Raw genomic sequence first — 57,671 nt, 5'->3', positions numbered from 1 at the left:
ATTCCGATATTGTAGAGTACAGAAGTAAGGATGGATTACCGTCTAGTAATTTTACAAAAACCGTAAAAACAAACGATGGATACATATGGTTCTCAGGTCCGGAGGGAACTTTTAGATTCGACGGTTATGAATTTGCATTTGTAGGTGAGGAATTTAGTATCCCCGAAATGCAGTCGATCTATTATGATTCAATAAAAGATATACTTTACTTCGCATCCCCGGATAAGTTTGCAACTTTTGACGGAGAAAATTTTAATTCATACGATGCTTCTTCCGGATATAAATTGAATGAAAACCAAGGACAGCTTATAAGTTTTGTAAAAGGCGACAGCAAAGGCAGAATCTGGGTCGGATCATATACACCATATACCGATAAAGTTTTCAATGGCTCACTTCTTTATTACGAAGCAGGAAAGTTTACATTATTTGATTCAGAGACATTCCCATTAGACAACGCAAGAAATTTTATTGAAACTCCCTTTGGCGATCTGATATTTACCTCTCATGGAAAGAATACACAAAACGGTGACGGTGCATACATTGCTCTTTATAAAAATAATGTGTTTACAAGAATCGATAATTCTTTCGGATTCAATTACATTAATTCATTTACTGGAGATGAATATTCTTCATATATAGATTCAGAAGGGAACACTTGGATTCCGTTCAGCGGGAATTTTGACTATGCTGGTTCTAAAGGTGCTAAAGGAACCGGTGTATTAATGTACGATGGAGATAGCTTCCATAATTATCCCGGTTTAGAATCTTATTTTAATAATGACTTAAGTGTTATCAGTGTGTTTTGCGATAACGTTGATAACAAAGTGTATGTAAATATTGATTATCTAACATCAACAGCTAAAAAAGTTTCTCCTTCCGACAAACCAATTCTTGAATTAAAAAATAATCGTTGGGAGCCGACAAAAATCATTGAACAAATATTAAGCACATCCGTCAACGATAAATCGAGTTCGAATTTTCAATATAATTTTTCGAGATTCTTAAAAAGTAAAACTCCGCCATATCTCTCCTTAATTTTTGGAACTAGTGGATTGTCGCTTAGCTCGGTTGATCCGACTCAATTTTTTTCGAAAACCCCGAATGGCTGGATAAAATATGATGCATATAACGGACTGCCCGTTCTAGATTTAGATAATAGTATTTTGATTTCAACCGCAAAGGGTATGGGCTTTCTAACACCAAGTAATTCAATTTTGCTTGAGAAAGAAAACGGTATTCTCGATCCTGATATTCAAATCCCCGATTTATACGCCGATCGAAATGGCTTAGTGTGGATAAATTATTCTTATACTCAAATTCCGGCATATGTTATTTTAAATAAGGTTGGAGTAAATGTGTGGGACGGAAGTAAAATTAAAACTCTCACCACTGATGACGGGCTTAAGAGTAACACGACTTTTTGTCCTTATCAGGACACCAATCTAAACGTCTGGATTCCTACGGATAAAGGACTTACTCACGTCCGTGAAATTCAAAATAGTGATAAAGAGTGGATCTTTAGATTAAAGTCTCTTCCTTCAAATAAACGTGCGGATTATAATGTTTCTGCCGTTTACGAAACCAATAAAAACGAAATATATGTTTATCAGAATTATGTTAGACCAAAATATGGTACAATAAACAAAGCTGATTTCTTTTTAGGAAAAATAGATGGCGATACCGTCATAGAAATCGAATCCCCGTTTAGTGAAAAATTTCAATCGATGCCGTATCAATTATATACTTTCCGCGATGATAAACAAGGACGTATTTGGTTGCAAGGTGAATTCGCCAAAAACTTTGAGGAATTATCATCAGCAAAATCAGAAATAAAAATATTTGACGGAAGCAAGTGGTTTGATCCACCGGCTGAGTGGAATGTCCCTAATCAACAACTTCATTTTGTAGGCGAATTAGATAACGGTGCCTATTATTTAACCGCCGGTCATTTCTATAATTTTAATGGAGAGAGATTTGTTGATCTTTCCGATAGCGTAAATCAGAATGCAGATTTTAGGATACTCAAAGGAGCTAGTGTAGCCGGAACTCTTACTCAGATTCAGTCCGGTAATTATCTCTATATAAGATTGAGAAACAGCGGACTGGCAATTTTTGACGGCACTCATCTTAATTTTTATACTCCAAGAAATAGTATAATCCCAACGGATATACACAATCCTATCGTTGATTATAGAGGGAATGTATTTTTTGGAAGCCAGAGCGGCACGTTAAGGTTAAGAGGTGAAAAAGTTGATCTGTATTATGATGATGAGAGAATTGCCGCCGGAGGCGCCGCATCTTCTGTTATGGATATGAACGGCAACCTATTAAAATTTTATTCCGGCGTTGGTATTCTGGTTGAAAAAAATATTGCTCAAAATGCTCCTTTAAAGATCACCAGCATTTCGGTAAATGATAAAGCATATCATTATAAATTTGCCGATGATTTTTCTTCTTCCGAGAATTCAATTTTATTTAATTATGCAGTATTGAATTTTAGTAATCCGGACCAAACTAAATATACACACATGTTGGAAGGTTATGATACTGATTGGTCAAGAGAATCAAATTTATCTTTTTCGGAATATCAAAATCTTCCCGCTGGTGGATATAATTTTAGAGTAAGAGCAACAATAGGCAGCGGCGAGCAGGCGAACGAAGCTTCTTTTGCCTTTATAATTAATCCTCCTTTATGGCAAACTTGGTGGGCTTACGGTTTTTATGTCATGGTATTTTTCGGGTTCCTCTATACACTAAGAGCGTTTGAGCTTAAGCGTCAAAGAAAAAATTCAGAAATAAAAGAAAGTCAATTACGAGCCGAAGCCGCTGAAGCACAAGCGAGAGTAATTGAAGCAGAAAACCAAAGAAAAACTCAAGAGCTTGAAGAAGCCAGAAAACTACAGCTTTCTATGCTGCCTAAAGAAATACCACAGCTACCAAATCTGGATATAGCAGTTTATTTAAAGACTGCCACAGAAGTCGGGGGAGATTACTACGATTTCCATGTTCATCTTGATGGAACATTAACCGTAGTTCTTGGCGATGCAACCGGTCACGGGATGATGTCCGGTATGATGGTCTCAATAATGAAATCTCTTTTTATGTCGGATAGATCAAGCAAAGACTTGAAGCCGTTTTTCCAAAATTCAAATCACTCTATAAAGGATATGCATTTAGGAAGATTGATGATGGCGTTAACTTGTGTTCAATTTAATTCAAACAAAATTAGAGTTGCAAATGCCGGGATGCCGCCGATTTTTATTTATCGAAATAATAAAAAGAGCGTTGAAGAAATTGCAATAAATAATCTTCCTCTCGGTTCAATAAAAAATGTTGATTACGATATTATTGAAGAAAATATTTACGCCGGTGATACGTTATTGATAATGAGTGACGGTTTTCCCGAGCTGGTTAATTCCGATAATAATATGATCGGATATACCAAAGCAAAAAATCTTTTTGAAGAAGTATCACATAAAGAACCCGAAATGATAATCAATCATTTGAATGCATTTGGAAATCATTGGACCAACGGTAAAGAAAATGATGATGACGTAACATTCGTAGTAATTAAAGTAAAATAAGAAGATGCATGCCCTCCGAAGTTGCTTTTTAACGTAGGAGGGGAAATAAATTTTGTACTATTTTTTATTACAATTCATTATTATTAATATAACATTAAAGGAGGACTCATAATGAAATTCAGTACTAGCGAAGTATATAACGCTTCAGTATTTGCGTTCAAAGGAAAATTAATGGGCGGACCCGAAGCACAAGATTTTCATGATGCACTTGCAAAAGTTTTAGGTTCAGGTAAGAAAAATGTTATCGTCGATATGAGTGATGTTAAATTTGTTAATAGCTCGGGTCTCGGTAATATTGTCCGTGCATTCAGCACAGTTAAAGATGCCGGCGGTCACATGAAACTTGCGGGCGTTACAGATAAGATCGACGGATTGCTTTCAATTACAAAACTAAACAGCGTATTTGAACAATACCCATCCGTTGAAGAAGCTTCTAAAAGTTTTTAACTATAATTACAGGACAGCTCACACCCGGCTGTGAGTTGTTCTGCTTATCTATTTTGTTTAATTAACATCATTTATCATTTTTGTAATGAAAGGGGAGTTTGTCAATTCTCAGTAGTCCGTCTTTTACTTTGGCGGATTAAAAAAGTTAAGTCCCTTAATCAGAAAACATTTCCTTCAGCACATTTAATACTTTTTTCTGTGTTGTGTTTGTTAATGTACCTATCTTTTTAATAAGTCTGGTTTTGTCGATTGTTCTGATTTGATCTAATACGATTTGACCTTGCTTTCCTTCTACTTTGCAAGGAATACGAGTTGGATAGTTCCGTAATATTTTGGTTAGTGGGGCAATTATTATAGTCCGGATATTATGATTCATCTCATCCGGGGAAATAACTACACAAGGACGAGTCTTTTTAATTTCATACCCGATTGTGGGGTCTAAATTGATATAATAAATCTCAAAGCGTGAGACCATTTACCATTCCCATTCTTCTTCATCCCATTTTGTTTGTTTTAACAATGCTTCCGAATCCAACAAAACATCGTCTTCATCTTTTGCCATTTTTTGAAAAGCTGAATCCCACGATTCTCTATTTTTTGATATTGGTCTGATAACTATTTTGCCATCTTCAATTTCAAGTTCTACCTCATTTTTAAGACCACTCTCATCAATAAAGGATTTAGGAATTCTAACTCCACGCGAATTTCCTATTTTTACAATTTTTGCTTTCATGTTTTCCTTTTGAAATAACGTATCCACAATGTAATTACTTTTAGAAAAACAATCAACCCTTTTCACCACCACTTTGTTAAGTGTCGGTTCCGTTTTGTAATTATCGCACGGCAAGTGGCAATTTAATCCAAAAAATAATTTACACCTAAGCCAAGTCTAAATGCGTTACTTTCCTTTAAATAAGCCGGATCACAATTATCGGCTGGACCGCATTCGTATTCCGTATCTATGATTGAATAAATAATACTTAATTCCAGTGCGACACTATTGGATAAAAAGTAATTTACTCCGCCGAGAAAGTTTATATCTTCGGTGTTGTGCGATCCGCTGTACTCAAATTTTGGATCCTCATGCCGCAGCATATAGTTTATTCCGGCAAACGGAGCAATTCTATCGATCGGAAAATAATACCTTATACCCGGACCAAAACTCCAACTCTCTTTTGGATATTGCAGATCTTTATCATTGGTGTAATTTATATTTATTGATGTGTATAAATTATTAATAAAGAAATACCCAATTGTTGGACGAAATTCAAAAACTGTCTCTGTTGCTTTTGGCTGTTGATAAGACCTTTCAGAGTAGGAGATTGACCCACCGATTGAATAACATCCCTTGAATATTTTGACTTGAGCAGAAATTGAAAAAGAGATAAGAAATAAAACATAAAGCACATATTTATAACTCATATTAACTCCGGATGTTTGGAAATGTTAATTAAGTAAAACATGTAAAGTTTTATTTCATCTGGCTCCTTTTTCTGAGATGTAACGGCGTGGTTGATAAGGCGCAGCCCATAACAACACTACTAAATTTATTAAACAACTTTTTATTTACTGCATAACTCACATTTATAAATGCAGCTGAACAACAAAACCAAAACGGAAATACAAATTTTACAATTACATAAATGCCGAAAGCGAAAACACTGTCACCTTGAGCAACTTGTTATAAAGCGCTTGACATTAAAAAAGAAGTTCATTACCATTGTATGGTATTAAATAACAGAATATGCATGAGCCAATATTACAAATCAATATCCTACCCTAAAATCTATAACGATGATAATGAGACAAAATTAATAAGATTAGCATTAAATGAAAACGAAAAAGAATTTATTGATATAATAAAAGATTTAAGCTCAGCTCAAATGAGAGCTTTGCTTGATAATAAATCCTATGAAGACCTTGAGGATATTGCTAATAGTGAAAGAAGATCCTTGAGTAATGCATGCACGTTTTTGATTCGTGAAAAACTTACTAAATACAATATAAATAATAGGAATCAGCTTGACTTGTTTTTAGCAGGTACAGATATTTTAGAATTTAATCCCTCGTCTGGAACATTTAAAAATAATAAGGAGAAAGGAATATTTAATTGGTATCCATATGTTGAAGGATTTTCGTATGATTTTATTGAGAAGATTTTCGATCATAATATTCTACATCCGAAATCAGTTTATGATCCTTTTGCGGGTACTGGCACAACAATTTTAGTGAGTGTTTTAAATAAAATTAAATCAGGTTATTCTGAAATAAATCCACTAATGAGATTTATAATAAGCACTAAAATAGAATCGATTCAATCTCGAGACTTCATTGTAAAAAAGGAAAGTAAGTTAATATATTCGCTCTGCGATTTGATGGGACGTGGATATAATGGTAGAGTTGAGTTTAACGAATCTGAAAATATGCTTTTAACAAATGGTTTTTTTGAGGAATCTATTCTTAAGAAACTAGTCCAACTCAAACGAAAAATCAATGAATCCTCTTTGTCTTCTATTAGTAAGCGTTTTCTAATGCTTTTGTTAAGTTCAATAATTGTTAAAGAATCCAATATGATAAGACGGGCGGATTTAAGATATAAAAAAGGGAAGGAATTTAATGAAATTGATGAAGATGTCTTTGGGCTTTTTAAGGAAAAAGTGGATTCTGCTATAAATGACTTGATTAACTTAGAAATTAAGAAGTGTAATAATGCATTTCTCGTATCAAACGATGCGAAAGGAGATATTGGTAAATATGCCGAACATTTTGATACAATCGTAACATCGCCTCCATATGTAAATGGGACCAATTATTTTCGTAATACGAAATTAGAATTGTTGTTCTTAGAATTGGTAAACCAAGAAGCTGAAATGAAAAAATTAAGACAAGATGCTATTACTGCTGGAATAAATAACGTAAGTAACAAAAAGAAACTTGAAAAAAATGAAATTGACCAATTGAATGAAATTATTGAAAATCTTGAAGAAAACAATTACGATAAAAGAATACCAAGACTTGTAGAACATTATTTTTATGATATGCAAAAAGTGTTTAAAAACCTTTATAAAATCCTTGAAAACGGTGGTAATTTTTATTTTGATATAGGAGATTCAATCTTTAATAATGTACATATACCTACTGATATACTCTTCGAGAATATGGGAGTAAGAGAAGGTTTTAGTTTGGTTAAAAAAACTAAAATTAGAAATAGATTCTCAAAGAATGGGAAACAGCTTGGACAATGGTTAATTCATTTCACAAAGGATGAAAAAAGTCCGACTAAATATAGTAGCGGTATGTTCAATATTGCGGTCAAAGACGAAGATATAATTATAAAAAACTGGAAAAATTTTAGGGACGAACTACCTTATAGAAGATTTCCATATTCTAAAAGAAATTGGGGTAGTAGGCTCCATTCATTGTGTTCTTATCAAGGGAAATTGAAGCCCTCAATAGCTTACTATTTAGTGAACTATTTTACTAAAGAAAATGATGTAGTACTTGACCCGCTTGCAGGTGTTGGAACAATACCTCTTGAAGCAATCTTGAATAATAGGAGAATCATAGCGAATGACTTAAGTAAATTAGCATATTCAAATACATTGGCGAAAGTTGGTAAAGTAGATGCATCAAAATGTTATGAAATAATAAATAATCTAAAAATTTATATTAATGAACATGAAGTTCAAGATGAAGAATTGATAAGAAACGACTTTGGATTTAATAAAAAATTAAGTGATTATTACCAACAGGAAACATTTAAGCAGATTATTTCAGCAAGAAAATACTTTTTAAATGAAGTTGAATTTGAAGAAAATCACTCATTTGTATTTTCGAGTTTACTGCATATTTTACATGGCAACAGACCATATGCTTTATCGAGAACCTCACATCCAATAACACCTTTCGCGCCTAAAGGAGAATTTATTAATAAAAATCTTATTGAAAAATTAAATGAAAAAGTAACTAGGGCAGTAGTTGACAAAGCGAATTGGAAAAATGTTAAATATAGTGTCTTTCAAGGAGACTATGCTGAATTAGATAAAAAAGTAAAAAACGAAAGTGTCGATATCGTAATAACATCTCCACCTTTTTATGATTCTACAAAGTTCTATATGGCTAATTGGATTCGCATGTGGTTTGCAGGATGGGAACAAGATGACTTTAAATCAAAAAAAGAATTATTCTTAGAGACTAAACAAGTGCGAGATATAGGTATATATACCAAATTTTTTAATTTGATGTCTAGCCTTCTTAAAAAGGAAGGACATATAATTTTACATCTAGGCTTTTCAAAAAAAGCAAATATGGCTGAAATGCTTATTCCATATGCACAGCCCAATTTTAATATTATCGGGTATTTTAATGAAAAAGTTACCGATAATGAAAACTTCGGTATTAAGGATCAAGGTTCTGTTAAAGTTCATCAGTATCTTTTTCTTAAAAAGAATTAGGCTACTCTTTAATGCCTAACAATTTCTTATTTTCCTTTGAAAGAAGTTGAATTAAATCATAGGAGACTAGTAATTTTTTCAATTCTCCAATTCTTTTTTTAAGATTAGATTTTTCCCGCACTTTTAAATATCTTTCTACACATTTATTAACGTCAATATTTGTATTGATAATTGGTACTTCACTAGTTAACAGCGTTAAATCCGCACCAGTTATTTTAGCTAATTCAATAAGTTCGTTGTTAGTATAGAATTTGCTTGGCAATTGATCTCTTTTGTTCTCATTGGCTTCTTTTGACAATAATGCAGCATTAGAAACCTTAAGAGGATACAGATATTTTGAAGGAAGGATATGATCTATTGCCCAGGTGTTACGCTTACTTATATCCAATGTTTTTTTTGTCTTAAAGCATTTGTTATCAAATCTTTCAAATAATTTTTTTATATCAATTTTCTCATTTTCTTCGGCAACTAGAATGTCAGCTATTCTTCTCCTAATGGAGGATTCATGCAATTGTTGTTTGGTCCTTTTAGGATTCAACTCTGCATTAATTGCACCTTTACATGCTCTACATTCCATTTGCCTTTCTAGAGGACCCCAGTTAACATGTTTGCTAAATGAATGAAAAGGTAATATTCTATTACATGCGCCACACCTTTTCCAAAAAGCTTCTGGATTTTCGGTGCTAGTTAGAAAAAAGGCACGCCAAAATCTTTCAGCTTGCAGAGACTTCGATTTTCTAAAGGGACCTTTCCAATTTGTAAATGGGATATCAGTATTTTTAGAATGAATAAAATCACACTTTTCACATTTCCAAAGTGCATTTTCAAAGGCATCCTTTGGTGAAATAAGTTGTGCCCCAATATGAATTGTATTTAATTCTTTACAATTAATACAAATAAATGCAACGTAGGCATCATGAACTGGTAAGCCATCTATTCGAGTTATACCAGTAATATTTTTTGTTTTTCGTCTAGCCATATATCTCCCATAAAAATGAATATAATAGAAGCTTTATAACTAACACAAAACAACAACTATTTATTCTAACCAAGATGTTTGCGATGCAAAATCAGCAACTCCAACATCCGTTGATTTCTTTTTAAAATTTTCATAAATCAGAACTATGTTTGTACTTGCAACTCCGGAGTGGACGGAATAGATTCTGTTATTTATGCAAAAATTGTAGTTTAAAAATTTATTAGTGAAGGATAAGAATGTGTAAAGCACTGCGAATAAAACGATAATAGGGAATGAGAAGGGGAAATAATCCATAACAACCTTAATTGTTATAACTGAAACACAAAATAAGAAAAAATATTAAATGGTACAGTAAAAAATTAAAAAGAATATTACTCTAATAACAATTTATTGCCTCACTTAATAACGCTTCCATCCGGTCTCTACCTGGTGTCAATATCCGCTCAACTTATACTCTGAAACCTATTTGAAAAGTATTTGAATACGTTTAACCTCCAATCAACTCTCAGTGAAGTTCATAAATTGCAATACTAATACTGAAAATATATTCGCTCAGATTAATATATAATGTTCATGATGATTAGAGGTTTTTTACCTGGTAATTTATTCGCTAGAGTTCTGGGATCACTAAAAAAACAGAACGCGGAATAACTAACCAGCGGAAGGAGAGAGACCTACTTCGCCAAGGCTTCGTAGGTTAAAATTCGCTTTCTGGCAAAAGCAATACCTGAACCAGTTTTGAAGTACTGTTCTAATTGTTGAGCTTTTTATTTTGTTTGAACAGCAACGAATGCATCCAATTCAAAAGGGAGATATGGTTTTGTTGATTTGTTCATGCCAGAATTGTGCTCTTTGAAACGTTGATCTATATTTGATGTATATCCAACATAACGAAATGAAGACATTCTACTTTTGAGAAAGTAAACATAATACATTTTGTCACCTCTAATTAAATTTGAGAGGATTAGCTTAATTCAATAGATATCAACAGATGAATTCAAATTTTGAATTTGATTAGAAACAAAACACGATTTTCATACAAATTCCGCAAAGCAAAGCGTCTCCTTCATTAAAATTCCGGAGAGCGAAGCTCTACGAAGCCCAAGGGCGAAGTAGAGCGGAAGGAGAGAGATTCGAACTCTCGGATCCCTAAAAGAGATCAACGGTTTTCGAGACCGCCCCATTCAACCACTCTGGCATCCTTCCGATTTTGAATTACTAAATTAAAAAATATCCATCTACTTTGCTTTATAATTTCATAATAAAAAAGGTAATTAATATATTTGTATTCCTTTTTGGAGAGGTGCAGGAGTGGTTGAACTGGCTCGCCTGGAAAGTGAGTGTGCCTCAAAAGGGTACCGTGGGTTCGAATCCCACTCTCTCCGCAATCGTTTTATTTGTAAACCGTTGATTTCTTTTATATTTCTCGGAGGTTTCCTGAATAGAAATGTTCTGAGAACCTCTCGCTTTCTGCCGCTATATTGTTAACCTCGATTGATCTTGATCATGAATTAAATTAGTAAAAATTTTCTTCTATATATTATCATACTTAAACCTCTGTTTTGATTTTATTCAGAAAAAAGATTACGTTTCTCTCAACCAATTTAGCGTTTGCACATTACCGTTCCTGTGAGTGAGATTTCTAATTCATTCAATATAAATTGTTCATGGGAGCAAGCTATGAAAAAAATATTTGTTCTTTTGACCATCCTCTTGTTTTCTCTCCTAATAATTTCTTGCGATACAACCGAATCTGACGATGACCCAAATTCACTTGGCGGTGATACTAATGTTCCAATTAGCCAGGTTGGTAATGTTGTTAGCACCGGTTCTGTGACAATCAATAATCAATCATATGATATTGGTGGTGAGTTTGAGGTAATAAGTAATAACAATGGTGTTGCAACCTTGCAAGTAAAAGCTGATTTAAGAAATGTACCGGGACTTTCAGTTTTCAATAATTTTATTCCGGCCAGCATGAAAGATGCATCAGGAAGAATCAACACTACAGTTCAGTTTAAAGTCACTTCTGAGGGTATGCAGGATAATATGAATGTTGACGGTAAACTTCATACTCTTGTAAAGTATAATGCAAAGGTCGGTGATAAATACAAAGTATCTACCTCAAATGGTAAGACAATTACAAGAACCGTTACAGAAAGAACAGACCAAGATGATTTTCCATATGGATTTTTCAATATCAAAACTATTAAAGTTGAGCAGGATTCTAGAGTTCCCGGTATTCGAAATTTTGTTTATCGATTGAACCATAAATATGGTTTAGTGTTCGTTGAAATTATTATGGAAGATGGTTCATCTGCAAAAGTTTACCTTTACTCAGTTAATTAATTTGAATGAGATTAGAGCGTTTGCTACAAAGTAACCTTTTACTTTCTCATAAATTTAAACCGGTGGGATTACTTTTAATCCTACCGGGAGTTTTTTTATTAATACTGAGATTTTACTTCGATGAAAAACCTTCCTTTTTTGATATAGAGACATTTGCATTTTATTCTACTTACCTTGAGACCAAATATTTCTCAATAATCGAAAATCATTTTACTGAAGAACTTGGAGGAGTTTTATTATTTCTCGGTCTCGCTTTCATAAGCCTTTCTAAAGAAAAAATAGAGAAACCCGAATACATTGATTTACGTTTGAAGTCATTCCTCATTACATTTCTTTTAACATATTTACTCATTATTCTGGGAATTTTGTTTGTCTACGGGATTGCCTTCATTAAAATAGTCTTATTCGGTATGGTTTTACAATCCTTAATTTATATCATTTTATTCAGATATTTTATTCTCGTTTTAAATAAAAATGAGAGTAATGTTATAAATGAAAAGTCAAAAAAAAGTATATAAATTTTTATTAGTACTTTCTGCACTAATAGCAACATCATTTCTTGCATTCATTATATATTTTTATCTAATGCTAAATTTTGAAGAAAGACTTACTGAACGCATTACGGATGACGTAATTGTAATCAATGATCTTTTTTCCAGTATGTACTTAATCCGTATTGATTCGGTTTACATAGCAATTGATACAGGTTATTTTGAATCTTATATTCTTAGGGGATTAGAGTATAATGATATCAGTATAGATGATATCAAGTACTTGTTGATTACCCATTCGGATGCTGATCATGCAAATAATATTGACTTATTTAAATCCGCCGAAGTTTACTTCTCTAAAGAAGAAAAAATAATGTTAGATAATGGTCAGCAGCGATTCAACTTTATTCCAATGCTTAATAATGAATTACAGATACAAAATTTAAATCTGATTGAAGATGAGGATTCTATTTTTGTAGGTGATAGGATAATAAAAGCTATATCTCTTCCCGGTCATACAGAAGGTTCATTTGGTTATATATTTGATAATAAGTATCTATTTTCTGGAGATGCTTTTCGATTAAAGAATGGGAGAATTTCTTTACCATTTAGAAAATATTTTGTAACTGATGAAGATGAAGTAAGAAAATCGATGTATAAAGTTTCTGGATTGGATTCAATTAAATATATATTCACGGCTCATTCCGGTTTCACAGCGGATTTTCAATTTGCCGTTTCACATATTAATTGATTTTAATTGTGTTATGTTTGTTTAGCATTAGTAAGTTATTGAACTTTAATCTCTTCTTAACTGTTTTTATTCATTATTTTGTTAATCCGTTTATTTGAGGAATAAATGAAAGTATATATTCTGGTTCTCTTAATTCTCTCTACTGTATTTGCGCAGCCCAATTTAGATAGTCTCTTATCTGAAATGAAGGGTAGTGATGACACAACTATTGTTAGAGAGCTCAATGATCTTACTTGGGAACTTAGAAGTTCAAATCCAAGTGCCGCAAAGGAATACGGTTTAGCTGCACTTAAAATAGTTGACAGGATTTCAAATCAAAAATACAAATCACAGCTACTAAATTTTCTTGGGGTTATTTACGGAAATTTAGGCGATCTTGATTCCGCTTACCACTATTACAAACTCGGTTATGAACTTGGTAAAGAAAATAATAACAAACGCGAAATTGCCTATTCACTTAATAATCTTGGTGATTATTATTTCAAGAAAGCTCTTTATTCTGTAGCACTTGAAAATATTATGGAATCCTACAACATTTTTGAAGAGATAAATGATCAAAGGGGGATGGCTTATACTTTGAACGATATCGGTGAAATTTACATGAAGCAGTTTGATCATGAAAAAGCATTAGAGTATTTCAAGAGATCGGGCGATATCAGACTTGCGATAGGTGATGATCGCGGCTATGCAAAATCTCTGATTAATATGGCTTCTGTTTATGAAAATCAGAACAGATACGAACTTGCATTATCGACATATTTCAAAGCTTATGATGTAAGCCTCAAATCAAATTACCTGAAAGGTGAAAGTTATGTCTTAGCCGGTATATCGGATTTGTATTATAAACAGGGCAACTTAACGAAATCATTAGAGAGCAGGTTAAGAGCTCTTGAAATAGATTTGAAAATAGAAAACAAGTACGGTGAGTTAATTTGCTATAATAATCTTGGTTTGCTTCACATGAATCTTGGAGATTTGAATAAAGCAGAAGAATTTCTTAAGAAGGCAAAAGAAGAATCACAAAAAACCGGTCATCTTGATCAGCTAATGGTTTCTTACCAATTTATGACTGAACTTGCAGTGAAAAAAAACGATTTCGAAACCGCATACAATTCATTAAACGAATATCAATTACTTAAAGAAAAAATATACGGACAAGAAAACCTCAATAAAATTGCAGATTTACAAACGGCATTTGCCACGGAAAGAAAGGATCGTGAAAACGAACGATTAAAACTCGATATCCAATATCAAAAAACAACTCGTAATTATTTAATACTAATAACCATACTCATTCTTATCGGAGTCGGTTTATTTGTTTTAAGATATCGGGCCGAAAAAAAAGCAAACAATCTATTGAAGGAATTGAATTCTTCCAAGGATAAATTCTTTTCAATATTTGCTCATGACCTTAAGAATCCTTTTAATGCTTTACTGAATATCGCAAATTTTTTGAAAGATTATTACGATGATTTTTCTGATAAAGAACGTAAGGAGATGATAACATCAATTTATGATGCATCAAAAGATATACACAAACAATTAGAAGAACTTTTAACTTGGGCAAGATCACAAAAAGGCGAACTGGGAATTAATAAAGTAAAACTAAATCTTCATGAATTGCTTACGTCATTATCATCGACTTATCGCCTCGCTTCTAAAAATAAAAATATTGCTCTTAAAATTGATTCTGATGAAATGACTGAATTTATAGGTGACAAATTTGTAATTGAAACTGTGATTGGGAATTTTGTCGATAATGCAATCAAGTTTTCACCAAACGGCAGTGAAGTTATAGTTTCGGGTCAAAGAAAAAATAATACAATTGAAATATCCGTTAAAGATTCAGGTGTCGGTATTGACGAGAAAGTAAGAGAGAACTTATTCAAAGTTGATTTCAAATATTCTTCACCGGGAACAAATAATGAAAAGGGAACGGGACTTGGTCTTAAGATTTGTAAAGAATTTGCCGAACTTCATGGTGGTACAATAGAAGTGAAAAGTGAAGTTGGCAATGGCAGTACTTTTATTCTAAAAATACCCGTTTAAAGAAAAGATTCCATCCATCTTAGAATGGATGGAATCTTTAATAATTATTTCGATATACCTAATTTCCATTCACCGTCTTCTTTTACAACTTTAGCTTTTTCATCGTCGGTTGAACCGTCGCCGTAAGTTAATCTAACTTTAAAATTGGCTTCATTCTCTTCAATATCTTCACTCAAAAATTCGATATTTGTAATACCGCCTTTTGCTTTTATTTCTTCATACTTATTATTAATACCTTCGTCAAGTTTTTTATCATCGACTAGAGCTTTAACTTGTGAAGAAAGTAAATCTTTCACACCTGCTTTATCATTGTTTGCCATCATTTCGAATGAATCTTTTACAACATCCTGAGGAGTTGCCGGTCCACCGCAATTAACAAAAACAAATGATAATAATAAAGCTACAACTAACAGTTTGATAACGTTTCTCATTTTAACCTCACTGGTAAATAGATTTTTTAGTAATTGATTTAGTATTGGGACTCCATAATAGAGTCCCGGGAAGTAAATAAGGATTTTCACCGACCGGAATAGAAAGTGTATCGAATGTATTTTCGGTTAAATCTACACCGGCAAATTTGTAAGCACGCCATATTAATTCCGTGCAATAATATTTTGTTGAATCATGAAGCGAAAAACTATCGTCAAATAAAATTCCGGCTTCATAAGATATTTTTGCGAAGTATGAAGCTTCTTCAGCTATTGATGGATCATCATAACGAATAACTTCATAAGCCGAAGCTCTGTCTTTCAATAAAAACATTCCTAGAGAATCTTTTCGGATATGATCAATCCCGTTTTCTGATTCATCGGGTACGGCGTGGATTACAAATGGTGTGTTGTTATAAAATGAAATTATCCCGATATGGGAATAAGGAGAACTCGGATCGTTTTCTAAAACTAAATTACTTACAAAACTTATTCCTCTTCTAAAGATGAGATCGCCGTCCTTCAAGATCGAAGTCTTAATTTCAAGCGACGGAATTACCGAAGCATTTATTATCGATCTTTCTTCAATTGATTTTGGTGTAAACAGAAAGAAAGTCAGAACAATAACAATACTTATTCTAGTTTTAGAATTGTCCGCTACGTGGATCATGACTGGCGGCGGTTTTAGAATCTATTGATGAAAGTCTGTCATGAATACTGAACACGACAATTATACCTTCGCAAAATAATCTCCAAAATAAATTACCAAAGATTATAGTACCAAGACCCATCATAAACGAACCGCTGAATAAAGAAATGATTCCATAAATCGTAACAACAAGAACACCAAGTACATAAAGAACTTTAATAAGAATTGAACTAACCATTGTTTTGAATTCGAAAAACTCTTGCATATTACCCTCCGATTAAGAAATAAATTAGTGATAAAATGAAGATAGATATATCTGATACTAATCTCCAAAGAAATAAAATTTTTATTTTGTAATAAGGAATTGATTCTTTTAGAGAAATGATTTGTGAAAAATTGATTAAAAAGATATAGCGATAATCAGCCATAAATATTGTATTTACTTCGAAAATGTTCATCATTGTATAGTGGAATTGATAACTAATCATTAATTTTATTCAACTTGTTGAAGGTGAGAGATGCAAAATTATTTTGAGTATGCTAAATATCAAACAAATACTAAAACTGAAATACTGGCGGGCATTACTTCATTTCTTGCAACGATGTATATAATTATTGTTAATCCCACAATAATTTCAGCCGCCGGACTTTCATTCAACGGAGTATTAACAGCAACCGTGTTAGTAAGTTTTTTCTCAAGTGTGATGATGGGGCTTTATGCAAAGAATCCAATAGTTGTTGCACCGGGTATGGGAATCAATGCTTTCTTTGCCTACACGGTTGTACTCGGAATGGGAATAGAGTGGGAGGTTGCTCTTGGTGCGGTTTTTTGGTCCGGGATAATATTTTTATTTCTTTCCATCTTTAATGTAAGAACTGCTGTTGCATTAGCCATACCAAAACAAATTAGATCGGCTGTTGCTGCGGGTATTGGTTTATTTATTACATTCATCGGATTTGAAAATGCAAAATTTATTATAGACGATCCCGTAACACTTGTAAGATTTGGAGGTTTAAATGTTGTCACAATTTCATTTTTAGTTGGTTTAATTGTTACTTCATTTCTCGTATTAAAAAATGTTAAGGGTGCTTTGATCCTTGGAATCATTTTCACGACAATTATTTCCATCCCCATTGGAAGATTTTGGGGTGATGCGTCGAATCTTTTTGGCAGTGCGTCAATTGTAAATTGGAACGGATTTATATCTTCTCCCGATTTCAGCTTGTTTTTACAATTAGATTTACTCGGTTCCTTAACTTTATCAATAATTCCGGTTGTATTTGTTTTTCTTTTCACGGATTTATTCGATAGTCTTTCTACATTTATCGGAGTTGCCGAAGCCGGAAATATAAAAGATGAAGACGGTGAACCGCGTAATATAAAGGCATCGCTTTTAACCGATGCGGTTTCGACAACTATCTCAGGTTTATTCGGGACAAGTGCAGGCACTAGTTACATTGAGTCTGCCGCGGGAATTAAAGAAGGCGGAAGAACGGGTTTGACTGCAGTTGTTGCGGGAATATGTTTTCTTCCGTTTATGTTTTTCTCACCAATGCTGTCAGTAATACCGGTTATTGCAACTGCACCGGCTTTGGTATTGGTCGGTGTGTTTATGATGAACCCAATTTCAAAAATTGATTGGAATAAATATGACGAAGCTATACCAGCGTTTCTTGCAATAATCTTGATTCCATTAACTTATTCTATTACTCAAGGAATTGTTTGGGGACTGATTGCATGGACTCTTTTAAAACTATTAAGCGGTAAAACTAAAGAAGTAAGTCTAACCTTAATTATTGTCGATATCTTTGCAATAGCTGCTTTGCTTGTCTGAAAATCAAATAGAAAATATTTATTAGAATATGATAACCTGGTAGGATTTGTTATTTTTCAGACATCATAATTAACACAAAAGAAATTGAAGGATTTATCATGAAGAAATTTTTGTTATTGCTCATTCTAGCATCATCAATGTTAATTGCTCAGCAAACTATTGAAAAAGGTAATGTAATATTTATTCATCCCGATGGAACCGGTTCAGCATCTTGGAATGCGACACGTGTTTTATTCGTAGGTCCCGATGGTTTACTTAACTGGGATAAGTTTACAAACATTGGTTTGTATCGTAGTCATATGAAAAATTCTTTAGGAGCGAGTTCGCATTCAGGTGCAACGGTTCATGCATATGGTGTAAAAGTTGAACAAGATTCATATGGAATGGATGGTACAAATCCATTAACCGCCCGATCCGGCAAGAATAAATCAATTATGCATGAAGCAATGGAAACCGGAATAAGAGTTGGAATAGTTAATACCGGAAATGTTATTGAACCCGGAAGCGCTGTTTTTGTCGCGAGTTCCGAAAGCAGAAAAAATAGTGAAGAGATTACAAAAAAAGTTATTGAATCAGGTGCCGATTTAATTTTTTGCGGGGGGGAAGAATGGATGCTTCCGGAAGGTGTAAAAGGTTTTCATACAGATTCAGGTAAAAGAACCGATGGAATTAATTTGATCGAGAAAGCCGCCGAGCTTGGCTATGTTATTATATATAATAAAGAACAACTCGAAAGTTTATCAAGAGAAGTAAAAAAGGTTCTTGGAGTTTTCGCGGCCAATCATACATTTAATGATAAAGTTGAAGAAGAATTGACCGAGCGAGGTTTACCTCTTTACCAGGAACAGGCTCCATCCTTTGCTGAAATGGTTAATGTGGCAATTACAATTTTATCAGCGAATGGTGAACAATTTTTCTTGGTTGCCGAAGAAGAAGCTACAGATAATTTTGGGAATAAGAATAATGCAATTGGGACTTTGACCGCACATAAAAAAGCCGATGATGCTTTCGGTGTAGCTATGGAATTTATCGAAAATAACCCGAATACATTATTAATAACCGCTTCGGATAGTGAAGCCAGCGGTATGGAATTGATCGGATATCCCGAAGAATACATGCCCAGAGATAAAGTATTACCTGCAACGGATAGGAACGGCGCCCCCATTGATGGTGTGAATGGTTCCGAATCTTTACCATTTATTTCTGCACCGGATAAAAACGGTAACACATACCCGTTCGGAATTATTTGGAGTTCAAACAGCGATCTTTACGGTGGAGTTATTGCCAAATCGATGGGATTAAATGCTCACTTAATGAAACTTAATTTTGATAATACTGATGTTTACAGAATGATGTATGCAACTTTGTTTGGTGTGTATTTGGATTGATTAAAAACCCCAGGATTTTTGAAATCCCGGGGTTTCTTTTTACTTCTTCAAAATCGTAAACTCAACTCTTCTATTTTTTTCACGACCCCAATCTTGATCATTTGGTGCAACCGGTCTTGTTTCACCATAACCCTTTGCGCGTAATCTACTCTCGGAAATACCTTGAGCAACTATGTAAGCTTTAGCCGAATTTGCTCTCTTATCAGATAATTCCATGTTGTATGAATCAGAACCGATATCATCAGTGTGTCCGGCTAATTCAATTTCTACAGTTGGGTTATCTTTTAAGAATTCGGCAACTTTATTTAATTCCGGATATGATTCCGGAAGAAGATCAGATTTATTAAATGCGAAGAAAACATTTTTTAATTCAATAGTTTGACCGACTTGAATTTCTTCTTTCTTTATTTCTAATTTCTCAGCTTCAGCAAACCAATATCCGCCGATACCGAAAATTTTTGTATCACCCCAAGTTTTAATTCTTATGAGAAAACCATCCCTTGAAACACTTATTGCTTTAACATCGTATCTAATGTTTTGATTTTTATCGGCATCCAGAAAAGCAACTGTTACGCTTACATTCGGCATCGAATCGAGCGGTTTTTTGAATCTTACTTCTTTCTGCATTATTCGATCACCGTTACCGGAATTGAGTGAAAATCCACCGTCACTCGGTGTTAATCTCCATTGTCCGCTTTGCATTTCTTGTGCATTAAGTAGCAAAGCAGACATAAGAATAATTATAGCAACTACAAATAATCTTTTCATAACAGAGCCCTCATTTTGTTGTGTAAAATCGTTGTTCAATTAAAAACAATTTAAGAATTTTCGTGATAAAACGAACAAAGAATCGTATAAATTTTTTAATGTAAGGTGATACAATAATCTTGTTTGATAAAATATTAATTATTACTTTGAGTCCAATTACTCATAAAATCGATTAAAAATGAGGAGAAGATGGCAACACTCAAACAAATTTTAGATCAAAAAGGTTATGAAATTTTTTCGGTATCACCTAAGAATACAGTTTATGAAGCTTTGCAATTAATGGCAGAAAAGGGAATCGGAGCACTTCCGGTTTTTGATTCTAATAAACTTGTGGGCATTATGTCAGAACGTGATTATGCGAGGAAAATTATTCTCAAAGAAAAATCATCAAAGCAAGCTTTGGTAGAAGAAATTATGTCGAAAGAAGTTATTTATGTCGAGTCCAATAGAACCGATGAAGAATGTTTGGCATTAATTGTAAATAAGAGAGTTAGACATTTACCTGTGGTCGAAGGAGAAGATATAATAGGGTTTATCTCAATTGGTGATGTTGTGAAATCTGTTATCGATTCAAAAGAATTTGTAATCGAACAACTTATAAATTATATAAACGATAAACCGGTAATAAAAAAAGTATAGCTATGCCGGAAGACATCTCAAGTTTACGCAACGATTATATAAAGCAGAAATTAAATAAATCGGATCTTTTCGCAGATCCGATCTTGCAATTTAAAAATTGGCTTCTGCAAGCAATCGATTCGAAAGTCTATGAACCAACCGCAATGACTCTTGCAACATCAAATTTAGAAAATAAACCTTCAGCAAGAATCGTTTTGCTTAAGTTCGTTAACGAAGACGGTTTTGCATTTTTTACAAATTACAATAGTCGTAAAGGAATCGAATTAACTCAAAATCCAAATGCGGCACTAGTTTTTTATTGGCCCGAATTGGAAAGGCAAGTTCGTGTTGAAGGAAGCGTTTCTAAATTAGGCAACCAGATTTCGGATGAATATTTTAATTCGAGACCCGAACAAAGCAGAATCAGCGCAATTGTTTCACCACAAAGTCAACCCATACCCGATCGTGAATTTTTAGAAAAAAAGGTAAATGAATTTATTGCCTCGAAAAATGAAATAATTAGACCGGATAACTGGGGTGGATTCATTTTAAATCCGGAGCGAATTGAATTCTGGCAAGGAAGAGAAAGTCGTCTGCATGACCGTTTTTTGTACGAAAAATCCAACAAAATGTGGCAAATTATTCGCCTCGCACCTTAATTTAAGATTTCTTGTCCGAAATTGAACTTTCTTTCCACAAAAAGCATTTTAAAGATTAAATATCGTTGAGGACTTTAAAATGCTGACAAATAAACCAATCCAAATAGATGCAAAAACTAGAAAATTGTATGAAGATTTTGAAAGGGAAGCTATACCTCATAAAGATGCTTTGTTTAATTTTGCCTTGAAGCTTACTTCAGAAGAAGACGATGCAAATGATCTCGTTCAGGAAACATATCTGAGAGCATTCCGCTTTTTTGATAAGTTTGAACTTGGTACAAATTGTAAAGCCTGGCTATTTCGAATAATGAAGAATACATTTATAAATGAATACCGAAAAGAATCAAAAGAACCAAATAAAGTGGATTATGATGACGTCCAAAACTTTTATGAAAACATCAAATCGGAAGAAGTACAAACTGAACACTTAATAAATGATTCATTCAGTAGTGTGTTTGATGATGAAATTACAGAAGCGATTGCGGAACTTCCATCGGATTTCCAAACGATAATAATTTTAGCTGATATTGAAGGATATTCATACGAAGAAATTGCTGAATTTACTTCATGCCCAATCGGTACAGTAAGATCGAGATTGCATAGAGCAAGAAAGCTTCTTTATTCAAAATTATATACTTATGCCGAAGATAAAGGTTATGTTTTAGCCGACTAAAGAAAAAAGTATAGGAGAAAGAAATTTCTCCTTTTCTTTTAAATATATTCATCGTATATTTACGATGAACGATAAAGGAAGATCAGATGGCTAATTCAAAAACAGAAGAATTCTCAGTAAACGATATCTGGTTGGCTGATATTGCTAAAGCAATTTCGCATCCGGCTAGGATAAAAATTCTAAAAATTCTGACTGAGATTAATTCATGTATGGTAGGAAATATTGTTGAGCAACTTCCGCTTGCTCAATCCACAGTATCACAGCATCTAAAAGAATTAAAACGAGTTGGATTGATTACAGGAGAAATTGACGGACCAAAAATATGTTACTGTATCAATTCTGAAGTATTAACAAAAGCAAAAAAACAATTAGATCAATTATTTACATCCATAGGATGTTGTTAAACAAGGAGGCATTATGAATTCGTCAGATGAAATAAAAAAAGTAGTAAAAGATAAATACGCTGAAATTGCAGCTAAAAATACCGGTTGCGGATGTGGTTGCAATACAAATAGTAATGTTGTAGAATTCTCCATGTTCCAAGATGATTATTCAAAATTTGACGGTTATGTCCCGGAAGCAGATTTGGGTCTAGGATGCGGAGCACCGACGGAATTTGCCGGCATAAAAGAAGGGCATACCGTGCTCGATCTCGGCAGCGGAGCAGGGAACGATGTATTTATTGCACGAACACAAGTTGGTGAAAACGGTAAAGTTATCGGTGTTGATATGACACCCGAAATGATTGAAAAAGCAAATAGCAATAAAGAAAAACTTGGTTTTCAGAATATCGAATTTAAATTAGGTGAAATAGAGCAACTACCTATAAATAAAGAAGTTATAGATGTTGTTATAAGTAATTGTGTGCTGAATTTAATCCCGGATAAAAATGCAGCATTCAGTGAAATTTATAGAGTTCTGAAACCCGGAGCACATTTTTGTGTTTCCGATATTGTTGTTGAAGGGGAATTACCGGAAGGACTACAAAAATCTGCTGAAATGTACGCCGGATGTGTATCGGGAGCATTGCAGAAAGATGAATATCTTAAAATTATCGAGTCTAATGGATTTACGAATATCGAAATAATGAAATCAAAAGAGATCAAACTACCCGATGAAATATTAACACAATATTTAGACGAAAGTGAAATTGCAGAATTCAAGAAAAATAATATAGGAATCTTCAGTATTACGGTGGTTGGTTATAAATAATTATTAACAATCTTTACGAATTACGAAATAATAAGCTGAATGGTATAAATGATCTCCGTTGAGAGAATTTATCATTCAGCTTGTTAATATTTATTTAAAAAGTGCGTGATAAGTGAAGTTTCCAATTACTAAGATATTTCCTAAGAATAATTGTCTATTCTAATCCAACTGCGGTAATCACTTCCAGCCTAATTTTATCACCGACAATTTTCTCAATTTCTGTTTTTATTTCCTTTATCCTGTTGTCACTTAAAAATCCGGATGAGGTTAATTTAGCCGATACAAAGAGCGGTGAGCCAAATCGAACTTTAACATCACGTAGTGTAACTTCTTCAATTTTTGTACCTTCCAACATTCTGGTTAATTCTGCTTCTTGCATTATGCTGTTGAAAGAAAATGTAAGTGGAATGCAGACAAGAAGTATTATGATAAGCGTATATAATAAACCTTTTTTCGCACGTTTAAACGGCGCAAATCCAAGAACCAAAAAGGTCAAGCCGCCAAACATTATAATGCCGGCAAGGTTAGTTAGATAAAGTAAGAAAGCTCCGGAGAAAACTTCCCAATCCAACCAACCGATACCAATTCCAGCTACGGCTAACGGCGGCACAAGCGCAACCGCGATAGCAACTCCGGCTAAACTTTTTGCTATACTTTCTTTAGAGTGTGCGTATGCTGCTGCAACTCCGGATGCCACAGCAATACCAAGATCGAGTAGATTGGGTGATAAGCGAGCACCTATTTCAGGCGTTATAATTCTTAATGGTGTTATAATGCTTACTATTGCTGCAAATAAAAGGGAAACAATCGTTCCGACTAAAATTGTTATTATACTATTTCTAAGCATATTAACATCATATCGAACAACCCCCATAGAAAAGGAAACTATCGGTGCCATAAGCGGTGCTAGAATCATCGCTCCTATAATGACCGGAGAAGAATCCGCATACAAACCGAATGTTGCAATCAATGTTGAAAGTATCATCATGATTGAATAGGGCAGAGTTAAAATGGAATTTTCACGCAGTATTTTAAATAATTCTATAAACTCCTCTGAAGTTGCACGGGGAAGAAGAGGTAATTTTCTTTTTATCAATTCCTCTTTTTTCTCGCCTCTCGGTAGTTTCTCAATCTTTAGTTTTTCTTTATTTCTATTAACGTCACTTTCTTTTTCAAAAATACTCGCTTGAGCTAAGTAGAGGGACTCATGTTTTATTTCAAAGCTTATTTCGTCAGCTGTAAATTTCTCACCGTCGATCGAAAAATCAATCGGAGAAGCGCATTTAATTTTTAGGTTGGAACTTTTGATATAACCAATAAATGAGGGAATCGATTTAATTGTATTTTTTGCCGGTAGAAGACTTCTAAAAAGAAAACGAATCATTTCAAAAATATTTTGCGGAGCTAAAATTAGTACATGAAGAAAGCCGTCATTTATTGAACTATCAACAACCAGTCTTCTTGAAACTAACGAACTATGCGCATGTTCTACAGATATAATCCCAAGCGCGGATGTTTCAATGAGTTCTTCACCATCTTTTGAAATCGAATAGGATACATGCTTAAGATTTCTAGATTTCCAAATTCTTTTAAGAAAATTGAATAGCTGTGTATAAAAATTCTGGCTGGAACCGGATTCAATAAGTTCAAAAACTTTCCCGATGTTTACAGATTTGAAAACTGGCTTACCGTTACAAAAAAGTAGATCAACTTTATGGTTCTCTGAATAATCAAGAATTTCTTGTACAGCAGTTTCTGGATCAGATGAAACTCCGAGTCCGTTGGCAATGTAATCCATCTCTGCATGTGGTAAAATTCCGACAGCACATTTTTTCTCTGCTGCTTTTGGTAAAAACTCAATTAATGAGTTATCATCAAGGTAAGTGACTAAAATATCTTTATCTGTCTCAAATTTTATTTCATTGATTTTGTCATATGATATTAATTGAAATTCAATTTCATCAAAAAAGCGAAGAAAATCTTTATCGAAGGTTTCTTTGTCATTAAGATTTAGGACTACGTAAATCATTTTACTCGAAAAATATTAGTGTTAGCTTTTTCTTTGCTGATTAACTCACTTTAAAAACTAAACTAAATCAAAAAAATATGATTAACAAGCTATGAATATGAATTAACAGAAAACAATTTTGATAATTACTTTACTTCATCAATCCCATGAAAATAAGGAAAACTATTCCAATAAAAATTCTGTAATAACCGAAGTGCTTGAATCCATAGTTTTCCACAATTTTCAAAAAGATTTTCACGGCAATCCATGCACTTATGAAAGCACCGATGAGACCAATTGAAAGGAGTAATATTTCATAACTAGAAAAATCAACAGGTGTTTTGAGAAGATCATATGTTGTTGCAGCAAACATTGTCGGCACTGCCAACAAGAAAGAGAATTCCGTAGCTTGTTTTTTATTGAATCCGTTAAACACACCGCCGATAATTGTTGCGGCTGCTCTCGAAGTACCGGGTATCATAGATAGGCACTGGATTAGTCCAATATAAAAAGCATTTTTATATGGGATCGCCTCCGGTGATTCAATTTTACTTTTCTCGTTAACTACTTTTTTATCGATAAGAATTAATATTATTCCGCCGACAACCAGAGAAATGGAGACCACATATGGATTAAAGAGATATGCTTTTATAAAATCGTAAGCTAAGAAACCGACTACCGCTGTCGGGAAAAATGCGATTGAGAGTTTAATATAAATATCAATTCCTTGTAGAAATCTTTTTATATACATCAGAGCTATTGCAAGAATTGCACCCAACTGAATCGCAATCTCAAACGTTTTTACAAATTCATCTTCATGAATACCCATTGCTGATGAAGCTAAAATCATGTGTCCGGTTGAAGAGACGGGTAAAAATTCGGTCAATCCTTCGATGATCGATATAATTATTGTTTCAAAAATTCCCATTAAGGAGATTCCTTATTTTCTGTTTGTGATGTAAAATGAACTACGAAATTCTATAGAATCGAGATGATTGTACAAAATTAAAGTTCGAAAGATAGTAAATATTCAAACCTTCTAAAAATTCATTAAAAGCGTAATATTATAAAAAGAGTAATTGGTATAATTAAATGTAATTATGTAATTTTGATAACGGATTATAGACTATGATAGAACGATACAGTAAATATATTCTCGACTCTTTAGCCGAAGGCGTTTTTGTTGTTGATAAAGAATTTAAATTAATCTTTGTTAATAAAGCCGCCGAGAAACTTCTCGGTCGTAAAAGTGACGATTTCCTTGGTTCGGTATGCAAAAGTTTCTGCGATTCGGATCAATGTCAAATATCATGTCCAATTGCTGAAGTACTTATTACCGGGAAAAAAGTTTATGATCTAGAAGCTAACTACCAGAAAAGTGATGGTAAATCACTTCCTGTTAAAGTTAATGCATCGGTTTTAGAAGATGATGAAAACAATCCGATTGGTGGAATCGTATCTTTCCGAGATGATTCGGTCAATAAAAGTATTGAAAAACTTATCGGTTCGGATTCTCACTTTAATGGAATTGTTGGCAGATCAAAACAAATGATTGAGGTCTTTTCAACTATTAAAGAAATTGCCGAAAGTGAAGCGACAGTTCTAATTTCAGGTGAAACCGGAACAGGAAAAGAGTTGGTCGCAAATGCTATCCACGCTGCAAGTAATCGTTCTAATAAACCATTTGTAAAAGTTAATTGTGCTGTACTTCCGGAAAATTTATTGGCGAGTGAATTATTTGGTCATGTTAAAGGTGCCTTTACAGACGCAGTGAAAGACCGAATTGGAAGATTTGAACTTGCCGATGGAGGAACAATTTTCTTGGATGAAATTGCTGAAATGCCGCTTCATCTTCAAACTCAACTTCTAAGAATATTACAAGAGGGAACTTTCGAAAGAGTGGGTGAGAGCATGACGCGGAAAATAGATGTTAGAGTAATTGCAGCTACAAACAAAAATTTGAAAAGTGAAATTGCTAATAAAAAATTCAGAGAAGATCTATTCTACAGGTTGAATGTTTTACCGATTAGTATTCCGCCATTAAGAGAACGGGAGGACGATATACTTATTCTTGCTCAATTTTTCGTGGATAAATATGCTCAAAAGTATAATAAGAATATCAAAGAAATCTCGCCTGATACAATTGATCTAATACAAAGTTATAATTGGCCCGGAAATGTACGTGAACTTGAAAATGCTATTGAGTATTCATTTGTTCGATCAAAACGTGCTGATTCGGTTTGCTTATGTTGTTTACCGCCTCATATTCGTCCCCAACAAGAATGTAAAAAACAACTTCATCCCAGAATAATTGAGAGAGATGAAAAAGCTGAGGAGTTGTTGTCTCTCCTTAGAAAAAATCATTGGAATAAAACCAAAGTGGCAAAATTATTGGGTGTTGATAGAAGCACAATTCACCGCAGACTTAATAACATTTCTAATAAATAATCTAGTTGCATTCTGTTGCAATGTTGCATTCAGTTGCAGCAATGGAATTGTGCAATAAAAATTGCTATATAAAATTTGTGTTGCAATTTATTGCAATAATCCTTTCAAGCACATCAATTATTTTCAAAGTTATCCAACCTTTCAATCGGCACAAAGTTTGAATGAACACCAGCATTATGAATGAAATGCTTGGTAATCAATATTTTATTGCACGAAGGTTTTCTGAAGCTTGTAATGTTCTCGAAGCAGCATATCTAAAAAATCCTCTCAATTTTTCAATTAAAAAGAAACTCATCATTTGTTATTTACAAACAGATCAATTTGAGAAAGCATTTCAATCATTTTATGAGCTTATATCTGATAATATTGAAATCATCATGAATACTGATATGTTAAAAGATGATTGTCCTTGTCCCGAAATTATTGACCAAACTATTCCCGAATTAAAATCTAATTCAGAAGCCGAATTGATAATTAAACTGGGCATCTTATGGCTCTATTGTGATCTAGAAAAATCAATAGATTATTTTGAAAAAGTTCCAAAAACACATCAATACTATCAATCTGTAAACAAAATTCTACAAATAGAAAAATCCCAACAAACAAAAAGGAACTAGGAGTATTTATGAACAAAAAACAGACTAGAAAAGAATTTTTGACTAATACGTCAAAGTATGCAGTAGGTGCTGCAGTTGGTGTTGCCGGTTTGAGTGCATTATCAAACGGAAAATTATTTGCCGGATCAAATCAAGCTACATGGCCGTTACCTTGGGTCACTATTGATCCGGATGAAGCTCGTGAAAGAGGACATTACTTATATTGGAATGGAATGGATTGTTGTTCCGGAGTTTTTGGAGCATTTACACAATTACTAACAGAAAAGATTGGTGATCCTTGGACAAATATTCCCGGTGAAATTATGTTATTCGGTAGAGGAGGTGGAGTAGGTTGGGGAACATTGTGCGGAACACCTAACGGTGGTGCGGCAGTTATTAGCTCAGTTGTCGGTAAAGCTGATTCGGCTCCACTTATCACAGAATTATGGGGATGGTATTGCTCAAGTGAATTACCAACGGACGAATCAAATGTTTTTGATTTTTCAACAAAGAATTATGTTGGTGAACTTCCACAAAATATTTCTGGTAGTCCTTTATGCCATATTTCCGTTACCGAATGGTGTGTAACAGCCGGTAAAAAAGTAAGTGATACAGAAAGAAAAGAAAGATGTGCTCGTGTTACAGGTGATACATGTGCAAAAGTTGCAGAATTGCTAAACGCATATTTTGCTCAAACATTTACACCTACATATACTGATCCGGAAGAAATGACAACTTGTTTAGCTTGCCATGGTGCTGCTGTATTTAATAACGTTATGACAAAGATGAATTGCGTTAGCTGTCATGGTGATCCTCATGGTACTTCCTCAGTTGAAGATAAAGGTGGATTAGCTGTTTCATACAAGTTAGAACAAAATTACCCGAATCCATTTAATCCAACTACAAGCATTAGATTCTCAATCCCACAGCAAGCTAAAGTTAGATTAGAAGTTTATGATATTCGTGGTGCATTAGTTCAAACATTAGTTGATTCAGAAATTTATAATGCTGGTAATTATGAAGCAAAATGGAATGCTACTGATGCACTTGGAAGTAAAGTTGCAAGTGGTATCTACTTTGCAAGACTAACTGCCGGTAATTACATGAAGACTGTTAAAATGAATTTACTCAAGTAGTACTCCTCCTGTTTGTGGTGAAAAGGCTGTCTAATTAAGGCAGCCTTTTTGTTTCCTACCAGATATTCTCAATTTAATTGTATCTATAAGCATAAACAGCTATTTTAAGCGGAATTTATTTCTAATTTATAACAAAAACTAGGGGAGCGAATGGCTGAAAAAAAGACTAAAGAGGGATTCTTTCAAAAACTATTAGACAGAGTAGAAAGAGTTGGTAATAAATTACCGCAGCCGGTTACACTTTTTGTAATGTTGATGGGAATAGTATTGATAGCTTCTTTAATTGCATCCTTATTTGGAGTCAAGGCAGTCCATCCAGGAACAGGTGAAACTATTGAAGCAGTGAACTTGCTTAATGCGGATGGTATTCAGAGAATATTCACCGAGATGGTAAAAGTATTTACTGACTTCCCACCGCTTGGATTAGTATTAGTAGTTATGCTTGGAATTGGGGTTGCCGAAAAATCAGGATTAATAGCGGTTTCATTACGCGCGTTTGTAAAATCAGTTCCCCCACAACTGATTACTTTTTCTATTGTAACAGCAGGCATGCTTTCAAGTATTGCTGCCGATGCAGGTTATGTTGTTTTAATTCCTCTTGGTGCCGCAATTTTTTACGGAATGGGCAGACATCCTATAGCTGGTTTAGCTGCTGCCTTTGCCGGTGTTTCGGGTGGATTTGGTGCCAACCTATTTTTAACCGGTTTAGATCCATTACTTGCAGCGTTTACTCAACCTGCTGCACGTATTATAGATCCAAACTATGTTGTTGATGCAACGGCAAACTGGTATTTAATGGCGGCATCTGTTCCAATTGTTGGAATTGCCGGCACTTGGGTTACTGATAAAATATTGGAACCCAGATTAGGAAAATATGAAGCTCATGATGAATTGGAAAAATCAACCGATGAAATAACACCACTTGAACGTAAAGGTTTGAGATGGGCTGGTATAACATTAGTAATTTGCCTTGCTATTACAGCTTACTTATTTATCCCGGAAGATGCAATTTTAAGAGATGAGAATGGTGGAATGCAGCCGTTCTTTGTCAGTATAGTCCCGTTAATGTTTGTTATCTTTTTTATTGTTGGATTGGTTTATGGAATAGTTACAAAAACAGTTAAGAGCGATAGAGAAGTTGCAAAATGGACCGGCGAATCAATGGCAAGTATGGGTGGATATATAGTTCTTGCTTTTGCCGCCGCTCAATTTGTTGCTTATTTCAACTGGTCGAATTTAGGATTAATAGTAGCAGTAAGCGGTGCCGATACTCTTAAATCAATTGGCTTTACCGGAATTCCGTTAATTGTGGCGTTTATTCTTGTCTCATCGCTAATAAATATTTTGATTGGTAGTGCCTCGGCAAAGTGGGCAATTATGGCTCCAATTTTTGTGCCTATGTTAATGATAATGGGTTATTCGCCCGAGATGACACAGGCAGCGTATCGAATCGGTGATTCTTATACAAATATACTTACACCTTTACTTCCGTATTTTCCGATAGTAATTGTATTTGCGCAAAAGTATGTTAAGAATATTGGACTCGGAACTTTAATTTCAGCAATGCTTCCGTTTGCAATTGTCTTTGCTTTAGTCCGTATTCCTATGATGATTATTTGGATGTTACTAGAATTGCCATTAGGACCGGATGCACCGTTATACTTCACTCCATAAAAAGTAATTTTAGCTTCCCGCAATTTTTGAAATTGCGGGAAGCTTTGTATTTGATCAATGACTAATGAGTTCAGAAGATTTCGAGTTAAATTTTTCGTTGTGAAGTTCTTCGATTCTTGCAAGTGTTTCGTCAATCAGTTTGAGCTTTGCCAAAGCATATTCATCGTCAGGTTTTAACTCAACCAATTTTTTGAATGCTTCCTTTGCTTCAGCATATTTTTTACTATTCAATAAATTATCTGCGTCTTTCTTTGCAGAGCGATATTCTTCATCAATTTCTACTGAAAGTTTTTTCATTTTGAATCGTTCACCGCTTTCAGCAATAATCTTTTGCTTGAATTCTTCCGGATAACCGACATTCTTTGGTTTATAATATTCATCCTTTTTTATTCCATCGATATAGTTAAGGATCAAATCCTCGCCAAGTTTTTTCCATCTCTTAATTGTGAGATCAGCAACTTCATTTGTATAATTTGTTAGATGATCGATTGCTTTGCCGGGAGAATCTTTATATAAAGCTAATGCGGCATTTTCAATCGCAGCTTGACGTGAAAGGAACTTACCTTCTAATTCATTTTGTACATTTTGTACATCTTCTATAACTAAAGAAAATTTTGGATATGAAAAGTTTGAGACAAAATTGAAAACCCAGAAAGCAGAATCCCAGCTAAATTTTGAAAGTGATGCAATACCTTCTCCAAAATTATAAGGTGCTTTTGTGATGGATGCATACATCGGAACATAAACAGTAAAATATGTATCATCAACACCGTACCAAAGCACACCGCCTATTTCACGAGGCAAATCTGATCGCGATTGACTTACAAATGACCAAGCAGTTTGCGGTGTAGAAATTGGTCGCTCATGAAAATACTCTTCATCTTCATGTTCCCAAACAAGTGGTCTCCAGCGATAAGGCATTTCATAAACTCCGGCTGCTACTCCTTTTGTTATATCCAATTCAGTACCTTGATAATGATCTCTCATCAGATGCATTACATCATGAGTTGAAAGTTTTGTATCTGGTTTAATGTAGAGCGGCATACGTTCTAATGATTCGCCTTGAATGTAGGGGAGGTATTTATCCATATCATTATTTACTCTTCTAAAGAGTGACCAAACACGAGCATCACAAAATCTTATTGCCCCGAAATCAAGAGGCGCATAAGCATCGGAAAAATTGAATTCGGAATCTTCGCCTTCGAAGTAACCTTTTTCACGTGCAAATGAAATTACATCAGGAGAATAAAGATAATTATCCGGGTCATTCAATTTAATTTTAGTAATCCTTGCTTGATTAGCATGTCCGGAAACGTACCCATCCGGAATTCTGACAGCAGCCCAAACGGTTCCTTTGTTGCCTTCACCTTTCCCGATCATTTCTAAAATCCATGCTTCATTTGCATCACCGATAGAAAATGATTCTCCGGAACTATAATATCCGTATTCTTGAACTAAACTAGTCATTATATCAATTGCTTCACGAGCGGTTTTTGCTCTTTGAAGTGTTATATACATCAAACTTCCGTAATCAATTATTCCTTCCTTATTTCGTAATTCAGGTCTGCCTCCGAATGTTGTCTCACCAATTACAACTTGATGTTCATTCATATTACCGATTACATTATATGTTTCGCGAGCTTGTTTTATTTGACCGAGAAATTTTCCGGTATCCCATTCATATATATCAAGCATGGCACCTTCTGGATATTTTGTAGCGGGGAAATGATACAACTCTCCATAAAAACCGAATGAGTCGGCAGTATAACATATATGTACTGATCCATCGGTTGATGCACCTTTGGTTACAATAAAGTTTGTACAAGCGTATGTATTACTGATAGAATTTAATATCAGTACTGCAATGAAAAAGATATATACTTTTCTCACGATTCACCTACTTTTGTTTTTGATAAATTTTTATAATGGTGGACAAGATAATAATTCGAGAGAACTTTTCTGAAAAAATCGGTGTAAAATCGTATCAAAAAAAGTGCATTACTTTTACATTTTCTTCAAATAACATATTAATTTTCAATTTTAATTAGATTCGAATTATATTGAATTTGCGATTTCTGATTATATAAAGAGTATTCCAAACAAAAGGGTTAACAAATGAAAAAGCTATGTTTAATTTTATTGTTTCTAACAATTTACGGGATTCAAATGTTTGCACAACTTCCTCCATTAATTGATCGTGAGATATTTTTTGGTGATCCGGAATTATCCGGTGCACAAATTTCTCCCGACGGTAACTACATCACTTTTATTAAGCCGTTTAATAATGTTAGAAATATTTGGGTAAAAGGTATTGATGAACCTTTCGAAGATGCTCGCCCTCTAACAGCCGATACTAAAAGACCAATAAGAAGTTACTTTTGGTCTGTCGATAGTAAATATGTTTTGTTTGTTCAAGATAAAGGTGGTGACGAGAATTTTAGAGTTTATGCCGTTGATCCATCCGCATCAGGTGACCCTGTTCCCGAAGCGAGAGATTTAACACCTTTCGACGATGTACGAGCAATGATTTATTCCGTTCCCAACAGTTCTCCAAATCATATCATCATAGGTTTGAATGACAGAAATCCGCAAGTGCATGATGTTTACAAATTGAATTTAACAGACGGAAGTAAAGAACTTTTATGGCAGAACGACCAAAACGTAGTTAGCTGGTCGGTTGATTTGGACGGAAATTTAAAACTCGGGATTAGAATATTACCAGATGGCGGAAGTGAATTATTAAAAATTGACGGTGATCAATTGCTTCCGATTTATTCTGTTAATAATGAAGAAACAGCATCACCAATCAGATTTACACCTGATGGCAATTCGTTTTATTTAATTACCAACAAAGGTGATGAATTAGATAAGACACAACTTATGCTCTACCATCTTGATAACGATAAAATAGAATTCATCGAAAAAGATCCTTTGGATGAAGTAGATTTTAGCGGCGCATATTTTTCCGACATAACAAATGAATTAATTTTTACTGCATATGTAGGTGATAAACAAAGACTTTATTTCAAGAACAAAGAATTTGAAGCGGATTACGAAAAATTAAAATCGCTTCTCCCCGAAGGTGAAGTTTCGTTACGCTCAATGACAAACGATGAAAATATTTGGGTTGTAGGCGTTTCTAGAGATGTTGATCCCGGTTCTGTTTATATCTTTGATAGAACGAAAGGTACTGCGGAATTTTTATATCAATCAAATCCCAAACTTCCATCTGAACATTTAGCAGAAATGAAACCTATACGATATGAAGCGCGTGATGGTTTATCAATACCGGGATATCTAACATTACCAAAAGGTATTCCTTCAGAAAATCTTCCTACCATACTTCTCATACACGGCGGACCGTGGTCACGTGATTACTGGGGATATGATCCGATAGCACAATTTCTTGCAAACAGAGGTTATGCGGTTCTGCAACCGAATTTTAGAGGATCAACCGGTTATGGGAAACATTTTCTAAATGCCGGAAATAAAGAATGGGGAAGAGGTGCAATGCAGCATGATATTACAGATGCTGTTAATTATCTGATAAAAGAAGGTATTTCAGATCCTAATAAAGTTGCAATAGCAGGCGGTTCATATGGTGGTTATGCTACATTAGCCGGTTTAGCATTTACACCTGAAATTTATGCAGCTGGATTTGATATTGTCGGTCCTTCGAATATTATTACGTTGTTAAATTCAATTCCGCCTTACTGGGCACCGATGAAAAAAATATTTGATGTAAGAGTAGGAGATATAAATGATTCTGAAGAAAGAAAAATGCTTGAGGAACAATCACCATTAAACTATGCTGAAAATATTACAAAACCGTTATTCGTTGTTCAAGGAGCAAACGATCCGCGTGTTAAACAAGCCGAATCTGATCAGATTATTGTTGCATTGCGAGATCTTGGAAGAGATGTAGAATATATGATAGCTGAAGATGAAGGTCATGGTTTTGCCGGATTAGAAAACAGACTAGCGATGTTTTATGCAATGGAAAAATTCTTTGCTGATCACTTAGGCGGTAGATATCAAGAAGATTTACGTGATGAAATTAAAGACAGATATAATTCTTTGATGGTTGATATAAATACGGTTACTCTACCGGAGGCTCAACCAAATGTAATTGAGAGAGTTTCTGAATTTGATGGTTCATCAATTGATCTTAATGGTGGAAAGTATGAAATAACTGTTAATGCCCGTGGTCAAGAAATTAAAATGAATATGTCACGTGAATTTTCAAAAACTAATGTTGACGGAATAAATGCAATACAAGTAATCGAAAATGTCACCGGTATGATGTCTGGAGCTGATACACTTTACGTTAATGAGAAAACATTGCTTCCAATCAAGCGTTCGGCAAAGCAAGCAATGGCGACTGTGAAAATGAATTTCTCTTCAGATAAAGTTGAGGGTTCGATTGTAGCCGGTCCACAAAACATGCCGATTAATCTTTCTCTGGATTCGCCTGTACTATCAGATGGCGTCGGTATGGAAATAGCAATTGCCTCACTTCCTTTAGCAGAGAATTACGCAGTTCAAATTGATCAATTTGATATGATGGGTGCAAAATCAAAGCAGATGAACATTAAAGTTGTCGCTTCAGAAACAGTGAATGTTTCCGGTAAGGATTATGATGCTTATAAGGTTGAAGTTAAACCTGCCGAAGATGGAGACGGTGAATCTATGTTATGGATTAGTAAAGATGACAGAAAAATTATAAAATCAGAAAGCAAACTTCCTGCAATGATGGGTGGCGGTACGATTACTACTGAATTAACTGAATAATATCATTAAGGGGATTAATTATTAATTGATCCCCTTATTTTTCTTAAACCCAACCACGTAATTTACAAGCTTCAGCAACACGAGCAACTCCGACAACCATTGCCGCCAAACGTGGATGAACTTTTTTATCCTTAATCGCTTCTTGTACAGTGTGATAAGCTTTTGAAATTTTCTTATCCAATCTTTGCTGAACTTGTTCTTCCTCCCAGAAATATGAATACTTATCCTGAACCATTTCAAAATATGAAACAGTCACACCACCGGCGCTCGCTAAAATATCGGGTATTACATGAATGCCGTTTTTGTTTAAGATCAAATCTGCTTCAGGTGTAGTCGGACCGTTTGCTAATTCACTTATTATTTTTGCTTTAATATTATGGGCATTTTCCGAAGTTATTGCATTCTCTAAAGCGGCCGGATATAAGATTTCCACATCAAGAGTTAGTAGTTCATCATGTGGAATTGATTTTGCTCCCGGAAAATTATTTACAGAACCGGTTTTTAATTTGTGTGTAACCAATTCTTTCGGGTCCATTCCTTCCTGATTATAAATTGCCGCACGTGAATCACTTACTGCAATAAGCTTCCCTCCGCCGAGAAGTTCTTGATGAAGCAGTGCAGCACGTTGGCCTGCATTACCGAACCCTTGTATTGCATAAGTCTTGGTCGGGTCGAACCCATAAACTTTACAAGCTTCTCTAACATTAATAACACCTCCACGTGCAGTTGCGTCACGTCTGCCTTCAGTTCCGCCGACTTGCTGAGGTTTGTCGGTTAATATTCCCGGCTGATGCTTATTGATAATAGTTTCGTATTCGTCCATCATCCAAGTCATTGTCTGTGGATTTGTATAAACATCAGGGGCAGGTATGTCTCGTTCAATTCCAATGACCGGAGCAATAGCTCGTATATAACCGCGAGAAATTGCTTCAAGTTCTCTATCGGATAAAGATTTAGGATCACAGCAAACACCGCCTTTACCGCCGCCGAGCGGTAAATCGACTACAGCTGTTTTCCAGGTCATCCAACATGCTAATGCTCTTATAGTATCGACTGTTTCATCGGGATGAAATCTAATACCGCCTTTTGCCGGTCCGCGTGCCGTATTATATTGTATTCTCCAACCATGAAAAATTTTGACCTTACCGTTATCCATTTTAACTGGGAATGTGAACTTAAATTCTCTTTGAGGATAAATTAATAACTCAACAGTAGCTTGATCTAAATTTAATAATTTAGCTGACTCGAGAACTTGCTGCTGAGCCACCTTGAATGAATTGTAAGATTCCATCAGGCTATTCCTCTTTTTTATCTTCTTTTGGGGAATCAGTTTTTTGTGGTGATTTTTTAATATCATCCAATATTATTCTATACCAGCAATTCTTGCACATCAAAGCCCTATCAACGCTAAGAAGTACTTGCTGCCACGGACTTAGTTTGTGTCCGCAGTGAGGACATTGATCGAGAATTATTTTACTATCTTTATTTTCTTCGGCCAATTTAACTCTCCGGTTTAAGGATTATACCTTTATTTTCCTGACCGTTCATTTTAATAAGTAAAGGTTTCTCAAGTTTTATATGTTTAGTGAAAACTTTTCTCTCAATCTCAGTTTGATTTTTCAACCAAGCCCAGTCTATATAACCTAATTTATCGGAATTGACTGTAAAATACCCAATCATAAAGGAAGTAATATTTTGAAAGAAGTGTGTTCCTTGAGAAGGCATAACAGAAAATTCTTTAAAACCCGATTCAACAATAACTTTAGCACCGGCAATTTGTTCCCATGTTACGGGAATACCTAGCCAAGGATCTAATGAACCCCATCTTCCGACACCGATTAATAAATAAGGTTTATTTTCTTCTAAAAGTTTTGAATTAAAGTAACTAACCTCTTTTGCAACATCACGGCTCTTTGCTCTATCGAACTTATCATATTCTACATAAACAATATCCTTTATATCGTTGATTAATCCATTCCCCAGAACTTGTGTGCTGTAAGCAATAATTTCTTCTTTGTTTGAATCGTCAATTACTAATTCTTCTATTTCATGGTTAATAACTAACGGTCTCATCTGCAATATCCCGAATTCCTTGGGTTTACCTTTGTCGGGTGTCATATTAACCGCAAACTCAATTTCAACAGGGGTGCCCATTCCCCAAGTACCCATATCTAAAAGCAATTCTAAAATTTTTGGTAAGGGAAAAAGTTTATTCCGAAGAATTGGTCCGAAGGTTACAAGTCTTGACCCATTTCTGCTTAGTCCATCGTAAATTCGATCATTCTCAGGTGAGTAAGTTGAACCAACATAGTGAAGTGAACCGTCATTCTCTGCAGTAGTCAAATCATATTTTTTTAGAAGCATATCATGCGTTTCATAACCAAATTCAGAATTTCCATCTAATAATAATGCGAAGAAATCCAATTGAGAACTATTCAATGATTCTTTAACCGAGTAAAACTGAATTAGATCAGTCGGATATTTTGGACAGAATCTAACTGTATTTCCGCCATCAACAACAGTTTTACCTAAACCGAGAGCGACGGAGATTATACCATCAGTAGATTTTTGAGGAGCGATCGGATAAAAATTATATGATTTTGCTACCCCAGAAAAATCCGGGTAAAATCTATTTTGATGTGTATTACCAACCATGCGTTGTATGATAACCGCCATCTTTTCTTCTTCCAAACGGTAGGATGTAACTTTAATGTAATTTTTTGCACTCTGGTAAAATGTAGAGGCATAAACTCTTTTTATGCTATTGAGCAAATCGTTTAATCTTATGAGAGAATTTGAATGAATATTCGGAATCATATATGTTTCATAAACTCCGGCAAACGGATGATATTGGGAATCTTCGAGTAAACTTGATGACCTAATTGCAAGAGGTGATCTGACAATATCTAGGAAAGCAGCAAGTTCACCAAGTATATCCTCCGGAAATTTACTTGCTTCAAGAAATTTTCTGGTTATCTCGGTATCATCATTACAATTCAATGCAAACTTTTTAAGATTATTTTCTTCGAGAAATTGATCGAAAATATCGGTGCCTAATACAATTGCCGATGGTACGGAAATCTGAATATCTTCAAAACTTTCACGAACATTGTAGTTGTTTATTAATGTGTTAACAAAACTCAATCCGCGTGCTTTACCTCCAAGTGAACCGCCGCCGATTCTTGCAAAACTGCTTCCCGGATCAAATGTTTCTTTCGAAAAATCTGTGATTATTCCTCTTTGACGAAAACTGATATAATTCAGTACAGCTTTTATTAAGTATGCTCTCAATTCTTCAACGGAACTATAATCGGTAACTTTTCTCGGACGAAGTTGATGTGCTAAATAAAATTCCGTTCTGGCTTTTAACCAATTTGAGAAATGATTTCGTTCAGCATGAAATTTTATGCTTTCCACCGGAACGACTTTCATCTGCTCAACGAGTGATTTTAAATCACAAGCTCTGCCAACTTCATGACCATTTTCGGTTCTAAAAACAAAATCACCGAAACTGAAATAATTCACCATAAATTGGCGTAACTCATTAAGAAGAGTGTGAGAATCCTTTAATATAAATGAAGCTTTATACTTGAGTGCACCTTCCTCATTTTCATTATTGTGCGAGAGTAAAAGTATTGGAATATCACTTTGCTGCGCTTTTACATTTGCGGCAAATTTAATTCCTGCCTGTGGGTCTTGAACTCCGTTATGCGGGAAATCGATATCGGAAATTATACCTAAGATAAACTCTTTATATTTTATATAATATTCCCAAGCTTCTTCGTAATTTGAACAAAGTAGAATTTTTGGTCTAGCTCTCATTCGTAAAAACTTGTGACTTAAGTTGATACCTTCGGAAATCAATCTCTGCGATTGTTTCATCGTTTCGGTATATATTATTGGAAGAATTGAAGAATAGTACCGAACACTGTCCTCAATTACAATTATACTCTGAACACCTACAATTTTAGAATCATGTGAAACGTTAGCCCGGTCTTCAAAATACTTGATTATGGCAATGATGATTCTAAAATCACCTTGCCATACAAAAATTTTATCGAATACATCTGCGTTTTTATTTAATAGTAAATATTTCAGTTCCTTGTTATCATGTGCTAACAAAACAATCGGAATATCTAGGTTGGATTCTTTTACAAGTTTGGCGAGTTGTGTTGCATGCATATCCTCGATATGGAGCGTAGTAATTATTAGGTCAAATCTTTTTTCTTCCTTTGCAATTGTAATCGCATCATGACCGCTAGAAACTCTAGTTAACTCGGGGGAATGACTTAATTGTAATCCTTGATATTCATTTCGGATTAGTTCATACAATCTCCCGTCTTCTTCGTAAAGGTATAGATCATAAAGACTCGAGACTAGGAGAATATCCCGAATACGGAATCGCATAAGATTTTGGAAACCTTGAAATCGATTTCCGTAACCGTGCTCAATCCACATCGAATCAAACAAATCAGAGGGTGACTCTTTCATTATAATCGAAAGAAGTTATAGATAATGAAATATATGAAAAAAGAGGCTGTCTCAAAAGAACATAGATAAGACATTTACAAATGTCGCAATTGAGACAGCTTGATTTGAATAAAAAAAAATTATACGACTCCTTGGTCAATCATAGCATCGGCAACTTTTAAGAATCCACCGATATTAGCACCGTTTACATAATTCCCCGGAGTTCCGAATCTATCAGCATTGGCAACACAAGTTGTATGAATATTTTTCATTATCATTCTTAGTCTTTCATCAACCTCTGCTTTCGGCCATGGAAGTCTCATACTATTTTGTGACATTTCAAGTCCGGAAACCGCAACACCACCGGCATTTGCTGCTTTGCCCGGTCCGTATAATATTTTTTCATCAAGAAAAACATTAACACCTTCAATTGTTGTAGGCATATTAGCGCCTTCGCTGACAACATATACTCCATTTTTGATCAAGTTCTGTGCATCTTTTTCGTTTATTTCGTTTTGTGTGGCACTTGGGAAAGCACAATCAGCTTTATGATTCCATAGTGGATTGTATTCCATTTTTGGATCGAGTTCTGTATATACAGCATTTTTATATTTTTCAGTATATTCAGAAATTCTTCCTCTCCTAACGTTTTTAAGCTGCATTACAAACTCTAATTTTTTGTCATCTATTCCTTCTTCATCAAAAATATATCCGTTTGAATCCGAGAGAGTGATGACTTTACCGGCGAGTGAATTTATTTTTTCTACGGTATATTGTGCCACGTTTCCGCTTCCGGATACTAAACATGTTTTTCCCTCCAAAGTTTCATTCTTTGTCGAAAGCATTTCAGCGGCAAAATAAACGGCTCCATAGCCTGTTGCTTCTGGTCTAATTAAAGAACCTCCCCAGTTCAATCCTTTACCAGTTAGTACGCCTGTAAATTCATTTCTTAATTTTTTATACTGTCCAAAAAGATAACCAATTTCTCTACCGCCAACACCTATATCACCGGCTGGAACATCCGTGTTTGGTCCGATGTGCCTATAGAGTTCGCTCATAAATGCCTGACAAAATCTCATTACTTTTAAATCACTTTTTCCTTTTGGATCAAAATCAGATCCTCCTTTACCACCGCCCATAGGTAAGGAAGTTAGACTGTTTTTAAATACTTGTTCGAAGGCAAGAAATTTTAGAATACCAAGATTTACTGAGGGGTGAAATCGAAGACCTCCTTTGTAAGGACCAATAGCACTATTCATTTCAATCCTATAGCCGCGGTTAATATGAACTTCACCTTGCTCATCAACCCAAGGTACACGAAAGGTTATTACACGTTCCGGTTCAATAATTCTCTCTAAAATTTTAGCTGCTCGGTATTCAGGATGTCTGTCCAATACAATCGAGATTGATTCGGTTACTTCTTGAACTGCTTGATGGAATTCCGGCTCAGCCGGGTTTTTCGATTTTACTTCTGCCATTAATTCTTTTACGTAATCTGACATTTTGAAGTCTCCAATTATTATTATAATGAATTGGTATAGCCTAGAATCAATTTAGAGGAATACACGTGCAAGGGATAGAGTAGAATTTTTGATAAACATGTAACAATTTTTGTTACATGAATTGTAAGTGACGAGATAGAATTAGAAGTGCGTCTAAAATTATATTAAAAGTTTATTCCGTAAAACATACTGTGTTAACTCAACATTCGATTTCAAGTGTATCTTCTCGAAAATTCTATTACGATAGCTGTAAACTGTATTTGTGCTGATATTCAATTCATTTGCAATTTCTTCGGCGGATAGACCCGTGGCAATTTTTAACATTACAGTATATTCTCGGTCTGATAAAACTTCGTGGGGAAGATCATTCTTTGAGGTATTCATATACTCGGCTAATTTATCTGCTAATAGCGGACTAATATATTTTCCGCCCTTATAAATTTTTCTTATAGCAGTAATTAATTCGGTTGGAGCGCTAATTTTTTGCAGATAGCCCGAAGCACCGGCTTTTATTGCTCTTATACCATATTGTTCTTCACTATACATACTCAATATTAGAATTGGAATATGCGAAGATTGCATTGTGATTTCTTTTGTGATCTCAATGCCGGATTTATCGGGGATATTAATATCCATCACAATCAAATTACATTCAATATTTTGTAATAGTAAAATTAAATCAGCATACGAACCGGCTTCACCCGCAACTTGAATATCAGAAACTTCGGCTACTATTTGTTTGAGACCTTCACGGACAATAGCGTGGTCATCAACTATGATAATCTTTATCATTCTTTTTTATTATGAAATTGGAAGTTCCAAATTTACTAATGTTCCACTGCCCATAGTACTTTTTATATTTAAATTGCCACCTAGAATTAAAGCTCTTTCTCTCATTCCAAGTATACCTAACGAACGAGGATTATTAACTTGATTTTGAGTTATACCTTTACCGTTATCTTTAATTGATAAAATTAATTTATCATCTTCAAGTTTCATAGTTATATTAATTTTAGATGCGTTAGAATGTCGAGCGGAATTTGTTAATGCTTCTTGATAGATTCTAAACACTGCAATTCTCTTTTCAGATTCTAAAACAATTTCTTCATTTGGCAATTCTACAATACAATCAATTTTTGTACTTTTTGAAAACTCCTTTGTCTGCCATTCGATAGCAGCTGAAAGTCCGAGTTCATCTAAAATCCCGGGTCTAAGTTTTTCACAAATTCTCTGAACAGATTCCACCGAAGAATCGATTATATTTATAATCGAATCAAATTTCTCCTTCAATTCGGGCTGAACATGAGATACTTTCTTTTCAAGCAATGATGTTTGGATTTTAAGGACTGTTAATACCTGACCGAGTTCATCGTGAATTTCTCTAGAAATGTTTTTCCTTTCTTCCTCGCGAACAGTTTGTAAATGAAGTGCTAAGTTTCTTAAATTTTCCCCGTAATTTAATAGTTCATTTTCATATCTGTTTCTTTCACTTAGATCACGTGCAATAAAAACTATTGCTTGTCTTCCTTCATAATCGAACAAATAGGAATTTACTTCCGAATAAACTTTTTGATTAATTTTAGAATGCAAGTTCGCAGTGAAGATGCTCATCCCATCACAAATTAGTTTATTTACTAATTCAATCTCTCTTGATTCATTACTGTCAAAAAATAATCTGGAAGGAGACATTTCTATATATTCATCTTTGGAAAAATGAAGTCGTTTTATTGCCTCGAGATTTGCATCAAAAAAATTACTTAGTGTTTTACCATAATTAAGATAACATAAAAATATTGCGTCATTTGTGTTGTTAAAAACAGTTTTATAATGATTTGCTTTTTCTAGTATTTCTATTTCAATTTTTTTTCTTTCTGTAATGTCTTCAACAAAATGAAATAATAAATTATCATTACTTGCGCCGTCTTTCACAAAAGTGTTTTTCAGCCATTTTATTTTTTTATTGCTCACAAATATTTTTTGTTCAAGCTGAAGTTGTTTGTTATTTGAATGAGAAAGTTGGTTGCAAAATACCTGAAGTTTTTCGGCCGTTTCTTCATTTAGAAATGCAAATATGTTTTTATTTGATATTTCGTTTTCATCAATATTAAAATGTTCCGCAAATAGTTTGTTGGAGTATTTTAAATCACCACTAAAATCAAAAATAGCATAACCGAAGGGAAGATTTTGTAATGTTAATTCGAGTAAATTAACAGATAAATTTTGTAAAAGACTCATTGACCACCACTAATTTTGGTCAGGTTAACATTCCCGGTTTTAAAATAATTCCTTGATTCTGATGCCCATTTATTTTAACGGAAATCGGATCAGAAAATTCAAGATGTCTGGCAAATTGAAATTCCTCAACTGCAGGTTGATTTCTCATCCATTCCCAGTCAATTAATGCAAATTTATCAGTTGAGTTAACCGTAAAATAACCAACTCTAAAACTTGTAATATTTTGAAAAAAATGTGAACCTTGAGAAGGAGTCACACTAAAATCCTTAAAACCAGATTCAACAATTGCACTTGCTCCTGATATTTGATCCCAAGTAACAGGAACTCCAAGCCAATGATCGAATGAACCCCATCTTCCGACACCGATTAATATGTAAGGTTTATTTTGCTCAAGTAATTTTTTATTGAACTGACTTATTTCGTAGGCAACTTCTTTACTTTTTCCTCTATCAAATTTATTAATGTCAACCACAACTATGTCGTGAATTCCATGGAAAGTACCGTTGCCCAAAACTTGAGTACTTCTGCAAATTAACTTATCATCCGAATAATCATCCAGTTTAAGTGTTTCAACTTCTCGACTAATTACTAACGGACGCATTTGCAGAAATGCAAATTCTTTTGGTTTGACGTTCATGTTTACGGCAAATTCGATTTCAACAAAAGTACCCATTCCCCAAGTACCAAGTTCTAGGAGTAAATCAAGAATTTCTGCAAGCGGGAAAACTTTATGTTTTAGTATTGGGGCAAAAGTGACAACACGTTTGCCGGCTCTTGAAATGCCATCATAGACGGCATCATTCTCCGGAGAGTAAGTTGATCCGACGTAATAAAGCGTTTGATCTTTTTCTGCGGCGGATAGGTCATAATTTTTTACAAATATTTCCGGGTCTTGATCTGAACTTGTGATTTTAGTTTTAAGATCTAATGCGTAAAAATCTTGTTGTGCATTTCGTATTGTTTCCTTTGTGGAAAAAAACTGTAAAAGATGCTTCGGATACTTCGGACAAAACCTAACTGTTTCTCCGCCTTCAACTACCGTTTGTCCCAAACCTAATGCAACGTATGCAATTCCGTCTGCTGATTTTTGAGGCGGAACAGGATAAAAATTGTAAGACTTTGCAACACCGGCAAAATCAGGATAGAATCTTGATTCATGTGTTGAACCGATCAGTCTCTGAACAATTACAGCCATTTTTTCTTCTTCAAGTCTATATGAAGTTGCTTTCATATAATCTTTTGCCGAGCTAAGAAATTGAGATGCATAAACACTCTTAACAGCAGTTAAAAGTTCTTCAAGTCTAACAGCCGGGTCTGGGTCGTTATTCGGTATCATGAAAGTTTTATAAACACCCGCGAAAGGTTGAAATTGTGAATCTTCCAATAAACTTGATGAACGAACAGCAAGTGGTTCTCTGATTATATCAATAAAATCTGCTAGCTTAGCTTTTACTTCAACTGAAAAGATATGGGCTTCTCTAAAAGTTTTTGCAATTAAGTCGTCATTGTTTTCATTTAACGCAAAATTAAATAGCTTGTTCTCTTCAATAAATTGATCGAAAACATCTGTAGCAATTACGATTGCAGAGGGAACGGAAATTTGAATACCCGGAAATTTATCATGAAGTTCATAATTATTAATAAGTGTATTGATAAATCCTAGACCGCGAGCTTTCCCGCCTAACGATCCGCCTCCGATTCTTGCGAAACTATTATTTGGATCAAATGTATTCTTGTCAAAGTCGGTAACTATTCCTCTGGTTCTTAACTGTTGATAGAGAACTAAGGAATCAATAAGATTATTTCGCAGTGCTTCCGTGGTAGGAAAATCAGATAATTTTCTGGGCCGGAGTCTGTCAGCCAACCAAAATTCGGTTCGTGCCTTTAACCATCTTGAAAAATCATTTCTTTCGGAATGAAAAATTATCGATTCATCCGAAACAATTTTAAGCTTATCTTCGAGTTGCTTAAGGTTTGATGCTCTGTCAACTTCGGTACCATTTGGTAATCTGAAAATAAAATCACCAAATCCAAAATTTTCCAGCATGAAATTTCTTAAGTCATGCAGTAGGCGAGGAGAACCTTTCAATAAAAATCCCGCTCCAATTTCACTTGCATGAGATTGATACTCCGGATTACTCGATTGCAAAACAATGGGTATATCATGATGAAGTTTTCGCACTTCTATTGCAAACTTTATACCTGCTTCAGGATCTCGGACATTATTATGTTTAAAATTAATGTCGGTAATTATTCCAAGAATATATTCATGAAATTTTTCATAGTATTCCCAGGCTTCTTCATATGTTGTGCAGAGAAGAATTTTCGGACGAGCTCTCATCCTCAAATATTTGTGTGTTAAATTTACTCCTTCAGTCAGCAAGTGCTGTGACTGTTTGAGAATTTCCTTATAGATCAGAGGTAAATAAGTTGAATAGAATTTTACATTATCTTCAACAAGAATTATTGATTGAACACCCGCAGAGAGCGTGTCGTTTTCAACGTTTAGTTTATCTTCAACATACTTTATAATACCGATTAGTAATCTGTAATCACCTTGCCAAATAAAAATTTTATCGAAGATTGATACATCATAATGTGTCTGAACTTCCTTTCTTTCTCTGTTATCATAAGCTAATAAAACAATTGGTGTTTCAGTTCCGTTTTCTCTAATAGATTTAGCGAAGTCAATAACATGCATATCCTCAATATGAAGTGTTGTAATTATTAAATCGAAAGAGCTTTTACCATTACTCATCATCTCAATTGCTTCTGAAGCTGTGGTAACTGCAGTTATTTCCGGAGCGTGACTAAGATTTAGATTTTGATATTCTTCTCTTATTAATTCGTATAGCCTTCCATCTTCCTCAAATAGATAATTATCATATAAACTTGATACAAGAAGAATATCACGGATTTTATATTTCATTAATCTTTGAAATCTCTTAATCCGCTGCCCAAAAATACTTTTTAGATTGAGCTGTTCTATCTTGTTCATCTTCATGGTTGGTTTCAGTTTGTTTTTATCGGTTGGTTAAAATATAATAAAAAAGGCAATCGATTCAATGATTCAAAAAATTATCGATTGCCTTGAAAAGTTGGTTTAAGCAGGTATTATACTAAACCTTGATCAAGCATTGCGTCTGCTACCTTTAAGAATCCGGCAATGTTAGCACCTACAACATAATTTTCTGGCTTGCCAAATCTTTCTGCAGTATCAACACATGTATCGTGTATGTTTTTCATAATTTGATGTAGTTTAGCATCAACTTCATCACGCAACCATGGAAGTCTCATACTATTTTGTGTCATCTCCAATCCGGAAGTCGCAACACCACCCGCGTTTGCAGCTTTACCGGGTGCATAAAGTATTTTTGAATTTTCAAATACTTTATAACCTTCAATTGTAGTCGGCATATTCGCGCCTTCGCAAACACAAATGCAACCATTTTTAACTAGTTCATTTGCATCGTTTCCATCGAGTTCATTTTGAGTTGCGCAAGGCATTGCAACATCAACTTTAACTCCCCAAGGGCGTTTGCCAGGATGAAATTCTACTTTAAATTCTTTTGCATAAGGTTCAACTATATCTTGAGCAGTTGCTCTAAGTTTCAACATATAGTCAATTTTTTCTCCTGAGATTCCATCTTTATCATAAACAAATCCATCCGGACCCGAAATGGTTACGACTTTACCGCCAAGTTCGGTTATTTTTGTTACAGCTCCCCAAGCTACGTTACCAAAACCGGAAACCGCAACAGTTTTACCTTCAAAACTTGTTCCCTTAGTTTTCAACATTTCTTGAGCAAAATAAGTGGCTCCAAAACCTGTGGCTTCCGGACGAATTAGAGATCCACCCCAATTCAATCCTTTTCCGGTTAAAACGCCGGTGAATTCATTTCTTAATCTTTTGTATTGACCGAATAAGTAACCAATCTCTCTAGCGCCAACACCAATATCACCTGCCGGTACGTCAGTGTTCGGTCCAATATGTCTGAACAATTCTGACATAAAGCTTTGACAGAATCTCATGACTTCATTATCACTTTTACCTTTGGGATCAAAGTCGGAACCGCCTTTTCCACCACCCATTGGCAATGTTGTTAAACTATTTTTGAAGACTTGCTCGAAGGCTAAGAATTTTAATATACCTAATGTAACAGAAGGGTGGAAACGAAGACCGCCTTTATATGGTCCGATTGCACTGTTCATTTCAATTCTGTAACCTCTGTTTACATGAACCTCACCTTGATCATCCATCCAAGGCACTCTAAATGTAATTATTCTTTCCGGTTCAACCATTCTTTCAATAATTTTTGCAGAGCGGTACTCAGGATGTCTGTCTAATACTATTTCAAGTGATTCTAGTACTTCTTCAACTGCTTGATGAAATTCAGGTTCAGCAGGATTTTTTGCTTTTACTTCTGAAATTATTTTTTCAATATAATCTGACATAACAACTCCAATACATTTTGTGGGGTGAATATTACTTATATAAAGACAAATTTAACTTAATTTGCTAATGAAACTTAGTGATTATTTATATTACAAAAAATGAAAACCGACAAAAAAGGATAATTTTTTAAGTAAAATCGTACTTTTTTAAGAATAAATAAGAGAAAGAGGCTCTTTTTATCGAGGTTTTCACCCTGATTTTCCTTTAAGAAGTCTTCGGAACATTAAACAATATGAACACGTTCTCAAACTTGACAGAATAAAATATTTGATTATATTTGCGGATCAATTTAGTTGTGACAAAGAAATGAAAATCAATTTAACATTACATCACGCTCATCATCATTTAATCTTTCTGATGAAAGCGTCGATGTGATTTAAATAATTTTATAAAAATTAATAAGAACCCCGGCGCATGCCGGGGTTTTTTGTTTTAAAGGAGAATATAATGAACGGTAATCTAAAACTAGCAATCCAGAAAAAAGGGAGGTTGTCTGATAAATCTCTCGAACTCCTTAAATCATGCGGATTCGATATTGAAAATTATTCCGAAAGATTATTTATCTCGGCTAATAATTTCAAATTAGATATTCTTTTTTTACGTGATGATGATATTCCCGAATATGTTCAAGACGGTGTAGCCGATATCGGTATTGTTGGTGAGAATGTATTAATTGAACGCGGTGCTAAGGCAGAGATAATTAAAAAACTTGGATTCGGGAAGTGTAAATTGATGATAGGTGTCCCCGAAGAAGAAGATATCTCAGATTTAATTTCTCTTAATGAAAAGAGAATTGCGACATCCCACCCTCAATTACTTAAGAAATTTTTAGACGAAAATTTACTTAACTCAAGAGTAATTGATATTAGCGGTTCTGTTGAAATAGCGCCTTCACTCGGAGTAGCGGATTATATATGCGATATTGTATCAACCGGCAACACGCTCAAGTCCAATAAACTTAAAGAATCATTTACTGTTTTTGAATCGGAAGCAGTTATAATTAAGAGTAAAGATTTTAATCCTACCAAGCAAAATTTATTGAATGAGTTCAAGGCACGAATCGATTCCGTTCTGCTAGCAAAAAATTCTAAGTACTTAATGATGAATGTTGCAAAAGAGAGTTTAGAAAAAATTCAGAAAATCATTCCTTCATTAAAAAGTCCTACAGTAGTACCATTGGCTGAAGAAAATTTAGTGGCGGTCCATGCTGTAATTCCTAAGGAAAAATTTTGGTCGATAGTTGGCGAATTAAAATCTATCGGTGCTACCGGAATAATTTTGTTACCAATAGAGAATATGATATTATGAAAAAAGTAAATCTAAAAAATATTTCAAAGGAGGATTATCAACCGCTTCTCAAAAGACCGGCGATTGATAATGAAAAAGTATTTGGAATTGTACAACCAATTTTAAGTGAAATTAAAAACGAAGGAATGAATGCAATTATTAAATTCGCCAAAGAATATGACGAACTAAAAGATTCCGATTTGAGAGTAAAACAAAAAGACATTGATGAAGCGGAACAATCTATTGATTCCGATTTGAAGCAAGCGATTAAATCAGCTATCGCAAACATCACAAAATTTCATGAAGTACAGTTTCCAAAAGACTATGAAATTGAGACAATGAAAGGTGTTAAATGCGGGAGAGTTTACAGAGCTATTGAAAATGTTGGACTTTACATTCCCGGTGGAACTGCTTCACTGTTCTCTACTTTATTAATGCTTGCAATTCCCGCAAAGATAACAGGATGCAAAAGAATTGTAGTTTGTTCACCAAAACCATCAAATGAAGTTCTTTATTGTTCTCAAGTTCTTGGGATCGATGAAGTCTATGACTTGGGTGGTGCTCAAGCAATTGGTTTTATGGCATACGGTACTGAGGAAGTAAAAAAAGTTGATAAAGTTTTTGGTCCCGGTAATCAATTTGTAACCGCTGCAAAAAGTTTAGTTAGTATTGATCCCGATGGATGTGCAATAGATATGCCGGCTGGACCGAGTGAAGTGATTATTATTGCAGATGAGAATGCAAATCCTAAGTACGCTGCCGCTGACTTGTTGTCACAAGCTGAACATGGAATTGATTCTCAAGTAATTCTTATTTCGACTAGCCAAAAGATAATCGATGAAGTTGAATTGGAAGTAATCAAGCAATTGGAAAAATTACCTCGAAAAGAAATAGCTGAGAAAGCATTGGAGAAATCGTTACTATTGAAATGTGATTCAATTGAGAATGCAATAAGTTTTAGTAATAATTATGCACCCGAACATTTAATTCTGCAAATAGAAAATGCAAACTCTTTTCTTAAACAAGTTCAAAATGCCGGTTCAGTGTTTCTCGGTAATTACACTCCCGAAAGTGCGGGAGATTATGCTTCCGGTACAAATCACTCGCTTCCAACATATGGTTTCGCAAAAACTTTCAGCGGTGTAAATTTACTTTCTTTCATGAAAGGAATTACCTATCAGTCACTATCAAAAGAAGGAATTATAAACATTGGTAAAACTGTCATAGATATGGCAAATGCAGAAGGTTTAAAAGCTCATGCAAATGCAGTGGAGGTAAGATTGAATGATTGACTTAGAAAAACTTGTTAGACCAAATATTCTAAAACTGAAACCATACACATCTGCGCGAAGTCAGCATATTAACGGATTACTTTTAGATGCCAATGAAAATGCTTTCGGATCAGTAATTGACAATGATGATCTAGAGTTAAATAGATATCCCGATCCAACTCAACTAAAACTGAGGCAAAGCATTGGGGGTTATTTAAAGATCAATCCGGATAATATTTTCTGTGGTGTCGGTTCCGATGAAATAATTGATTTATTAATAAGAATATTTTGTGAACCGGGGAAAGATAAAGCAGCAATCTTTGAACCAACATATGGTATGTATAAAGTAGTTTGCAATATTCAAGATGTTGAGACAATTATTTATGAATTGGACAACGACTTTCAAATTAATGTAGAACAATTTCTAAAGCAGGAATTGGAGTCAATAAAAATTATTTTTATCTGCTCACCAAATAATCCGACAGCTAATATTATAAATAAAATAGATATCATTCGTTTATCCGAAAACTTTAACGGCATTGTCGTTATTGACCAAGCGTATATTGATTTTTATGATGAAAGAGAATTGTTGGATGAAATAAGTAAACATTCTAACATTGTATTACTTCGGACATTTTCTAAAGCATGGGGCTTAGCCGGAGCTCGTTTTGGTTTTGCAGTCTCAGATTCATTTATTGTGAAATTATTGATGAATATTAAATCACCTTATAACATCAATAAATTAACTGAAAATATTGTGCTTAGATCTTTGAACAAGATTGATCATAAAAATGATATCCTAGAAAAAATTAAAATCGAAAGAGATTATCTTACGGAAGAATTGAAATCAATAAAAGGTATTATAAACGTTTATCCTTCTGATGCGAATTATATTTTATTTAAGGTTAGTAAGGCTGATAAGGTTCATGAGAAGTTAATAGAGAAAGGAATAATTATTAGAAATAGATCGAATCAATTGAACTTGGAAGGATGTTTAAGAGTTACTGTTGGTACACGTGAACAAAATCAAAAGTTTATTCAAGAATTGAGAGTTGTATTATGACAAGAGTTATAATAAATAAAAGTTTATTAAATCTGCATTCCGATCTTTCTAATGGAATGATAAGTTCCTTGAAAAAGTTAGTTAATCGTGGAATAGCTGTTTCACTTTATCCAACACCAACTTTCTCGGACCCGATTATTCAAAGATTAATGGAATTGGAAGCAATTAACTTTGAATCCGAGAGTAAGAATGATTATCAAACAAATTATTTTATAACGGATAAGAAAAACCAAAAAGTAAAAGCTAAACAAATACTGGTCGGTAAGAATGGAAAAAGTAAAAATATTTCAGAAGCGATTGAATTTGTTCTATCTCAAACTAGATCATCTCAGCAAATTCGTAATACGAATGAAACGAAAGTAAATGTAAAACTAAATCTTGACGGTTCAGGTAAATTTAAGATAAATACAGGTATCGGATTCTTTGACCATATGCTCGAACAGTTGAGCAAACATTCAAATATTGATATCATGCTTAATGTAAAGGGCGATTTGCAGGTAGATTATCATCATACAGTTGAGGATACCGGCATTACTTTAGGTGAATGTTTAGTCAAAGCACTGGGAGACAAAAAGGGAATAAAAAGATTTGGCTTTATGCTTCCGATGGATGATTCGATTGCAGAGACAACTCTGGATTTAAGCGGCAGACCTTACTTAAATTTCAAAACTAAGTTTACAAGAGATAAGGTTGGTGAGTTTCCAACAGAACTTGTAGAGGAATTTTTCAGAGGTTTAACTATAGGATTAAAGGCAAATATTTACATAAAAGCTTCGGGAAAGAATGATCATCATAAAATTGAAGCAATATTCAAGTCATTTGCAAAAACGCTTAATGAAGCAGTTCGATTTGATGAAAGAAGCGAAAATAAATTACCTACTACGAAGGGAAGATTATGATAGCATTAATAGAATACGGAGCCGGTAATACAGCATCGGTATCAAATGCGTTAAAAGAGATTGGTGTTGAACACATAATCTCAAAAAATGAAAAAGATATAAGTGAAGCTGATAAGATAATTTTCCCGGGAGTTGGTGAAGCGTCCTCGGCTGTCAAAAAATTACACTTATTAAATCTGTTTTCTTTATTACGTGTCATCAAAAAGCCAATGCTAGGAATTTGCCTTGGCATGCACATTTTATGCGATCGTTCCGAAGAGGGTGACGTTGCCTGCCTTGGCGTCATAAACGGAGAAGCAAAAAAGTTTGATACGACAAAAGTTAAAGTCCCGCATATGGGATGGAACAATGTGAATATAAGTAAGGATAGTAAGTTATTTAACAATATTGATGATAAGTCTTATTTCTATTTTGCTCACTCATATTATATTCCTAAAAATGATTCTACAATAGCAACAACGGAACATGATTTAGAATTTTGTGCAGTTTTAGAAAAAGATAATTTTTATGGTGTTCAATTCCACCCGGAAAAATCGGGTGAAGCGGGACTTCAATTATTAAAAAACTTTGTTGAACTATGTTAGTTATACCAGCTATAGATATAATCGAAAACAAAGCTGTTAGATTAAGCAAAGGTGATTTCAATTCAGCAAAACAATACTCAGAAAATCCTTTAGAAGTTGTAAGACAATTTTATGATGCCGGCTTTAAGAGGATTCATATAGTCGATTTAGAAGCATCAAAAACCGGTTCATTTACTTGTTTGAATCTTTTAGAAAAAATAAAATCTAGTTTTGAAATTAAAGTTGAATTCGGCGGAGGAATTAGAAAATTAGATGATCTAAAACAGTTAGATAAAATTGGTATTGATTACTTCATCTTAGGTTCAATAACCATAAAAGATGAAGCGGTTGTTAAATCGATGATTGATTTATATGATAAAAGTAGATTCATTTTTGCAGCGGATGTATTGGATGATAAAATCAAAGTTAGCGGTTGGACTGAATCAACAAACATTTCTTTGAATGAGTACATTCAAAAATGGAGTGAGAAACATATACTTAATTATTTATGTACCGACATCAACAAAGATGGAATGCTGAAAGGACCAAACACTAATCTGTATAAAAAGACAATAAGCAAGTTCCCAAATATTAACTTGATTGCCTCTGGGGGTATCAGTAGGATAGAAGATATTCACAACTTGCAGGAACATCAGATAAAGTATGCCGTTGTTGGGAAAGCGTTTTATGAAGGAAGAATATCAATAGAGGAGTTAAGTAAATTTGCTTAGTAAAAGAATAATACCTTGTCTAGATGTGAAAGATGGCCGTGTTGTAAAGGGAACAAACTTTGTCAATCTTCGCGATGCCGGATCGGCAGTTGAACTAGCAGAAAGATATTACCATGAAGGTGCTGATGAACTTGTCTTTCTTGATATAACCGCTTCTTTTGATAAAAGAAAAATATTATTTGATCTTGTTAAAGATGTCGCCAAAGTTATACGTATTCCATTCACGGTCGGTGGTGGTATTTCTGAGTTAAACGATATTGATATGCTCTTGAAAGCCGGAGCAGATAAAGTCTCGTTGAATACAGCAATTGTCAAAAATCCTCATTTAATAAATGATGCATCCAAACAATTCGGAAGTCAAGCTATTGTAGCGGCGATCGATATTAAAAAGATTGATGATGCTTATAAAGTTTTTATAAAAGGCGGAAGAGAAGAAACCGAACTTGAAGGTTATGCATGGTGTAAAGAAGTTTGCGAAAGGGGAGTAGGAGAGATATTACTTACATCAATGGATAAAGACGGAACAAAAAGCGGTTATGATTTAGAATTTTTATCAAAGCTTACTAAAATGGTTTCTACACCGGTAATTGCATCCGGCGGAGCAGGAACGAAAGAACATTTTCTCGAAGCTTTTAAAAATTCTGAAGTTGATGCATGCTTAGCCGCAAGTTTATTTCATTACCAAGAATTAGAGATAAGTAATTTAAAAATGTATTTACGCGAAAAGGGAGTAGAGGTTAGGTTTTAATAGATACTTTGCGCCTTAGCGTCTTTGCGGTGAAGTAATGAAAAACAACCGCAAAGACTAGAAGATGCTGAGAAGGTTAAATAAAATTTGGAAGAGGATTTAATGATTGATATAAACAAAATTGATTTTGATAAAATGAACGGTCTTGTTCCGGCGGTCATTACAGATAATTTCACCGGACAAGTATTGATGCTTGGATTTATGAACAGAGAAGCAGTCCAAAAAACCATCAACGAAAAGAAAGTAACTTTTTACAGTCGCTCAAAAAAGAGATTATGGACGAAAGGTGAAACTTCCGGTAATTATTTGAATCTCGTTGATATTAAAAATGATTGCGATAATGATACATTGCTCATTAAAGCGAATCCGGAAGGTAACACTTGTCATTTAGATCAATATTCTTGCTTCGGAATTGAAAAAGAGAATTTCCTTTTTCTCAAGTACTTAGATAATCTAGTTAAAAAAAGAAAAGAAGATCTTCCAGAAAATTCTTACACCACTAAATTATTCAAGCAAGGTGAGAGTAGAATTATTCAGAAAGTCGGGGAAGAAGCAATTGAAACGGTTATCGCTGGAAAAAATAATGATCGTAATGAAATTATAAATGAAACAGCTGACTTACTTTTTCACTTACTTGTTATGTTGAATGAAAAAAATATCTCCTTAAATGAAGTGATAACAGAGTTAGAAAAAAGACATTCAACTAAATAGTATTGCTTCATTCCAGTTCAATAAATTTTCAAATTAAGCGATCCATTTTCTTGGATTAAATGAGTTTGCTGATTTCAGATTCAATCTCGTCATTCTGTAATTCTTTTACTCTAATAAAGTTTAGTTAGTTAAGAAATATTTTTGCGTTAAAATTATTCTTACTGAAATCCTTGGGAAAATTGCATATGGTGATAATTTTATTTGGTCCGTATCATTGCTAAAAACTTTTCAATTTGTCTTCGATGTCTGAGAATATGAACAATAGCATGTTCAAGCAGTTGTTCAAGATCGTATTCCTGTCCCCAGTTCGAATTAATTTTAATACTTGCCATCTCTTCAAAAGTAAATTCTATTTTGTTTATTAGAGTGTCGGTAGTATAATTCATCATATGATCAATTTCATCACAAGCTGAGGAAGGTGTACTTACTTCATAAATATCTTTACGTTCAGTTAAAGATTCTCCGAACTTCTTTCTAATATAGTTTGCATATGCATATCCCGATCTAACTACATGATTCATGATTGTCTGAATTGATTTACAGTCGGGATCGGTAGTTTCATTATCGACAATTTTGATGTAGTCGTGTTGGTCAATTTCTTTTATTAAATATTTTAGTTCATTAGCAGCTCGTTCATATTCGTCCATCAAAGCGCCGACGGGACCTTCTCTGAATATTCTTGTCATGTTCTAATTTAACCTATTTTAACTGAGTTAATTTCTCTAGAAAATAATATGATGAATATGAATAAATAATTCATTTGATTAACTTTTGCAAGCGATTGAAAGATTTGTGATCAAGTCTAATGTTTCTGAATAATTATTATCATTTTCAGAAAGTGACTTCACAACAGCACTTCCAACAATAAATCCATCTGTATACTCTCTAAATTCTTTTATGTTCTGGGGAGAAGAAATTCCAAATCCCAGCATCATCTTATTTTTGGAAATGATATTATAAGTTCTCTCGAGATTATGTTTTACCTCATCACCGAAATTATTTCGCACGCCTGTTGTTCCTGTTACACTTACGCAGTAAACGAATCCCGTACTTAATTCATCTATTTTTTTAATTCTTTCTTCCGATGAAGTTGGAGTGGTTAGCATTATTATCTCAAAATCTTTGAATTTATTTTTGAAGAAATCTTCATATTCTTCAAGAGGAATATCGGGAATTATTAATCCATCTACTTTTGCTTCCTTTGCATCATTAATAAAATTTTCAATTCCGTAATGCAGAATTGGATTAGCATAACCCATGAGTATTAGAGGTTTATCAACTCTTTCTTTTATTTTAGATGTCATCTCAAGAACCGAGCTAATCGATACACCGTTTGATAATGCTGCTTCAGAAGATTTTTGAATTACGGGTCCATCTGCTAGCGGATCGCTGAAGGGAATACCGAGTTCGATTAAATCCGCTCCGGCTTCGTAAACTTTGCATACCAAATCAACGAAAGAATCGACTTTGGGATAACCGGCTGTTAAATAAATTGATAATGCTTTTTGATTATTATCATTAATTTTTTCAATAGTTTCTCTTATCATTTTTCTTCACCGATATTTTTCATAATAGTATTGATATCTTTATCACCGCGTCCGCTAATATTTATCACAATAATGTCATCTTTTTTTGTCTTCGGCATCAATTCATTCAAATAAGCGACTGCGTGAGCCGTTTCAAGAGCGGGAAGTATTCCCTCAGTTTTTGTCAGCAGTTTAATTCCTTCAAGAGCTTCATCATCCGTA

General features: G+C 34.2%; 49 protein-coding genes and 2 tRNA genes (2 of these 51 only partly in view). 27 read left to right on the top strand and 24 right to left on the bottom strand.

Features of this window, described 5'->3' with window-relative positions; genetic code table 11:
* Both QY331_09995 and QY331_09990 read left to right on the top strand, forming a co-directional pair.
* Positions 1-3,584: the 3' portion of a SpoIIE family protein phosphatase gene (locus QY331_09995; protein WKZ68284.1), read on the top strand. Its footprint begins 91 nt before the window's first position; only the last 3,584 of its 3,675 coding nucleotides appear in the window; the start codon falls outside the window, past its left edge; its stop codon occupies positions 3,582-3,584.
* 111 nt (positions 3,585-3,695) lie between these two features.
* Positions 3,696-4,031 (top strand): STAS domain-containing protein, encoded by a 336-nt coding sequence (locus tag QY331_09990; protein WKZ68283.1) that lies wholly within the window; start codon positions 3,696-3,698, stop codon positions 4,029-4,031.
* 154 nt (positions 4,032-4,185) lie between these two features.
* Here the strand turns inward: QY331_09990 and QY331_09985 are convergent, their stop codons facing one another.
* The 3 genes from QY331_09985 to QY331_09975 form a co-directional block, all read right to left on the bottom strand.
* Positions 4,186-4,506 carry a type II toxin-antitoxin system PemK/MazF family toxin gene (locus QY331_09985; GenBank protein ID WKZ68282.1) on the bottom strand — a complete coding sequence of 107 codons (321 nt, stop codon included), beginning with the start codon at positions 4,504-4,506 and terminating at the stop codon, positions 4,186-4,188.
* Positions 4,507-4,764: an AbrB/MazE/SpoVT family DNA-binding domain-containing protein gene (locus QY331_09980; GenBank protein WKZ68281.1), complete on the bottom strand. Its 258-nt coding sequence runs from the start codon at positions 4,762-4,764 to the stop codon at positions 4,507-4,509. It lies immediately after the preceding gene.
* A gap of 122 nt (positions 4,765-4,886) precedes the next feature.
* Positions 4,887-5,453: an outer membrane beta-barrel protein gene (locus QY331_09975; protein ID WKZ68280.1), complete on the bottom strand. Its 567-nt coding sequence runs from the start codon at positions 5,451-5,453 to the stop codon at positions 4,887-4,889.
* A 326-nt stretch (positions 5,454-5,779) separates the two neighbouring features.
* Here QY331_09975 and QY331_09970 point away from each other — a divergent pair, with 326 nt between their 5' ends.
* On the top strand, positions 5,780-8,485 hold the full coding sequence (locus QY331_09970) for a DNA methyltransferase (protein ID WKZ68279.1): 2,706 nt from the start codon (positions 5,780-5,782) through the stop codon (positions 8,483-8,485).
* Position 8,486: 1 nt separating this feature from the next.
* Here the strand turns inward: QY331_09970 and QY331_09965 are convergent, their stop codons facing one another.
* The 3 genes from QY331_09965 to QY331_09955 all read right to left on the bottom strand — a co-directional run bounded on the left by QY331_09965 (position 8,487) and on the right by QY331_09955 (position 10,670).
* Positions 8,487-9,464, bottom strand: a complete 978-nt coding sequence (locus tag QY331_09965; GenBank protein WKZ68278.1) for a hypothetical protein — start codon at positions 9,462-9,464, stop codon at positions 8,487-8,489.
* Between the two features lie 767 nt (positions 9,465-10,231).
* A complete protein-coding gene (locus tag QY331_09960; protein WKZ68277.1) occupies positions 10,232-10,399 on the bottom strand; it encodes a GIY-YIG nuclease family protein in 168 nt (55 codons plus the stop codon).
* Positions 10,400-10,582: 183 nt separating this feature from the next.
* Positions 10,583-10,670: transfer RNA gene (locus tag QY331_09955), tRNA-Ser, on the bottom strand.
* A 91-nt stretch (positions 10,671-10,761) separates the two neighbouring features.
* On the opposite strand from QY331_09955, the gene QY331_09950 reads away from it, so the two are divergent.
* From QY331_09950 to QY331_09935, 4 genes are all read left to right on the top strand, one after another.
* Positions 10,762-10,849 (top strand) — tRNA-Ser (locus tag QY331_09950).
* A 295-nt stretch (positions 10,850-11,144) separates the two neighbouring features.
* A complete protein-coding gene (locus QY331_09945; GenBank protein WKZ68276.1) occupies positions 11,145-11,813 on the top strand; it encodes a hypothetical protein in 669 nt (222 codons plus the stop codon).
* Between the two features lie 492 nt (positions 11,814-12,305).
* Entirely contained in the window at positions 12,306-13,055 is a 750-nt protein-coding gene (locus QY331_09940; GenBank protein ID WKZ68275.1) for an MBL fold metallo-hydrolase, read from the top strand.
* Between the two features lie 105 nt (positions 13,056-13,160).
* On the top strand, positions 13,161-15,104 hold the full coding sequence (locus QY331_09935) for a tetratricopeptide repeat-containing sensor histidine kinase (protein WKZ68274.1): 1,944 nt from the start codon (positions 13,161-13,163) through the stop codon (positions 15,102-15,104).
* A gap of 44 nt (positions 15,105-15,148) precedes the next feature.
* On the opposite strand, the gene QY331_09930 is transcribed toward QY331_09935, so the two are convergent.
* Genes QY331_09930 through QY331_09920 form a run of 3 tightly spaced genes read right to left on the bottom strand, consistent with a single transcriptional unit; the run spans position 15,149 to position 16,446 of the window.
* Positions 15,149-15,535, bottom strand: coding sequence for a DUF4878 domain-containing protein (locus QY331_09930; protein ID WKZ68273.1), 387 nt, complete (start codon positions 15,533-15,535; stop codon positions 15,149-15,151).
* A gap of 7 nt (positions 15,536-15,542) precedes the next feature.
* The gene (locus tag QY331_09925) at positions 15,543-16,202 is read right to left on the bottom strand and encodes a YiiX/YebB-like N1pC/P60 family cysteine hydrolase (protein ID WKZ68272.1); all 660 of its coding nucleotides are present in this window, start codon (positions 16,200-16,202) and stop codon (positions 15,543-15,545) included.
* Positions 16,177-16,446, bottom strand: a complete 270-nt coding sequence (locus QY331_09920; protein ID WKZ68271.1) for a DUF4282 domain-containing protein — start codon at positions 16,444-16,446, stop codon at positions 16,177-16,179. Before QY331_09920 ends, QY331_09925 begins: the two co-directional genes overlap by 26 nt.
* A 253-nt stretch (positions 16,447-16,699) precedes the next feature.
* On the opposite strand from QY331_09920, the gene QY331_09915 reads away from it, so the two are divergent.
* Positions 16,700-18,016, top strand: coding sequence for an NCS2 family permease (locus QY331_09915; GenBank protein WKZ68270.1), 1,317 nt, complete (start codon positions 16,700-16,702; stop codon positions 18,014-18,016).
* Between the two features lie 98 nt (positions 18,017-18,114).
* A complete protein-coding gene (locus QY331_09910; protein ID WKZ68269.1) occupies positions 18,115-19,404 on the top strand; it encodes an alkaline phosphatase in 1,290 nt (429 codons plus the stop codon).
* Between the two features lie 39 nt (positions 19,405-19,443).
* Here QY331_09910 and QY331_09905 read toward each other — a convergent pair whose 3' ends face one another.
* Positions 19,444-20,172, bottom strand: a complete 729-nt coding sequence (locus QY331_09905; protein WKZ68268.1) for an OmpA family protein — start codon at positions 20,170-20,172, stop codon at positions 19,444-19,446.
* 189 nt (positions 20,173-20,361) lie between these two features.
* Here QY331_09905 and QY331_09900 point away from each other — a divergent pair, with 189 nt between their 5' ends.
* From QY331_09900 to arsM, 5 genes are all read left to right on the top strand, one after another.
* On the top strand, positions 20,362-20,811 hold the full coding sequence (locus QY331_09900) for a CBS domain-containing protein (GenBank protein WKZ68267.1): 450 nt from the start codon (positions 20,362-20,364) through the stop codon (positions 20,809-20,811).
* 2 nt (positions 20,812-20,813) lie between these two features.
* Positions 20,814-21,449, top strand: a complete 636-nt coding sequence (pdxH, locus tag QY331_09895) for a pyridoxamine 5'-phosphate oxidase (protein ID WKZ68266.1) — start codon at positions 20,814-20,816, stop codon at positions 21,447-21,449.
* Positions 21,450-21,528: 79 nt separating this feature from the next.
* Positions 21,529-22,122, top strand: a complete 594-nt coding sequence (locus QY331_09890; protein WKZ68265.1) for a sigma-70 family RNA polymerase sigma factor — start codon at positions 21,529-21,531, stop codon at positions 22,120-22,122.
* Positions 22,123-22,208: 86 nt separating this feature from the next.
* A complete protein-coding gene (locus QY331_09885; GenBank protein ID WKZ68264.1) occupies positions 22,209-22,526 on the top strand; it encodes a metalloregulator ArsR/SmtB family transcription factor in 318 nt (105 codons plus the stop codon).
* 13 nt (positions 22,527-22,539) lie between these two features.
* Positions 22,540-23,334 (top strand): arsenite methyltransferase, encoded by a 795-nt coding sequence (gene arsM, locus QY331_09880; GenBank protein ID WKZ68263.1) that lies wholly within the window; start codon positions 22,540-22,542, stop codon positions 23,332-23,334.
* A gap of 154 nt (positions 23,335-23,488) precedes the next feature.
* On the opposite strand, the gene QY331_09875 is transcribed toward arsM, so the two are convergent.
* Positions 23,489-25,363 (bottom strand): TIGR00341 family protein, encoded by a 1,875-nt coding sequence (locus QY331_09875; protein ID WKZ68262.1) that lies wholly within the window; start codon positions 25,361-25,363, stop codon positions 23,489-23,491.
* Positions 25,364-25,493: 130 nt separating this feature from the next.
* Positions 25,494-26,270, bottom strand: coding sequence for an undecaprenyl-diphosphate phosphatase (locus QY331_09870; protein WKZ68261.1), 777 nt, complete (start codon positions 26,268-26,270; stop codon positions 25,494-25,496).
* Positions 26,271-26,470: 200 nt separating this feature from the next.
* Here QY331_09870 and QY331_09865 point away from each other — a divergent pair, with 200 nt between their 5' ends.
* The 4 genes from QY331_09865 to QY331_09850 all read left to right on the top strand — a co-directional run bounded on the left by QY331_09865 (position 26,471) and on the right by QY331_09850 (position 31,196).
* Positions 26,471-27,790 (top strand): sigma 54-interacting transcriptional regulator, encoded by a 1,320-nt coding sequence (locus QY331_09865; GenBank protein WKZ68260.1) that lies wholly within the window; start codon positions 26,471-26,473, stop codon positions 27,788-27,790.
* 161 nt (positions 27,791-27,951) lie between these two features.
* Positions 27,952-28,407 (top strand): tetratricopeptide repeat protein, encoded by a 456-nt coding sequence (locus QY331_09860; protein ID WKZ68259.1) that lies wholly within the window; start codon positions 27,952-27,954, stop codon positions 28,405-28,407.
* Between the two features lie 8 nt (positions 28,408-28,415).
* A complete protein-coding gene (locus QY331_09855; protein WKZ68258.1) occupies positions 28,416-29,522 on the top strand; it encodes a C-GCAxxG-C-C family (seleno)protein in 1,107 nt (368 codons plus the stop codon).
* A gap of 150 nt (positions 29,523-29,672) precedes the next feature.
* A complete protein-coding gene (locus QY331_09850; GenBank protein ID WKZ68257.1) occupies positions 29,673-31,196 on the top strand; it encodes an AbgT family transporter in 1,524 nt (507 codons plus the stop codon).
* A 54-nt stretch (positions 31,197-31,250) separates the two neighbouring features.
* Here QY331_09850 and QY331_09845 read toward each other — a convergent pair whose 3' ends face one another.
* A complete protein-coding gene (locus QY331_09845) occupies positions 31,251-33,086 on the bottom strand; it encodes a C69 family dipeptidase (protein ID WKZ68256.1) in 1,836 nt (611 codons plus the stop codon).
* Positions 33,087-33,311: 225 nt separating this feature from the next.
* On the opposite strand from QY331_09845, the gene QY331_09840 reads away from it, so the two are divergent.
* On the top strand, positions 33,312-35,987 hold the full coding sequence (locus tag QY331_09840) for an alpha/beta fold hydrolase (protein WKZ68255.1): 2,676 nt from the start codon (positions 33,312-33,314) through the stop codon (positions 35,985-35,987).
* Between the two features lie 43 nt (positions 35,988-36,030).
* On the opposite strand, the gene QY331_09835 is transcribed toward QY331_09840, so the two are convergent.
* The 8 genes from QY331_09835 to gdhA (QY331_09800) all read right to left on the bottom strand — a co-directional run bounded on the left by QY331_09835 (position 36,031) and on the right by gdhA (QY331_09800) (position 48,649).
* Entirely contained in the window at positions 36,031-37,278 is a 1,248-nt protein-coding gene (locus QY331_09835) for a Glu/Leu/Phe/Val dehydrogenase (protein ID WKZ68254.1), read from the bottom strand.
* Between the two features lie 4 nt (positions 37,279-37,282).
* Positions 37,283-37,486 (bottom strand): hypothetical protein, encoded by a 204-nt coding sequence (locus QY331_09830; GenBank protein WKZ68253.1) that lies wholly within the window; start codon positions 37,484-37,486, stop codon positions 37,283-37,285.
* A gap of 1 nt (position 37,487) precedes the next feature.
* The gene (locus tag QY331_09825) at positions 37,488-40,478 is read right to left on the bottom strand and encodes a PEP/pyruvate-binding domain-containing protein (protein WKZ68252.1); all 2,991 of its coding nucleotides are present in this window, start codon (positions 40,476-40,478) and stop codon (positions 37,488-37,490) included.
* Between the two features lie 119 nt (positions 40,479-40,597).
* Complete coding sequence (gdhA, locus tag QY331_09820) at positions 40,598-41,959, bottom strand: NADP-specific glutamate dehydrogenase (protein ID WKZ68251.1); 1,362 nt, start codon at positions 41,957-41,959, stop codon at positions 40,598-40,600.
* 159 nt (positions 41,960-42,118) lie between these two features.
* On the bottom strand, positions 42,119-42,751 hold the full coding sequence (locus QY331_09815; GenBank protein ID WKZ68250.1) for a response regulator transcription factor: 633 nt from the start codon (positions 42,749-42,751) through the stop codon (positions 42,119-42,121).
* Positions 42,752-42,760: 9 nt separating this feature from the next.
* Positions 42,761-44,194, bottom strand: coding sequence for a histidine kinase (locus tag QY331_09810; protein WKZ68249.1), 1,434 nt, complete (start codon positions 44,192-44,194; stop codon positions 42,761-42,763).
* Between the two features lie 19 nt (positions 44,195-44,213).
* Positions 44,214-47,123, bottom strand: coding sequence for a PEP/pyruvate-binding domain-containing protein (locus tag QY331_09805; protein ID WKZ68248.1), 2,910 nt, complete (start codon positions 47,121-47,123; stop codon positions 44,214-44,216).
* Between the two features lie 185 nt (positions 47,124-47,308).
* A complete protein-coding gene (gene gdhA, locus QY331_09800; protein WKZ68247.1) occupies positions 47,309-48,649 on the bottom strand; it encodes an NADP-specific glutamate dehydrogenase in 1,341 nt (446 codons plus the stop codon).
* A 448-nt stretch (positions 48,650-49,097) separates the two neighbouring features.
* Here gdhA (QY331_09800) and hisG point away from each other — a divergent pair, with 448 nt between their 5' ends.
* The 8 genes from hisG to hisIE all read left to right on the top strand — a co-directional run bounded on the left by hisG (position 49,098) and on the right by hisIE (position 55,923).
* Positions 49,098-49,958 carry an ATP phosphoribosyltransferase gene (gene hisG / locus QY331_09795; protein ID WKZ68246.1) on the top strand — a complete coding sequence of 287 codons (861 nt, stop codon included), beginning with the start codon at positions 49,098-49,100 and terminating at the stop codon, positions 49,956-49,958.
* Positions 49,955-51,229 carry a histidinol dehydrogenase gene (hisD, locus tag QY331_09790; protein ID WKZ68245.1) on the top strand — a complete coding sequence of 425 codons (1,275 nt, stop codon included), beginning with the start codon at positions 49,955-49,957 and terminating at the stop codon, positions 51,227-51,229. Before hisG ends, hisD begins: the two co-directional genes overlap by 4 nt.
* On the top strand, positions 51,222-52,271 hold the full coding sequence (gene hisC, locus QY331_09785) for a histidinol-phosphate transaminase (protein ID WKZ68244.1): 1,050 nt from the start codon (positions 51,222-51,224) through the stop codon (positions 52,269-52,271). The genes hisD and hisC overlap by 8 nt, the downstream gene beginning before the upstream one ends.
* A complete protein-coding gene (gene hisB, locus QY331_09780) occupies positions 52,268-53,170 on the top strand; it encodes an imidazoleglycerol-phosphate dehydratase HisB (protein ID WKZ68243.1) in 903 nt (300 codons plus the stop codon). The genes hisC and hisB overlap by 4 nt, the downstream gene beginning before the upstream one ends.
* On the top strand, positions 53,167-53,754 hold the full coding sequence (gene hisH / locus QY331_09775) for an imidazole glycerol phosphate synthase subunit HisH (protein ID WKZ68242.1): 588 nt from the start codon (positions 53,167-53,169) through the stop codon (positions 53,752-53,754). The genes hisB and hisH overlap by 4 nt, the downstream gene beginning before the upstream one ends.
* On the top strand, positions 53,748-54,464 hold the full coding sequence (gene hisA / locus QY331_09770; protein ID WKZ68241.1) for a 1-(5-phosphoribosyl)-5-[(5-phosphoribosylamino)methylideneamino]imidazole-4-carboxamide isomerase: 717 nt from the start codon (positions 53,748-53,750) through the stop codon (positions 54,462-54,464). The genes hisH and hisA overlap by 7 nt, the downstream gene beginning before the upstream one ends.
* Positions 54,457-55,212 carry an imidazole glycerol phosphate synthase subunit HisF gene (gene hisF / locus QY331_09765; protein ID WKZ68240.1) on the top strand — a complete coding sequence of 252 codons (756 nt, stop codon included), beginning with the start codon at positions 54,457-54,459 and terminating at the stop codon, positions 55,210-55,212. Before hisA ends, hisF begins: the two co-directional genes overlap by 8 nt.
* A 102-nt stretch (positions 55,213-55,314) precedes the next feature.
* Positions 55,315-55,923 (top strand): bifunctional phosphoribosyl-AMP cyclohydrolase/phosphoribosyl-ATP diphosphatase HisIE, encoded by a 609-nt coding sequence (hisIE, locus tag QY331_09760; protein ID WKZ68239.1) that lies wholly within the window; start codon positions 55,315-55,317, stop codon positions 55,921-55,923.
* A 197-nt stretch (positions 55,924-56,120) separates the two neighbouring features.
* On the opposite strand, the gene QY331_09755 is transcribed toward hisIE, so the two are convergent.
* From QY331_09755 to trpB, 3 genes are all read right to left on the bottom strand, one after another.
* Positions 56,121-56,609, bottom strand: a complete 489-nt coding sequence (locus QY331_09755) for a DinB family protein (protein WKZ68238.1) — start codon at positions 56,607-56,609, stop codon at positions 56,121-56,123.
* A gap of 78 nt (positions 56,610-56,687) precedes the next feature.
* Positions 56,688-57,470 carry a tryptophan synthase subunit alpha gene (trpA, locus tag QY331_09750; GenBank protein ID WKZ68237.1) on the bottom strand — a complete coding sequence of 261 codons (783 nt, stop codon included), beginning with the start codon at positions 57,468-57,470 and terminating at the stop codon, positions 56,688-56,690.
* Positions 57,467-57,671, bottom strand: the 3' end of a protein-coding gene (trpB, locus tag QY331_09745) for a tryptophan synthase subunit beta (protein ID WKZ68236.1). Its footprint extends 1,007 nt past the window's final position; the window shows 205 of its 1,212 coding nt (coding positions 1,008-1,212); the start codon falls outside the window, past its right edge; it ends in the stop codon at positions 57,467-57,469. The genes trpA and trpB overlap by 4 nt, the downstream gene beginning before the upstream one ends.

Source organism: Melioribacteraceae bacterium (assembly GCA_030584085.1).
GTDB lineage: Bacteria > Bacteroidota > Ignavibacteria > Ignavibacteriales > Melioribacteraceae > SURF-28.
Note: the sequence above shows the minus strand (reverse complement) of the source record. Positions and strands in the feature narration are given on the sequence as shown.

Excerpts from the sequence above, each read along its gene's own strand:
- QY331_09990 (WKZ68283.1), top strand. The coding sequence starts at position 3,696 with ATGAAATTCAGTACTAGCGAAGTATATAACGCTTCAGTATTTGCGTTC.
- QY331_09985 (WKZ68282.1), bottom strand. The coding sequence starts at position 4,506 with ATGGTCTCACGCTTTGAGATTTATTATATCAATTTAGACCCCACAATC.
- QY331_09980 (WKZ68281.1), bottom strand. The coding sequence starts at position 4,764 with ATGAAAGCAAAAATTGTAAAAATAGGAAATTCGCGTGGAGTTAGAATT.
- QY331_09975 (WKZ68280.1), bottom strand. The coding sequence starts at position 5,453 with ATGAGTTATAAATATGTGCTTTATGTTTTATTTCTTATCTCTTTTTCA.
- QY331_09970 (WKZ68279.1), top strand. The coding sequence starts at position 5,780 with ATGAGCCAATATTACAAATCAATATCCTACCCTAAAATCTATAACGAT.
- QY331_09965 (WKZ68278.1), bottom strand. The coding sequence starts at position 9,464 with ATGGCTAGACGAAAAACAAAAAATATTACTGGTATAACTCGAATAGAT.
- QY331_09960 (WKZ68277.1), bottom strand. The coding sequence starts at position 10,399 with ATGTATTATGTTTACTTTCTCAAAAGTAGAATGTCTTCATTTCGTTAT.
- QY331_09945 (WKZ68276.1), top strand. The coding sequence starts at position 11,145 with ATGAAAAAAATATTTGTTCTTTTGACCATCCTCTTGTTTTCTCTCCTA.
- QY331_09940 (WKZ68275.1), top strand. The coding sequence starts at position 12,306 with ATGAAAAGTCAAAAAAAAGTATATAAATTTTTATTAGTACTTTCTGCA.
- QY331_09935 (WKZ68274.1), top strand. The coding sequence starts at position 13,161 with ATGAAAGTATATATTCTGGTTCTCTTAATTCTCTCTACTGTATTTGCG.
- QY331_09930 (WKZ68273.1), bottom strand. The coding sequence starts at position 15,535 with ATGAGAAACGTTATCAAACTGTTAGTTGTAGCTTTATTATTATCATTT.
- QY331_09925 (WKZ68272.1), bottom strand. The coding sequence starts at position 16,202 with ATGATCCACGTAGCGGACAATTCTAAAACTAGAATAAGTATTGTTATT.
- QY331_09920 (WKZ68271.1), bottom strand. The coding sequence starts at position 16,446 with ATGCAAGAGTTTTTCGAATTCAAAACAATGGTTAGTTCAATTCTTATT.
- QY331_09915 (WKZ68270.1), top strand. The coding sequence starts at position 16,700 with ATGCAAAATTATTTTGAGTATGCTAAATATCAAACAAATACTAAAACT.
- QY331_09910 (WKZ68269.1), top strand. The coding sequence starts at position 18,115 with ATGAAGAAATTTTTGTTATTGCTCATTCTAGCATCATCAATGTTAATT.
- QY331_09905 (WKZ68268.1), bottom strand. The coding sequence starts at position 20,172 with ATGAAAAGATTATTTGTAGTTGCTATAATTATTCTTATGTCTGCTTTG.
- QY331_09900 (WKZ68267.1), top strand. The coding sequence starts at position 20,362 with ATGGCAACACTCAAACAAATTTTAGATCAAAAAGGTTATGAAATTTTT.
- pdxH (WKZ68266.1), top strand. The coding sequence starts at position 20,814 with ATGCCGGAAGACATCTCAAGTTTACGCAACGATTATATAAAGCAGAAA.
- QY331_09890 (WKZ68265.1), top strand. The coding sequence starts at position 21,529 with ATGCTGACAAATAAACCAATCCAAATAGATGCAAAAACTAGAAAATTG.
- QY331_09885 (WKZ68264.1), top strand. The coding sequence starts at position 22,209 with ATGGCTAATTCAAAAACAGAAGAATTCTCAGTAAACGATATCTGGTTG.
- arsM (WKZ68263.1), top strand. The coding sequence starts at position 22,540 with ATGAATTCGTCAGATGAAATAAAAAAAGTAGTAAAAGATAAATACGCT.
- QY331_09875 (WKZ68262.1), bottom strand. The coding sequence starts at position 25,363 with ATGATTTACGTAGTCCTAAATCTTAATGACAAAGAAACCTTCGATAAA.
- QY331_09870 (WKZ68261.1), bottom strand. The coding sequence starts at position 26,270 with ATGGGAATTTTTGAAACAATAATTATATCGATCATCGAAGGATTGACC.
- QY331_09865 (WKZ68260.1), top strand. The coding sequence starts at position 26,471 with ATGATAGAACGATACAGTAAATATATTCTCGACTCTTTAGCCGAAGGC.
- QY331_09860 (WKZ68259.1), top strand. The coding sequence starts at position 27,952 with ATGAACACCAGCATTATGAATGAAATGCTTGGTAATCAATATTTTATT.
- QY331_09855 (WKZ68258.1), top strand. The coding sequence starts at position 28,416 with ATGAACAAAAAACAGACTAGAAAAGAATTTTTGACTAATACGTCAAAG.
- QY331_09850 (WKZ68257.1), top strand. The coding sequence starts at position 29,673 with ATGGCTGAAAAAAAGACTAAAGAGGGATTCTTTCAAAAACTATTAGAC.
- QY331_09840 (WKZ68255.1), top strand. The coding sequence starts at position 33,312 with ATGAAAAAGCTATGTTTAATTTTATTGTTTCTAACAATTTACGGGATT.
- QY331_09835 (WKZ68254.1), bottom strand. The coding sequence starts at position 37,278 with ATGGAATCTTACAATTCATTCAAGGTGGCTCAGCAGCAAGTTCTCGAG.
- QY331_09825 (WKZ68252.1), bottom strand. The coding sequence starts at position 40,478 with ATGAAAGAGTCACCCTCTGATTTGTTTGATTCGATGTGGATTGAGCAC.
- gdhA (WKZ68251.1), bottom strand. The coding sequence starts at position 41,959 with ATGTCAGATTACGTAAAAGAATTAATGGCAGAAGTAAAATCGAAAAAC.
- QY331_09815 (WKZ68250.1), bottom strand. The coding sequence starts at position 42,751 with ATGATAAAGATTATCATAGTTGATGACCACGCTATTGTCCGTGAAGGT.
- QY331_09810 (WKZ68249.1), bottom strand. The coding sequence starts at position 44,194 with ATGAGTCTTTTACAAAATTTATCTGTTAATTTACTCGAATTAACATTA.
- QY331_09805 (WKZ68248.1), bottom strand. The coding sequence starts at position 47,123 with ATGAAATATAAAATCCGTGATATTCTTCTTGTATCAAGTTTATATGAT.
- gdhA (WKZ68247.1), bottom strand. The coding sequence starts at position 48,649 with ATGTCAGATTATATTGAAAAAATAATTTCAGAAGTAAAAGCAAAAAAT.
- hisG (WKZ68246.1), top strand. The coding sequence starts at position 49,098 with ATGAACGGTAATCTAAAACTAGCAATCCAGAAAAAAGGGAGGTTGTCT.
- hisD (WKZ68245.1), top strand. The coding sequence starts at position 49,955 with ATGAAAAAAGTAAATCTAAAAAATATTTCAAAGGAGGATTATCAACCG.
- hisC (WKZ68244.1), top strand. The coding sequence starts at position 51,222 with ATGATTGACTTAGAAAAACTTGTTAGACCAAATATTCTAAAACTGAAA.
- hisB (WKZ68243.1), top strand. The coding sequence starts at position 52,268 with ATGACAAGAGTTATAATAAATAAAAGTTTATTAAATCTGCATTCCGAT.
- hisH (WKZ68242.1), top strand. The coding sequence starts at position 53,167 with ATGATAGCATTAATAGAATACGGAGCCGGTAATACAGCATCGGTATCA.
- hisA (WKZ68241.1), top strand. The coding sequence starts at position 53,748 with ATGTTAGTTATACCAGCTATAGATATAATCGAAAACAAAGCTGTTAGA.
- hisIE (WKZ68239.1), top strand. The coding sequence starts at position 55,315 with ATGATTGATATAAACAAAATTGATTTTGATAAAATGAACGGTCTTGTT.
- QY331_09755 (WKZ68238.1), bottom strand. The coding sequence starts at position 56,609 with ATGACAAGAATATTCAGAGAAGGTCCCGTCGGCGCTTTGATGGACGAA.
- trpA (WKZ68237.1), bottom strand. The coding sequence starts at position 57,470 with ATGATAAGAGAAACTATTGAAAAAATTAATGATAATAATCAAAAAGCA.